Origin of the sequence: Streptomyces sp. NBC_00239, assembly GCF_036194065.1 — a bacterium.
In the GTDB taxonomy this organism is placed as follows: Bacteria; Actinomycetota; Actinomycetes; order Streptomycetales; family Streptomycetaceae; genus Streptomyces.
The window spans coordinates 2690496-2748166 of record NZ_CP108095.1 but is presented as its reverse complement, the minus strand read 5'-3'; the positions used below and the strand labels follow the sequence as shown (position 1 = coordinate 2748166).

The window sequence follows — 57671 nt, the reverse complement described above, 5'->3', positions numbered from 1 at the left end:
GAAGCGCCGGCGACCGGATGACCAAGGCCGGATACCGCTGGATGCGGTGGGGCGAGAACATCTACAAGAGCCCGCGCACCCCCTCCAAGGCGATGGCGGGCTGGATGGACAGCCCCGGCCACCGCGCCAACATCCTCGACTGCCGCTTCAAGGACATCGGCGTCGGCGTGAACCTCAAGAGCAACGGTCCCTGGTGGGTCCAGAACTTCGGCGCCCGCCGCTAGGGCGGCACCTCCCCGCCGCCCGCCGGGTGCTTCCCCGCGCCGGCAGGCGCCCCGCGCGGGCGGTTCGGCGGGGGCCGTGCCCCCGGCTCCCGCCGAACCGTTTCGTGGTGTGAGGGCCGAGCCCCATAGGATTGGGCCCGATACCTACACACTCACCACCCTCAGAGGATCGCTGCATGCCTGGCATCACGCGCGAGGAGGTCGCCCACCTCGCTCGGCTGGCGCGTCTGGAGCTCAAGCCCGCGGAGCTGGACCACTTCGCCGGACAGCTGGACGACATCATCGGCGCGGTCGCCCGCGTCTCCGAAGTCGCCGACCAAGACGTTCCGCCGACTTCCCACCCGCTGCCGCTGACCAACGTCATGCGCGCGGACGAAGTCCGTCCCTCGCTCACCCCCGAGCAGGCGCTCTCCGGAGCCCCCGCGCAGGAGCAGCAGCGTTTCAAGGTGCCGCAGATCCTGGGGGAGGACTAATCACCATGTCCGAGATCATCAAGCTCACCGCGGCCGAGATCGCCGCGAAGATCGCTTCCGGCGAGCTCACGGCCGTCGAGGTCACCGAGGCCCACCTGGCGCGCATCGACGCCGTCGACGAGAAGGTCCACGCCTTCCTGCACGTCGACCGCGAGGGCGCGCTCGCGCAGGCCCGCGCCGTCGACGCCAAGCGCGCCGCGGGCGAGAAGCTCGGCCCGCTGGCCGGCGTCCCGCTCGCGCTCAAGGACATCTTCACCACCAAGGGTGTGCCGACCACCGTCGGTTCGAAGATGCTCGAAGGCTGGATCCCGCCGTACGACGCCACCCTGACGCGCAAGCTGAAGGAAGCCGACGTCGTCATCCTCGGCAAGACCAACATGGACGAGTTCGCCATGGGGTCCTCCACCGAGAACAGCGCGTACGGCCCGACCGGCAACCCGTGGGACCTCACCCGGATCCCCGGCGGCTCCGGCGGCGGCTCCTCCGCGGCCCTCGCGTCGTACGAGGCCCCCCTCGCCATCGGCACCGACACCGGCGGCTCCATCCGCCAGCCCGCGGCCGTCACCGCCACCGTCGGCGTCAAGCCGACCTACGGCGGCGTCTCCCGCTACGGCATGGTCGCCTTCTCCTCCTCCCTCGACCAGGGCGGCCCCTGCGCCCGCACGGTCCTGGACGCGGCCCTGCTGCACGAGGTCATCGCCGGCCACGACCCGATGGACTCCACGTCCATCGACGCGCCGGTCCCGCCGGTCGTCGAGGCCGCGCGCAACGGCTCCGTCGCCGGCATGCGCATCGGTGTCGTCAAGCAGTTCGCGGGCGAGGGCTACCAGGCCGGCGTCGTCCAGCGCTTCAACGAGTCGGTGGAGCTCCTCAAGGAGCTGGGCGCCGAGATCGTCGAGCTGGACTGCCCGTCCTTCGACCTGGCACTCGCCGCGTACTACCTGATCGCGCCGTCCGAGTGCTCCTCCAACCTGGCCCGCTTCGACGCCATGCGCTACGGCCTGCGCGTCGGCGACGACGGCACCAAGTCCGCCGAGGACGTCACCGCCCTGACCCGCGAAGCCGGCTTCGGCGACGAGGTCAAGCGCCGCATCATCCTCGGTACGTACGCGCTCAGCTCCGGCTACTACGACGCGTACTACGGTTCGGCCCAGAAGGTCCGCACGCTCATCACGCAGGACTTCGAGAAGTCCTTCGAGCAGGTCGACGTGATCGTCTCCCCGACGACCCCGACCACCGCCTTCCCGATCGGCGAGCGCGCCGACGACCCGATGGCGATGTACCTCGCGGACCTGTGCACCATCCCGACCAACCTGGCCGGCAACTCGGCCATGTCGCTGCCCTGCGGCCTGGCGCCCGAGGACGGTCTCCCGGTCGGTCTGCAGATCATCGCCCCGGCGATGAAGGACGACCGGCTCTACAAGGTCGGTGCCGCCGTCGAGGCCGCCTTCGTCGCACGCTGGGGTCACCCGCTGCTCGAGGAGGCTCCGTCGCTGTGAGTGCCATGGCAAAGAAGGCCAAGAACTTCAAGAAGTCGAAAACCGGCGTCTACGTCTCGCTGGCCACCACCGCGTTCGGCGCCTTGAGCGTTGCCAAGCAGGCCAAGCTTGCCCGCAGCGACGGCGACGTGCTGCGGCTGGTCGACGCCGCCGTGTCCGCCGCCGCCATCGTCACCGGCCTCGCGATCCTGTACCGCGAGCTGAAGCGCCTCGGCGACGACGACGTCCTGCTGGGCTGAGAGGGAAAGTTTCACCGTGACCGTCACTGAACTCCTGTCGTACGACGCGGCTCTCGCGACGTACGACCCCGTCATGGGCCTCGAAGTCCATGTCGAGCTCGGCACCCGCACCAAGATGTTCTGCGGCTGCTCCACCGAGCTGGGCGCCGAGCCCAACTCGCAGACCTGCCCGGTCTGCCTCGGCCTGCCCGGCGCGCTGCCGGTCGTCAACGCGATCGGCATCGAGTCGGCCGTCAAGATCGGTCTCGCGCTCAACTGCGAGATCGCCGAGTGGTGCCGCTTCGCCCGGAAGAACTACTTCTATCCGGACATGCCGAAGAACTTCCAGACCTCCCAGTACGACGAGCCGATCGCCTACAACGGCTACCTGGACGTCCAGCTGGAGGACGGCGAGATCTTCCGCGTGGAGATCGAGCGCGCCCACATGGAGGAGGACACCGGCAAGTCGCTGCACGTCGGCGGCGCCACCGGCCGTATCCACGGCGCGTCCCACTCCCTGCTGGACTACAACCGCGCCGGCATCCCGCTCATCGAGATCGTCACCAAGCCGATCGAGGGCGCGGGCGAGCGGGCCCCCGAGGTCGCCAAGGCGTACGTGGCCGAGCTGCGCGAGGTCATCAAGGCCCTCGGCGTGTCCGAGGCCCGGATGGACAAGGGCCAGATGCGCTGCGACGTGAACCTGTCGCTGCGCCCGCACGGCACCGAGAAGTTCGGCACCCGCAGCGAGACCAAGAACGTCAACTCGCTCCGGTCGGTCGAGCGCGCGGCCCGCTTCGAGATCCAGCGCCACGCGGCCGTCCTGCAGTCCGGCGGCTCGATCGTGCAGGAGACCCGTCACTTCCACGAGGAGGACGGCTCCACCACGGCGGGGCGCATCAAGGACAACGCCGAGGACTACCGGTACTTCCCGGAGCCCGACCTGGTCCCCGTCGCGCCCGCCCGCCCGTGGGTCGAGGAGCTGCGCGCCGGTCTCCCGGAGATGCCGCGCGTGCGCCGCAACCGCCTCCGCGAGGAGTGGGGCGTCAGCGAGCACGACATGCAGTCGATCCTCAACGCGGGCGCGGTGGACTCCATCGTCGCCACCATCGAGGCCGGCGCCGACTCGGCCGCCGCCCGCAAGTGGTGGATGGGCGAGCTGGCCCGCAACGCCAACGAGCAGGGCGTCGTCGTCGACGAGCTGCCGATCACCCCGGCCCAGGTCGCGCGCGTCGCGGCGCTGGTCGCGGGCGGCGAGCTGAACGACAAGCTGGCCCGCCAGGTGCTCGAAGGCGTGCTCGCCGGCGAGGGCGGCCCGGACGAGGTCGTCGAGAAGCGCGGCCTGAAGGTCGTCTCGGACGAGGGCGCGCTCGGCGCGGCCGTGGACGAGGCCATCGCCGGCAACGCGGCCATCGCGGACAAGATCCGCGGCGGCAAGGTCGCGGCGGTCGGCGCGCTGGTCGGAGCGGTCATGAAGACCACCCGCGGCCAGGCGGACGCGGCCCGCGTCAAGGAGCTCATCCTGGAGAAGCTGGGCGTCTCCGAGGGCTGACCGGCCCCCGCATACCGCCCGCAGGGCCGACGCACACCGCGAGGGGCGGTGCACCGGATCACTCCGGTGCACCGCCCCTCGTGTGTTCCCGGACGCGGGATCCGTCAGACGGCGCCGCCCGACGGGACGGCGAAGAAGGCCAGGCGGGCCCGCTTGGCCGGGAGGAAGACCTCGGGGAGGTCGATCTCCGGCAGTTCGATCTCCGGGCCGATCTCGAAGCCGATGCGCTCCAGCCGGGCGATCGCCTTCGCGTTCTGCGCGTCCGGCTCGGCCACGAGCCGCGTGGCGCCGGAGGCCATGAGGTACCTCAGGAAGACGTCGGTCAGGGTCTTGCTGAAGCCGCGCTCGACGGTGCCGGCGGAGGGCGCGATGAGCAGGTGCACGCCGGTGTCCCCGGGCTGCACCTCGTAGCACTCGCTGACCCGGTCCTCGGCCGCCTCGTACGACTGGAACAGCGCGACCGGCACCCCGTCGCGGCGGGCCAGGAAGGCGTGGTGGGTGGTGCGCCGGTCGACGTCCTCGTAGATCTCCCGGACCAGGTCGAGGCTCGCCCCGCCCATGCCCCAGAAGCGGGCCCGGTCCTGTGAGACCCACCCGTGGATCAGCGGGGCGTCGGCGGCCGGATCCACCGGGGTGAGGGTGACGGTGCCGAAGCCCTCCACGTCACCGACGTACACGGGCTCCCGGGTGACGGGAGCGGGCACGGGCTCGGGGGCCGCGGAACCGGCGGGGACGGGGACGGCGGGCACGGAGGCGCTCATGCGGATTCCTTGGTGAGACGGGACCAGTCGGTGACGACGGGGACGAGTTCGCCGCGGGCCCAGAGGCCGAGCTGGTCGCGGTGGTGGGCGGCGCCGGTGACCCCGTCGGCGCCCAGCGGGACCACCCACAGGCTGTCCTCGCGGGAGGCGAGGTCCCAGACGTAGCGGGCGGACGGGCCGCGGGCGGTCAGGTCGGTGAAGCCGGGCACGCTGGAGGTGGCGAGCACGCAGTCGTGGTCGCCGCCCAGGCCCGGCCACTCGGCGTCCGGGTCGGGGACGGCCTGCCAGGGGGTGAGGCGGTGCGCCTCGGACCACGGCACGGGCGCGTCGGGGTGCGCCGCGACGTCCTCCAGGGCGGCCCGGACCAGCGCGGGCCGGTCGAGTCCGGGGAGCAGAGAGGTGGTCAGGATCCCCTCGAGGGCGTAGCCGACCTTGGGCAGCAGGTACAGCCACGGATGGAAGACCTCGGGGGCGTCCGGAGTGCCGGCGAGCGCGGCCAGCGCCGGGTCGGCGGCGATCGCGCGGACCACGGCGTGCCGCAGCGCCGCGAAGAGGGTGGCGTCGGTGCTGTCGGCGTCCATGTGGCGGTCCCAGGCGAGCAGCCGGGCGCGCAGCGCGTCGGCGGCGGGGGAGAGGCCGGTGAGCGGGCCGAGCAGGTCGAGGAGCGGGCCGGCGGAGGCGAGCAGGGTGTCCGTGTGGATCGTCGCCATGCCCTTCGCGGTCCAGTCGGCGGAGCCGCTGAGCAGCTCGCGGATCCGGTTGGCGCGGTGCGGGGGCGCGAACTCGATGCCGAACGGGGAGGCGATCCCGCGGGCGTTGGCCATCACGGCGAAGCCCTGCACCGGCTCGGCGGTGGTCGGCGCCCAGCCCTGCCAGTCGTGGCCGGGCTCCCAGGCGGGCACCAGGCGCAGCTTGTTGGCCTGTGAGCGCAGCGGGACGGCGCCGGCCACCCGGTGCAGCAGGCCGCCCTCGGTGTCGGCGGCGTGGACCACGTTGACGGGCTCGGCCCAGCCGTCGAAGGCGCGGTCGATGTCGGCGACCGTGCGGGCGCGCAGGAGGGCGGGGAGCGCGGCGAAGCCGAGGTCCCGGCGGACCCGCGGCGGGTAGCGCAGGCTGACGCTCTCCTCGGCGCGGGCGCCGTCGGGGCCGGTGCCGGGGTCGGGGTCGGTGGCGTCGGCGGGGGTGCCGCCGCCGGGGGTGGCTTCGGTGCGGACGCCCGCGAGGTGGCCGGCGATGACCGGACCGCGCGGGGTCTCCAGGATCTCGACGGCGACCGGTTCGGCGCCCGCGACCTCGATGGTCTCGGTGTGCCGGGTCACCGGCTCCCAGCTGCCGTCGGGGCCCAGCGCCTCCGTGGCGCCGTCGGGGGCCGTACGCAGCCGCTCGCGGTAGAGGTCGTGGTAGTCGGCCATGGCGTTGGTGATGGCCCAGGCGGCGGTGCCGGTGTGGCCGAAGTGCGCGAGGCCGGGGATGCCGGGGACGGCCAGGCCCAGGACGTCGAACTCCGGGCAGGCCAGGCGGATCTGCTGGTAGATGCCCGGGTCCTCGATGAACCGGTGCGGGTCCCCGGCGATCAGGGCGGCGCCGCTGGTGGTGCGGTCGCCCGGGACCATCCAGCCGTTGCTGCCGGAGGTGCCGGGGCCGTCGGTGGCGAACAGGGTGATCGCCTCGTCGCCCAGGGCGCGGGCCACCTGCTCGCGCCAGATCTTGGTGGGGAAGCCGGCGAACAGGATGTGGGTCGATATCCAGATGCCCAGCGGCACCCAGGGCTCCCAGGGCGCGGTGTCGAGGCCGGTGTCGGCGAACCGCCGGTCGCGCGCGGCGCCCGCGGCCATCCCCGCGTTGACGCCGTCCACGTACGCCCGTATCCAGTCGGCGGTGTCGGGGTCGAGCGCCTCGAAGCAGCGCCGGGCCGTGTCGTCGAGCCGCGCCTGCCGGGCGAACCGGTCCCAGACGACGCACTCCGGGCCCAGGAAGGCAGCGGTGGAACCCTGGGTGCGGCGCCGCTCGACCTCCAGCTGCCAGGCGCGGTCGGCAGCGGTCACCCGGCCCTGGGCGAAGGCGAGTTCACGGGCGTCGGACGCGCGAAGGTGCGGGACGCCCCAGGCATCCCGGTACACATCGATACTCACACTGCTCCCCGAGTGCATTAGGTTAGGCTGGCCTAAGTGTATGCACAGGTGGCAGTCGACGAGCGGCCCGGGTGCCGGGCCGGCCCCGCAGGGATCAGGCGCCCACCGTCCCGTCGATCGCCTCCCGCAGGAAGTCCGCGTGGCCGTTGTGGCGGGCGTACTCGTGTATCAGGTGGAGCATCACCAGACGCAGCGAGACGTCCTCGCCCCAGCGCACCTGGTGGCCCGTGACGTCGAGGGACTCCGCGGCCGCCTCGATCCGGCGGGCGTGGGCCACCTCCGCCTCCCACGCGGTGAAGGCCTCGGCGCGGGACGCCGCGCCCGCCTCGTACGCGGCCTGGTAGTCGCCGTCCGGCGACCAGACCAGCGGTACGTCCTCGCCGTCGATGGTCCGCCGGAACCAGGCGCGCTCGACCTCGGCCATGTGCCGGACCAGGCCCAGCAGCGACAGCGTGGACGGCGGGCTCGCCCGCCGCCTCAGCTGCTCGTCCGTGAGCCCCTCGCACTTCATGGCCAGCGTCGCCCGCTGGTAGTCCAGGAACGCCCGCAGGGTCTCGCGCTCGCCGCCGGTCAGCGGCGGCCCGGTCCGGGTGTCCGCAGGCTCCGCCGCCCTCATCGGCCCTGCCGCACGTACGGCACCGTGACGCCGAGCGGGGCGAAGCCCAGCCGCTCCAGGATCGGCCGGCTCTGGTCGGAGGCGTCGACCTGGAGGTAGGGGATGCCGTGCGCGGCGGCGATCCGGGCGCGGTGCGCGACCAGGGCCCGGTAGATCCCCCTGCCCCGCCACTCCTCGACCGTGCCGCCGCCCCACAGCCCCGCGAAGCGCGCGCCCGGCGGCATCTCCAGCCGGGCCGCGCTCACCGGCTCGTCCCCGGCCATCGCGACCACCGCGGCGACCGTCCCGGGCGCCCCCGTGACCTGGTCCAGCAGCTGCCGGTGGAGGTCGGGACGGGGCGGACCGCCGAAGGCCCGGTCGTGGACGGCCATCATCAGGCCGACGCCCGACGCGTCGGTCACCGGCACCAGCCGGACGCCCTCCGGCGGGGCCGCGTCCACCGCGAGGGCCGCGACCTCGGCGACCATCAGGGTCTCCGGGTCCTCGGGCTCGAAGCCGGCCGCCCGCAGCCGTGCGCCGAGGTCGGCGGGCAGGTCGTGGTCGTAGAGCTTCCACTCCCAGGTGCGGCCGCCCTCCAGTCCGTCGTAGTGCGCGATCTGCTCCGCGATGGCCCGGTCGGCCGTGGCCTCGTCCAGGTCCGACCAGACGACGCCGTTCCAGCCCAGGGGCGGGCCCGTGTGGCGTACGACGTTCCCGACCCGTTCGATCCGGCCGTCGGGCCCGTCCGGGCGGGCGTCCCGGCGCATCTCGAGGTCGTACAGGTCCCGTACGGAGGCATGATCCATGGCCCCACCCCAGCAGCCGGGCCCGACCGGGGCAACAGGATTAACCTCCCGTGCCATGGAGAGTGACGAGGGGCGCGACGACGCGCGCGACGAGAAGCACGGGACGGACGACGACGCGCCGCGCGACGGGAGCGTGTACGTCGGCAACGCCGGGGCGGACGCCCCGCTCGACCACGGTTGGCTGCTCGGCCACTTCAAGGAGGCGGGTGATCCCCGCCACAGCGCGGACGTCGAGATCAAGTGGGGGGTGCACCCGCGCGGGGACCGGCGGGCCCGGTGGGTGCGCGGCGAGGCGCGGACCACTCTCCAGGTGCTCGTCAGCGGCCGCTTCCGGGTCGAACTGCCCGGCCGCAGCGTCGTACTTGCCCGGCAGGGCGACTACGTGGTCTGGGGGCGCGGCGTCGACCACTCCTGGTGTGCCGAGGAGGACTCCGTCGTGCTCACCGTGCGCTGGCCCTCCGTGCCCGGCTACCGGGTGCCGGCGGGTCGACCCGTGGACGGTGGTTGACGCGTCACATAAATATTAGGTAAGCCTTGCCTGTATTCATTCCCAGCGGATTCAGGAGGCGGCCGTGGCGGTCGGGGCGACGGACACGGGCAAGGGCAGACCTGTGCCGCTCCGGGTCTACGACTCGTGGTGGACGGTCTCCGCCACGGCCCTCGGGGCGGTGCTCCTCATCACCGGCGGACTGTGGATGTCCACCCACCTCCGGACCGACCCGGCGCTGCACGACGCCGCCCTCTTCGTGCACCTCGCCTCCCTCGTCCTCGGCTTCGGCGCGGTCCTCTCCGCCGACTGGTACGGGGCCCTGTGGCTCACCGGGCGCTGCTCCCTCGGCGAGGTCACCGCCGCCACCGCCCGCCTGCACACCCCGATCTGGGCCGGCCTGGCCGGCCTTGTCGGCAGCGGTGTGATGCTCCACCCCGACCTCGGCTCGCCGCTCACCCAGACCAAGCTGCTCCTGGTCCTGATCCTCACGGTCAACGGTCTCCAGGCCGGCGCCCTCGGGGAACGCCTGAACGCCCACGGCGCGGCCGCCGCCGGCCGGGACGGCGCCCCGGCCGCCGTCCCCACCGCGCTGCTGGTGCGCTGCGCCGTCACCGCCGGCCTCTCACAGATCTGCTGGTGGGGCGCCGTCGTGATCGGCTTCCTCAACACCCGTAACTGACGCCCGGGCGCCCGGTCCCGGGCCGAAGGTCCCCTGCTCTCACGCACCCCTGTGACGATGCCCACGAAACGGGCCAACGATCACGAAACGCTGCAATGGTGGCGGTATGCCCGATTAAGGGCCCGCGTGAAGGTTTGACGCAGAGCGTTTCTTTGCATCGGGTGTTCCCGGTAAAAGATGCCCGAGCCACCAGGGAGCACGTCCGTTGGCAGCAATCGCACGGTGGTGCATCCGCCACCGCCTCGTCGTCGTCCTGCTCTGGCTCCTCGCACTCGGCGGCACCGCCGCCGGCGCCACCGCGGCCGGCACCGCGTACTCCAACAACTACGAGGTACCCGGCACGGAGTCCGGCCGGGCGACCGAACTGCTGCGCGCCGGCTTCCACGGCCAGGGCGGCGACACCGACACCGTCGTGTGGCGCGCCCCCGCCGGGCAGAGCGCCCGCACCCCCGCGGTCGAACAGCGCATGAGCCGCGCCCTCGACGCCATCGCGGACCTCCCCGGCGTCGGCTCGGTGAGCGGCCCGTACAGCCCCGACGGCGTGGCGCAGATCAGCGCCGACGGACGCACGGCCTACGCCGTGGTCACCTTCGACCAGCAGGCCGACGCCGTACCCAAGAGCCAGGCGCAGGCCGTCGTCGACACCGCGAAGGCGGCCGAACGCGACGGGCTCCAGGTCGAACTCGGCGGCCGCGCCGTCGCCCTCACCGAAGCCCCCACCGCCCACCTCGCCGAGATCATCGGCGTGGTCGTCGCCGCCGTGGTGCTCTTCCTCGCCTTCGGCTCGCTCGCCGCGAGCCTGCTCCCGATCGCCACCGCGCTGGTCAGCGTGGGCACCGCCTACGCGGGCATCGTGCTGCTCGGCCACGCCATGCCGGTCGCCGACTTCGCGCCCATGCTCGGCATGCTCATCGGCCTCGGCGTCGGCATCGACTACGCGCTCTTCATCGTCACCCGGCACCGCAAGGGCCTCAAACGCGGCATGAACGTCGAGGACGCCGCCCGCAACGCCGTCGCGACCACCGGCCGGGCGGTCGTCTTCGCCGGCGCCACCGTCTGCATAGCCCTGCTCGGCATGCTGATCCTGCGGCTGAACTTCCTCAACGGAGTGGCCTTCGCGGCCTCTCTCACCGTCATCCTCACCGTCGCCGCCTCGGTGACCCTGCTGCCCGCCCTGCTCTCCCTCATCGGCATGCGGGCGCTGTCCCGGCGCGAGCGGCGCAAGCTCGCCGAGCAGGGCCCGCAGACCGAGGAGCTCACCGGGTTCGCCGCCCGCTGGTCGGCCTTCGTCGAACGTCACCCCAAGCTGCTCGGCGCGGTCGCCGCCGTGGTCATGGTCGTCCTCGCCCTGCCCACCCTCTCGCTCCACCTCGGCACCTCCGACCAGGGCAACAACCCGGCCACCAGCACCACCCGCCAGGCCTACGACCTGCTGGCCGACGGGTTCGGCCCCGGCGTCAACGGCCCGCTCACCGTGGTCGCCCGCCTCGACGGCGCGGGCGACCGGATCGCCCTCGACCGGCTCGCCGAATCCATCCGCGCCACCGAGGGCGTCGCGGCCGCCGGCCCCGCCGTGGCCAACCGCAGCGGCGACACCGCCGTGCTCACCGTCGTACCCGACTCCGCCCCGCAGTCCCGCGCCACCAGCGCCCTCGTCGACCGGCTCCGCGACGGCGTGATCCCCGACGCCGAGCAGGGCAGCTCGATGAAGGTCCACGTCGGCGGCGTCACCGCGGGCTACGACGACTTCGCCGAGATCATCATCGGCAAGCTGCCGCTCTTCGTCGGCGTCGTCGTCGCCCTCGGCTGCGCCCTGCTGCTGCTCGCCTTCCGGTCGATCGGGATCCCGCTCAAGGCCGCCGCCATGAACGTGGCCGCCGTCGCCTCCTCCTTCGGGATCGTCGTGGCGGTCTTCCAGTGGGGCTGGGGCAGCGAACTGCTCGGCCTCGGCAGCGCCGGCCCCATCGAGCCCTTCCTCCCCGTGATCATGGTCTCCGTGCTCTTCGGGCTGTCCATGGACTACCAGGTCTTCCTGGTCAGCCGGATGTACGAGGAGTGGCTGGAGACCGGTGACAACACCCGGGCGGTGCGCGTCGGCCTCGCCGAGACCAGCCGGGTGATCAACTCCGCCGCCGTCATCATGATCTCGGTGTTCCTGGCCTTCGTGCTCAGCGGCGACCGGATCATCGCGATGTTCGGCATCGCCCTCGCCGCGGCCGTCGCCCTGGACGCCTTCGTCCTGCGCACCCTGCTGGTCCCCGCCCTCATGCACATGCTGGGCGGCGCCAACTGGTGGCTGCCCCGCTGGCTCGACCGGCGGCTGCCGAAGATCAGTATCGAACCCCCCGACCAGGTCCGCCATGCGACACTTCCGGCGCAGCGGGCGAGCGACGACAGCGCGGAACCCGCGGCGCTCCGCCCTTGACCGGACACCACCGCTAAGGACCCCGCGCATGTTCTCGATAGCCCTCGCCGACGATGCCCGGCTGTTCCCCCTGGAGCCCCACCACGCCGAGGAGTTCCTCGCGCACATGGACCGGGGCCGCGACTTCATCGGCGTGCACATCGGCCTCCCCGACCGGGCGACCGACCTGGACTCCGCCCGGAAGCTGCTCACCGACTTCGCGCACCGGGCCGCGGACGACACCGGCCGGCTCTACGGCATCCGCGTCGACGGCCGCATGGTCGGCGGGGTCCTCTTCCGGACCTTCGACGCCAACACGGGCACCTGCGAGGTCGGCTGCTGGCTGGAGCCCTCCGCCGCCGGCCGCGGCCTCGTCACCAAGGCCTGCCGGATCCTCATCGACTGGGCGATCCACGAGCGCGGCATGCACCGGGTGGAGTGGCTCGTCTCCACCGCCAACGAGAAGAGCATCGCCGCCGCCGAGCGGCTCGGCATGACGCGGGACGGCGTCCTGCGGGAGACCCAGATGCACCGCGGGATCCGCCAGAGCGTCGAAATCTGGTCGGTCCTCGCCCACGAGTGGCCCGCACAGGCCTGACCGGCACCCCTCCCTCCGCGGACACCGGGTCGGGAGCCCTCCGCCGCCACCCGCAGCCGGCCCACGGACCGGCCGCCGGCCCGCTCCGCCCAGCGGGCGGGGCCCGTCGGCCGGCCGTGCGGACGGCACCGGGGCGGCTCCCAGACGGCTCTCAGACGGCTCTCAGAAACCCCGCCTACGGTGCCCCGCATGGACACCACCAAGACCGACGACGTGACCGCGGACGAAACGGCCCCCGCCGAGGACCTCCTCGTCACCCTCGACGCGGACGACGACGACACCGACGAGCACACGCCGGACGAGCTCGACAGCCGCCCGCCGTCCGGCGTGGCCGCCGCGGCCGCCTCCGTCACCGCGGCCGGCCTGGGCGTGATCGCCCTCAGCGGCAGCTGGGTGTCCCGCGTCTTCGCCGAGCGCCAGACCCTGATCGGACAGATCGAGTCGGCCACCGCGAACTCGTCCGCCGAGAAGATCTCGGCGCTGTACGGCGACGCCTGGCACGCCACCGCCCTCGTCAACGGCGGCTTCGCGGTCCTCGCCCTCCTCACAGGCCTGTTCGTGCTGGCCCGCCCCGCCTTCGGGACCCCCGGCCGCACCCTGCCCCTGTGGGTCCGCGCCGCCTCCTGGGCCGCCGTCGTCCTCGGCGCCTTCGGCGTCCTCCTCTCCGTCCTCATGTACACGGACATCCTGGCGCCCCTCCCGACCGCCCCGTAGGCACCGCCCAGGCAGGGCCTAGGCACCGCCCGGCACCCGCCTTAGGCCTGCCGGGCGGCCCGGGGCCCCGCCTAAGGACCCCTGGCCCGCACAGATGCGGCACACGCCCGATGCCCCGCCACCCCCTGGCGGGCGATTCTTGGATCACACCGAACGAGGTGCCCGGAACACCAGCCAGGGGAGAGCAAGATGTTCGAGTACGAGATCGCCACGATGCGCCGCGCCGACCTGATCCGCGAGGCCGAGGCCTTCCGCCAGGTCGCGCGGTTCCGCCGGGCCACGGCCGGCTCGGTAGCCGGCGAGGACGAACGCGGAGGGAAGGTGAAGGCGAACCGCCACCGGTTCACCAAGGCCGCGTAGCGCGCCCGCCCGTAGGCGAGCGCCAACCCGTCATGACACCCGCAGCCATATCGAGTGCCGTCGCACCGGATCTCTGTGCGATGCTCGGCGGCGTGGAAACCAGGTCCGCCAGCCCGGTGTTCGTCGGCCGCGCCGACGAACTCGCCGTGCTCACCGACGCCCTCGCCCGAGCCGCCCGCCAGGAGCCGCAGGCCCTGCTCATCGGCGGCGAGGCCGGAGTGGGCAAAACCCGCCTCACCGAAGAGTTCCTCTGTGAGGCCACCCGGCGCGAAGCCGTCGTGGCCGTCGGAGGCTGTGTGGAGATCGGGGCGGAAGGACTGCCCTTCGCCCCCTTCTCCACGGCCCTGCGCGCCCTGCGCCGGGTGCTCCCGGACGAGCTCGCCGCCGCCGCCGCGGGCCAGGAGGACGAACTCGCCCGGATCCTGCCCGAACTCGGCGAGACACCCCGCGGCCCCCACGACGAGGAAAGCACCGCACGGCTCTTCGAACTGACCGCCCGGCTGCTGGAGAAGCTCGCCGCCGAGCGCACCGTCGTCATCGTGCTGGAGGACCTGCACTGGGCGGACACCTCCACCCGCCACCTGCTGTCCTACCTGTTCCGCACCCTGGCCAGCGGCCGCCTGGTCCTCGTCGCCACCTACCGCGCCGACGACGTCCACCGCCGCCACCCGCTGCGCCCCCTGCTCGCCGAACTCGACCGGCTGCGCACCGTCCAGCGCGTCGAACTCTCCCGCTTCACCCGCGCCGAAGTCCGCCGCCAGCTCACCGGCATCCTCTCCTCGCCCCCCGACGAGTCCCTCGTCGACACCGTCTTCAACCGCTCCGACGGCAACGCCTTCTTCGTCGAGGAACTCATCGCCTCCATCGAGAGCGGCTGCCGCACCGGGCTCACCGAATCGCTGCGCGACCTGCTCCTGGTCCGGGTCGAGGTACTCCCCGAAGCCACCCAGCGGGTGGTCCGCCTGGTCGCCGAGGGCGGCTCCACCGTCGAATATCCGCTGCTGCTCGCCGTCTCCCGGCTCGGCGAGGACGACCTGATCGAGGCCCTGCGCGCCGCCGTCGGCGCCAACATCCTCCTCGCCACCCCCGAGGGCGACGGCTACCGCTTCCGGCACTCCCTCGTCCGCGAGGCGGTCAGCGACGACCTGCTGCCCGGCGAGCGCTCCCGCGTCAACCGCCGCTTCGCCGAGGCCCTCGAAGCCGACGACTCGCTGGTGCGCGCCGAAGAGCGGATCATCCGCCTCGCCAGCTACTGGTACTACGCCCACGAGCCCGCCAAGGCCCTGCCCGCCGCACTCCAGGCATCCGTCGCCGCCCGCCGCCGGCACGCCTACTCGGAACAGCTGCGCCTGCTGGAACGCGCGCTCGACCTGTGGGACGACGCCCCGGACGAGGTCCGCGAGGCGCTGCGCCCCGCCGACGACGCGGCGGTGTACCCGCCCTGCGGCTGCGACCCGGAGACCACCCCGCTGCGCCGCCTCGACCTGCTCGCCGAGGCCACCGTCGCGGCCCGCTTCGGAGGCGAGCGCGAACGCGCGCTGAAGCTGACGAAGACGGCCCTGCGCATGCTGGAGGACGAGAAGGACCCGCTCCGCGCGGCCTGGTTCTGGACCGAGCGCTCCCGCCTGGTGTCGGGCCTGTCCCGCGGCGACGGTTGGCAGGAACTCGCCACCGCCCAGGACCTGGTGCGCGGCCAGCCCCCGTCCCAGGTGCACGCCGAGGTGCTCGTCCTGGTGGCCGGCTGGGGCATGCTCAACCGGCCCGGCCCCGACAACCTCGCCACCGCGGAACGCGCGGTGGAGTACGCCCGGATGATCGGCGCCGAGGACATCGAGCTCAACGCCCGCCTGACCGTCGGCAGCCTGCTCGCCGACACCGACGTCGACCGCGGCCTCGCCGAGATGCAGGCGGTCAAGGAACGCGCCGGCGAACTCGGTCTCGCCCTGCTCGTGGGTCGTGCCCATATCAACATCACCTCCGTTCTGGAGAACGCCGGCCGGTCCCACGAAGCCGTGGAACTGGCCGCCCAGGGCGTGGAACGGGTCCGCGCCTACCGCCTGTACGACTCCGAGGCCTGGGTCTGCGGCAACATGGCCGAGTCCCTCTACAGCCTTGGCCGTTGGGAGGAAGCCGCCGACAGCGCCCGGCGCGCCCTGCGCGCCGCCCAGAGCGCCAAGCCCCGCGGCTCCGGCGCCGCCCGCCTCGCCTACCTCGCCCTCGCCCGCGGCGAACTGACCGAGGCCGCGGCCCAGCTGGAGGCCGCCACCGCCCACTTCGGCCCCCAGGAGTCCTCCCCGCAGCACCGCATCCCGCTGTTCCGCCTGGCCGTCGGCATCGCCGCGGGCGAGGGCCGGATCCTCGACGCCCGCGCCGAACTGCTGCGCGCCGTCGAGTTCGGCTTCCCGCTCGGCCAGCACCGCTACGCCTGGCCGCTGCTGCTCGCCGCCGCCACCGCGGAGGCGGACGCCCGCGGCCTGCCGGCCGCGGATCCCGGCCGCGAGGCGGTCCTCGACGTGATCCGCACCGCCGCCCGCGGGCTCCCCACGCCCGTACCGGTGTGGGAGGCGCACGCCCTCTACGTACGGGCCGAGCTGCGGCGCGCCGAGGCAGAGGACACCCTCGCCGACTGGCAGGCGGCCGAGGCGGCCGTGCGCCCCCTGCACCGCCCCTACCTGCTGGCCCGGGTGCGCCACCGGCTCGCCGAGGCCCTGCTGGCCGCCGGCGCCGACCGCGACCGGGCCGGCTGCCTGCTGCGGGACGCCCTGGAGACGGCCGAACGCCTGGGCTGCCGCCGGCTGCGCGAGGACCTGGCGCTGCTGGCCCAGCGCGCCCGGCTGCCGCTGTCCGCCCCCGCCGGGAGCGGGCCGGCCGGCCCCGACCCCGTCGAGGACCCGGTCGAGGCCCTGGGCCTGACCAGCCGCGAGCGCGACGTCCTCAGCCTCGTCGCCGTCGGCCGCAGCAACCGCCAGATAGCCGAGGAACTGTTCATCTCGCCGAAGACGGCCAGCGTCCACGTCTCGAACATCCTCGCCAAACTGGGGGTCGCGGGCCGCGGCGAGGCCGCCGCGCTCGCCCACCGGCTCAGGCTCTTCAGCCCCGCGGAGGAGTCCCCGCACCCGGTATGAGCCCCCCGGCCCGGGCCGGCAGTCCGCGCCCGGGGGCGCCGGCCGCCGTCCGGAGTGCCGGCCGGACCGGCCGCCCGCCGGTCACCGGACCGTCAGCGACAGGATCCGGTCGTCGTCCGCGCCCGGCGACCCCCTGCCGTCCGTCTCGCTGGTGACCAGCAGCAGCCGGTCCCCGCCCACGGCCAGCACCGTCCGCAGCCGGCCGTACTTCTCCGTGAGGAACGCCTCCGGCGCGGCCGCCGCCCGGGTGCCGTCCAGCGGTATCCGCCACAGCCGCTCGCCGCGCAGCCCGGCCATCCACACCGAGCCCTGCGCGATCGCGATCCCGCTCGGCGAGGCCTGGTCGGTCCGCCACTGGGCCACCGGGTCCTTGAAGCCGGGCTTGCCCGCCTTCCCCTCGGCCGCCGGCCAGCCGTAGTTCGCCCCCGGCTCGATCCGGTTCAGCTCGTCCCACGTGTTCTGCCCGAACTCCGCCGCCCACAGCCGCTTGTCCGCGTCCCAGGCCAGGCCCTGCACATTGCGGTGCCCGAGCGAGTACACGACCGAGTCCGCGTCCGGATTGCCGTGCACCGGCTGCCCGTCCGGGGTCATCCGCAGGATCTTCCCGCCGAGCGACTTCTTGTCCTGGGCGAGCGCCGAGTCGCCCGTCTCGCCCGTGCCGGCGTACAGCATCCGGTCCGGGCCGAAGGCGATCCGGCCGCCGTTGTGGATCAGGCCCTTCGGGATGCCCCGGAGCACGGTGTCCGGCGCTCCCAGCTGCTGGCCCGCGGGTCTGCGCTCGTCGTACCGCATCCGCGCGATGCGGTTGTCGGACTCGGTCGTGAAGTAGGCGTACACCAGCTTGTCCGAGGCGAAGGCGGGGGACAGGGCCAGACCCAGCAGACCGCCCTCGCCGCCCGGGGACACCCCCGGCACCTCGCCGATCTCCGTCACCGCTCCGCTGCCCGCGTCGACCCGGCTGATCGTCCCCTCGTCGCGCGAGGCGACCAGCAGGTCCCCGCCCGGCAGCTGCGCCACGCCCCACGGGGTCTTCAGCCCCTTGGCGACCACCCCCGTGACCGTGGCCGAGCCCTTCGCCGACGGCTTCGACCCGCTGGGAGACGCGGCGGGAGACCCCGCCGACGACGTGCCCGGCGACGCCTTGCCCGGGGAGGACTCCGGAGCCCCCGGCAGCGTCCCGTCGCCCGACGAGCACCCCGCCACCAGCAGCGCTCCGCACCCGGCCAGCACCCCGGCCGTCACCACACCCCGCACCCGCACGCCGGCCACCCCCACGCCCTCGGCCACCGTGCCCCCGGTCGCCACGCCCTTCGCCCGCACACCCCTCGTCCGTACGCGCATCGCCCCGCTCCTTCCTGCCGCCCCGCCCGCACCTCCGTCGGCCTACACATGTCACAACCCCGCCGCAGCCCCCCGGAGTTCCGGCCCTCGTACACTCGATCGAGTGGTTGGCCGCCCTAGTCCCAGGATCCGACCGCCGCCGGCAGCGCCGCGATCTCCGACAGATCGGCGGACGTCAGCAGCACCCCGGCCGCCCGCGCGTTCTCCACCGCCCACCGCTCCTGCTTCGCCCCCGGCACCGGCACCACGTGCGGCCCCTGCGCGAGCACCCACGCCAGCGCCACCTGCGCCGCCGTGACCTGCGGCCCGTGCCGCAGCGCGACCCGCCGCAGCCCCGCCACCAGCGGCTGGTTCGCCGCCATCGCGTACGCCGTGAACCGCGGATGCCGGGCCCGTACGTCCTCCGGCTCGAAGCCCTGCCCGGGCGTCAGCGTCCCCGAGAGGAAACCGCTGCCCAGCGGCATCGCCGCGAGGAACCCCACCCCGCGCGCCACGCACCACGGCAGCAAGGACCCCAACGCCGCGTGCGACCACACCGACAGCTCGGCCTGCACGGTGCTCACCGGGAACACCTGCTGCACCGTCTCCAGCTGCCCGATCGTCGCCTCGTACTGCCCCGCGTCGTACAGGCCCGTGTCGTTGCGGCCGGCGCCCCGCCCCGCCCGCGCCCCCACCGCGCAGAACCCCAGGGCCCGCACCTTGCCCGCCGCCACCAGCTCGGCCATCGCGCCCCAGGTCTCCTCGACCGGAACGTCCGGGTCCGGCCGGTGCAGCTGGTACAGGTCGATGACGTCGGTCTGCAGCCGCCGCAGCGACGCGTCGCAGGCCCGCCGCACGTAGCCGGGCCGCCCGTTGGTCACCACGTGCTGGTCGCCCACCTGGAGGCCCACCTTCGTCGACACGAAGGCGTCGGCCCGCCGCTCCTTCAGGACCCGCCCGATCAGCAGCTCGTTCGTGAACGGCCCGTACACGTCCGCCGTGTCCAGCAGACTCGCCCCCAGGTCCAGCGCCGCGTGCACCGCGCGGACCGACCCCTCCCCGTTCCGCCGCGAAGCGGTGTACGCCCAGCTCATCGGCATGCAGCCGAGCCCGACGGCGCCCACGGCCAGGGCCGCCGCGCCGATAGTCCTGCGCTCCACCTGCTCGTTCCCCTCCCTCTCCCGCTCCCCAAACTAGCCAACGTCTTGATCGTCAGCGGCTTCGCATAGCCTCCAGGCATGACGAAAGACGTGTGGCTGCCGATTCCGGCCGACGAGATCGACGGGCTCCCCGAGGGCCTGCACTACCGCTTCTGGGACGGCGGCCCCGAGTTCCCCGCCGACCCGGCGGACTGCTCCTTCTACGTGGTCCCGTACATGAAGGGGCCGGTCGTCGCCACGCGCCCGCTCCCGCGGATGACCTCGGTGCAGGTCGTGCAGACCCTCTCCGCCGGCATAGACCACGTCCTGCCCGGAATCGGCGACCTCGGCCCGGACGTGCGGCTGTGCAACGCCCGCGGCGTGCACGAGGCCAGCACCGCCGAGCTGACCCTCGCGCTCGTCCTCGCCTCCCTGCGCGGCCTGCCCGGCTTCGTGCGCGGCCAGGACCGCGAGGAGTGGCGGGACGGCTTCTACCCGGCGCTCGCCGACAAGTCCGTGCTGATCGTCGGCTACGGATCCATCGGCGCGGCCATCGAGGACCGCCTCGCGCCCTTCGAGTGCGCGTCGGTCACCCGGGTCGCCCGTACGGCCCGCACCGCCGCCCGCGGCCCCGTCCACGAACTCGCCGACCTGCCCGGTCTGCTGCCCGCGGCCGACGTGGTGATCCTGTCCACCCCCCTCACCGAGCAGACCCGCGGCCTCGTCGACGCCGGCTTCCTCGGCCGGATGAAGGACGGGGCGCTGCTCGTGAACGTCGCCCGCGGCCCGGTCGTGGACACCGGGGCGCTGCTCGTCGAACTGGAGTCGGGCAGGCTGCGCGCCGCGCTGGACGTCACCGACCCGGAACCGCTGCCCGCCGGCCATCCTCTCTGGCATGCTCCGAATGTCCTGATCACGCCTCACGTCGGCGGCAGCACCTCGGCGTTCATGCCCCGCGCCAAGCGTCTGCTGGCCGGCCAGCTGACCCGATTCGCCGCCGGAGATGAAGTGAAGAACACCGTTCTGATCACGGAATGAGTCCGGTTGTGCGCGCTCCGGAGCGAAAAATGTGCGCCCCGTACCCATAACTCCCCGGTTGGTAACGCAGCGTATGGGCTCTATGTCGCTGAGTGACGAACCTGGTGTATCGTCCGGAACAGGGGGCTGCGCCGCGAAAGGTACGGCGCTGGGGAGTGTCGGACACTTTGGGGGGCGACGGGCGATGCACGGCCAATGGACCAAGAATCCGAGGCGGCGAAGCCGCCGGAGGCGGTGCGCGGGTGCGCCGATTTCAGCCACGGAGCCCCGGTGAGTGCCCCCGGAGCACTCCTGGCCCCGCCGCCGGTCTCCGAGGGCGGCAAGGGCCTCGGCGCCCAGCTCCTGCTCGCCGTGGTGTGCGGCGGGTACGCCGTCGGCGCGGCCCTCGGCTGGGGATCGGAGGAACTCGCCCTCTTCATGGGCGACTTCGGGCTGAGCGCCGCGGGCCTCCTCGCCGCCGTCTCCTGCTACTCGTACGCACGCTCGCACGCGAGCCGTGAACGCCCCGCCTGGCTGCTGTTCGCCTTCTCGTCCCTCATGGGCGCCGGCGGCAACGTCGTGTGGGGCTGGTACGAGGTGGTGCTCGGCGAGGAGGTGCCCAGCCCGTCCCTCGCCGACTTCTGCTTCCTCTGCTTCGCGCCGCCCGCCATCGTGGGCCTGCTCGTCCTCGCCAAACGCCCCGTGAACCGGGCCGGCTGGGTGTGCCTGGCGCTCGACTCCTGGCTCATCGGCGGCTCGCTGCTCACCCTGTCCTGGAGCCTCGCCCTCGCGCACACCGCGGAGTCCGTCGCCTCCGGCGGCTCGGGCAGCGTGCCCCGCGCCGCGCTCTCCCTCGCGTACCCGCTGCTGGACATCGCGCTCGTCTCGATCGTCCTGGTGCTGCACTTCCGGCGCACCGCGGGCAACCGCTCCGCGGTGAACACCGCCGTCGCCGCCCTCGCCCTGACCGTCCTGAGCGACGCGCTCTTCACCTCGCCGCTGCTGCGCGCCAGTTACCAGTCCGGGCAGCTGCTCGACGCCGGCTGGTTCGCCGGCTCGCTCCTCCTCGCGTACGCGCCGTGGGGCGCCCGCAGGCTGTCCGGGCCCGAGGGCCCCGCCCGGCCGCGCGCCCCCCGCCCGCACAGCCGCCCGATCACCGGCTCGCTGCCCGCGCTCACCCCGTACCTGGCGGCCGCCGTCTGCACCCTCGGGATCCTCTACAACGTGGTCGACGGACGCCGGGTGGACCGGGTGGTCGTCTTCACCGGCTGCACCGTCGTCCTGGCCCTCGTGGTCCGCCAGGGCATCATGCTCGTCGACAACATCGCCCTCACCCAGGAGCTGGCCCAGAAGGAGAACCACTTCCGCTCCCTGGTCCAGGGCTCCAGCGACGTCATCATGATCGCCGCGCCGAACGGCGTGCTGCGCTATGTCAGCCCCGCCGCCGCCGGGGTGTACGGCCGCGAGGCCGAGGAACTGGTCGGCACCGAGCTCGCCACCCTGATCCACCCGGACGACCTCGGCCGGGTGGTCCACGAGGTCCGCCGCTTCCTCGCCGCGCCGCCCGCCGAGGAGCCCACCACCCGGATCGAGTGCCGCTTCGAATCCGGCGACGGCGAATGGCTCAACGTGGAGTCCACCGTCAACCGCCACCAGGGCGGCCTGATCCTCAACAGCCGCGACGTCACCGAGCGGGTCCGGCTCCAGGCGCAGCTCCAGCACAGCGCCGAGCACGACCCGCTCACCGACCTGCCCAACCGGGCCCTGTTCACCCGGCGGGTCCGCCAGGCGCTCACCGGCCGGCGCGCCGGGGACCACAGCACCGCCGTGCTCTTCATCGATCTCGACGGCTTCAAGGCCGTCAACGACACCATCGGCCACCAGGCCGGCGACGAGCTCCTCGTCGAGGCCGCCCGCCGCCTCCATGACGCGGTACGGGCCGGGGACACCGCGGCCCGGCTCGGCGGCGACGAGTTCGCCGCGCTGATCCTCGGCGACGGCAGCCGGGATCGGACCGCCCGCGAGTACCAGGTCCACGAGATCGCCGACCGGCTGCGCACCACCCTGTCCCAGCCGTACCGCATCGCGGGCAGCGACGTCCGCGTCGCGGCCAGCATCGGGGTGGCCTTCGCGGACCCCGGCATCACCCCTTCGGACCTGATGCGCAACGCGGACCTCGCGATGTACCGGGCCAAGGCGGCCGGCAAGGACCGGGTGGAGATGTACGCGCCCCAGATGCAGGCCGAGGTGGTCCGCCGGGCGGAGGCCGCCGGACGGCTGCGCACCGCGCTCCACGACGGCGAGTTCGCCCTGCTCCACCAGCCCGTCGTCTCGCTGGCCACCGGCACCGTCGCGGCCGTCGCCGCGCAGGCCCGCTGGCGCTCCGGCCAGGGGATCCTCTTCACCCCCGCCGAGTTCCTGCGGGCCGCCGAGGGGCCCGACGGCCGAGGCCAGGCCGATGCCGAGCGCGTACGGGCCGCCGAGCTGGGCCGCTGGCTGCTGGAGGAGGCCGTGGAGCAGGCCGCCGCCCGCCACCGGGCCGGGCACGGCCTGCCGGTCTCCGTCCGGCTGCCCGCGCACCGACTGCTGGACCGCTCGGTCCCGCCGGTCTCCGTCGAGGCCCTCCTCACCCGGCACGGGCTGCCGCCGGCGGCCCTGCTGATCGAGCTCGCCGACAGCGACCCCAGAGTGCCCTTCGACGAGCTGGAGCGCCGCCTGACGGCATTGCGCCGCCTCGGGGTACGGATCGCCCTGGACGGCTTCGGCAGCGGCTACGCGGCCATCAGCGCCCTGCGGCGGCTGCCCGTGGACGTACTGAAGCTCGATCGCGGCCTGGTCGAGGGAGTCGTGGAATCCGCCCGGCTCCACAAGATCACGGCCGGCCTGTTGCGGATCGCAAATGACCTGGGCATGCAGTCCGTGGCCGACGGCGTGGACCTGCCGGAACAGGTGATGGCCCTGCGCGCCATGGGCTGCACCCACGGCCAGGGTGCGGCCTTTTCCGGCCCCCTGGACGAGTACCGGCTGCGCCGCGCGCTGGTGCGCGGTACGTTCCCAGTACCTGGAGGAAACGCCATGGCGGTTCTGGCAGGCGGCTCACTGGGGGGCCGGAGGAGCTCAAATAATGAGACGTCCATCCCACCTACTTGACACCGACCTCCCGCCGGAGGGAGGGTCAATGCCATGCGCACCCGAATTCTCGTACTTGGAAAGCGCGTCGGCTGAAGCGGGGTCAATTTGGTCCCCGCTGATCGCACCCGACGCGCTCCCCTCGCTTGCCTCCCGGCACGAGGGGTTTTTTGTTGCACTGGCAAAACCGAAACCTCGCAAAAACCCTCAGCTTCGAGAAGAGAATGCCGATGACCGAGCAGGCCACCGGGGCCCACCATCCGCAGCCGCGGGCCCGTACCGGAGGACAGCAGACCGCTGCAGTTGAGCACGTCACGGGTGCGCAGTCCCTCATCCGTTCTCTCGAAGAGGTGGGTTGCGACACCGTCTTCGGCATCCCGGGCGGCGCGATCCTGCCGGCCTACGACCCGATGATGGACTCGACGCGGGTCCGCCACATCCTGGTCCGCCACGAGCAGGGGGCCGGCCACGCCGCCACCGGCTACGCGCAGGCCACCGGCAAGGTCGGCGTCTGTATGGCGACCTCCGGCCCGGGCGCCACCAACCTCGTCACCCCGATCGCCGACGCGCACATGGACTCCGTCCCGCTCGTCGCGATCACCGGCCAGGTCTCCTCGAAGGCCATCGGCACGGACGCGTTCCAGGAAGCGGACATCGTCGGCATCACCATGCCGATCACCAAGCACAACTTCCTGGTCACCAAGGCCGAGGACATCCCGCGGACGATCGCCGAGGCCTTCCACATCGCCTCCACCGGCCGCCCCGGCCCGGTCCTGGTCGACATCGCCAAGGACGCGCTCCAGGCGCGCACCACCTTCACCTGGCCGCCCACCCAGGACCTGCCGGGCTACCGGCCGGTCACCAAGCCGCACGCCAAGCAGATCCGCGAGGCCGCGAAGCTGATCGTCCAGGCCAAGCGCCCCGTCCTGTACGTCGGCGGCGGCATCATGAAGTCCGGCGCGACCGCCGAGCTGAAGGTCCTCGCCGAGCTGACCGGCGCCCCGGTCTCCACGACGCTGATGGCGCTCGGCTCCTTCCCTGACAGCCACCCCCTGCACGTCGGCATGCCCGGCATGCACGGCGCGGTCACCGCCGTCACCGCCCTGCAGAAGGCCGACCTGCTGATCGCCCTGGGCACCCGCTTCGACGACCGCGTCACCGGCAAGCTGGACAGCTTTGCGCCGTTCGCCAAGGTCATCCACGCGGACATCGACCCGGCCGAGATCGGCAAGAACCGCGCCGTGGACGTCCCGATCGTCGGCGACGCCCGCGAGGTCATCGCCGACCTGGTCCAGGCCGTCCAGGCCGAGCACACCGAGGGCAACACCGGCGACTACACCGCCTGGTGGGCCGACCTCAACCGCTGGCGCGACACCTACCCGCTGGGCTACGACCTGCCCGACGACGGCATGCTCTCGCCGCAGCAGGTCATCGAGCGCATCGGACAGCTCGCGCCCGAGCACACCATCTACGCGGCCGGCGTCGGCCAGCACCAGATGTGGGCCTCGCACTTCGTCAACTACGAAGAGCCCCGCACCTGGCTGAACTCCGGCGGCGCCGGAACCATGGGCTACGCGGTCCCCGCCGCGATGGGCGCCAAGGTCGGCCGGCCGGAGCGCACCGTCTGGGCCATCGACGGCGACGGCTGTTTCCAGATGACCAATCAGGAACTGGTCACCTGCGCCCTGAACAACATCCCGATCAAGGTCGCGATCATCAACAACGGTGCGCTGGGCATGGTCCGCCAGTGGCAGACCCTGTTCTACAACCAGCGCTACTCCAACACCGTTCTGCACGCGGACGAGACCGGTCACGGCACCGTCGGATCCCAGCTCGGGGAGTCCACCGCCCCCCGCAAGGGCACCCGCGTCCCGGACTTCGTCAAGCTGTCCGAGGCCATGGGCTGCGTCGCCCTGCGCTGTGAGGACCCGGCCGACCTGGACAAGGTCATCGCCGAGGCCAACGCCATCAACGACCGTCCGGTCGTCGTCGACTTCATCGTCCACGAGGACGCCATGGTCTGGCCGATGGTCGCCGCCGGCACCTCCAACGACGAGGTCATGGCAGCCCGGGGCGTCCGCCCCGACTTCGGCGACAACGAAGACGACTGAGCGCAGAGCGCAGAGAGAGACCGACTCACATGTCCAAGCACACGCTCTCCGTCCTGGTCCAGAACACGCCCGGCATCCTCGCCCGGATCGCCGCGCTGTTCTCCCGCCGCGGGTTCAACATCGACTCCCTCGCGGTCGGCGTCACCGAGCACCCCGACATCTCCCGCATCACCATCGTGGTCAACGTCGAGGAACTCCCCCTGGAGCAGGTGACCAAGCAGCTCAACAAGCTGGTCAACGTGCTCAAGATCGTCGAGCTGGAGGCGGACTCCGCGATCCAGCGCGAACTCGTCCTGGTGAAGGTCCGCGCCGACAACGAGACCCGTTCGCAGATCGTCGAGATCGTCAAGCTGTTCCGCGCCAAGACGGTCGACGTCTCCCCGGAGGCCGTCACCATCGAGGCCACCGGCGGCGCCGACAAGCTGGAGGCGATGCTCAAGATGCTGGAGCCGTTCGGCATCAAGGAGCTCGTCCAGTCCGGCACGATCGCCATAGGGCGTGGCGGACGGTCCATCACCGACCGCAGCCTGCGGGCGCTCGACCGCAGCGCCTGACCCCGGGCCGGCCGCCGGTCCGGCGTGCGACACCACGCCGGGCCTGAGGGCCGCTCGCATCGCGAGACCGCAAGACTTGTATTCCGTCCCCCGCCGTACGGTGGGAGCAACATCAGCGCACCAAGGAGATATCCCAGTGGCCGAGCTGTTCTACGAGAACGACGCCGACCTGTCCATCATCCGGGGCCGCAAGGTCGCCGTCATCGGTTACGGCAGCCAGGGCCACGCCCACGCGCTGTCGCTCCGTGACTCCGGCGTCGACGTCGTCGTCGGCCTGAAGGAGGGCTCGAAGTCCAAGGTCAAGGCCGAGGAGCAGGGCCTGAAGGTCGTCTCCGTGTCGGAGGCCGCCGAGTGGGCCGACGTCATCATGATCCTGACCCCGGACCCGATCCAGGCCGAGGTCTACGAGGAGTCCATCAAGGACCACCTCAAGGACGGCGACGCCCTCTTCTTCGGCCACGGCTTCAACGTCCGCTACGGCTTCATCAAGCCCCCGGCCAACGTGGACGTCGCCCTGGTCGCCCCGAAGGGCCCGGGCCACCTGGTCCGCCGCCAGTACGAAGAAGGCCGCGGCGTCCCGTGCATCGCCGCCGTCGAGCAGGACGCCAGCGGCAACGCCTTCGCGCTCGCGCTCTCGTACGCGGCCGGCATCGGCGGCACCCGCGCCGGCGTCATCAAGACCACCTTCACCGAGGAGACCGAGACCGACCTGTTCGGTGAGCAGGCCGTCCTGTGCGGTGGCGCCTCGGCCCTGGTCAAGGCGGGCTTCGAGGTCCTGACCGAGGCCGGCTACCAGCCGGAGATCGCGTACTTCGAGTGCCTCCACGAGCTGAAGCTCATCGTCGACCTCATGTACGAGGGCGGCCTGGAGAAGATGCGCTGGTCGGTCTCCGAGACCGCCGAGTGGGGCGACTACATCACCGGCCCGCGCGTCATCACCGACGCCACCAAGGCCGAGATGAAGAAGGTCCTCGCGGAGATCCAGAACGGCGAGTTCGCCAACACCTGGATGGCCGAGTACAAGGCCGGTCTGCCGAAGTACAACGAGTACAAGAAGGCCGACGAGGAGCACCTGCTGGAGACCACCGGCAAGAAGCTGCGCAAGCTGATGAGCTGGGTCGACAGCGAGGAGAACTAGTCCTCCGGCGCGGGGCCGGGACCGCCGGTCCCGGCCCCGCGCACGTCCGGGCCCCACCCCGCTTGTCCACCCCGGCCAACCACGGACGGGTGATCCTTCCGGACAGGCGGAATTCCGCCCCCGCTGCGCCACTAGACTGCACAACACATACGCGTCAGGCCCACAGTGTCGTGCGTCTTCCACGCGGCTACCCCCTCCACCGCCTGCGGCCGTCGGGACGGCCGTCCGCACTGGACTTGTGAGGACCCACGTGAGCTCGAAACCTGTCGTACTCATCGCCGAAGAGCTGTCGCCCGCCACGGTGGACGCACTCGGTCCGGACTTCGAGATCCGGCACGTCAACGGCGCGGACCGCGCCGAGCTGCTGCCCGCGATCGTGGACGTGGACGCCATCCTCGTCCGCTCCGCCACCAAGGTGGACGCCGAGGCCATCGCCGCCGCCAAGAAGCTGAAGGTCGTCGCGCGGGCCGGCGTCGGCCTCGACAACGTCGACGTGTCCGCCGCCACCAAGGCCGGCGTGATGGTCGTCAACGCGCCGACCTCCAACATCGTCACCGCCGCGGAGCTGGCGTGCGGCCTGCTGGTCGCCACCGCCCGCAACATCCCGCAGGCCAACACCGCCCTGAAGAACGGCGAGTGGAAGCGGAACAAGTACACGGGTGTCGAGCTCAGCGAGAAGACCCTCGGCGTCGTCGGCCTCGGCCGCATCGGCGTCCTGGTCGCCCAGCGCATGTCGGCCTTCGGCATGAAGGTCGTCGCGTACGACCCCTACGTACAGCCCGCGCGCGCCGCCCAGATGGGCGTCAAGATGCTGACGCTGGACGAGCTCCTCGAAGTCGCCGACTTCATCACCGTGCACCTGCCCAAGACCCCCGAGACCCTCGGTCTCATCGGGGACGAGGCCCTGCACAAGGTCAAGCCGACCGTCCGCATCGTCAACGCCGCCCGCGGCGGGATCGTCGACGAGGCGGCGCTGTACTCGGCGCTCAAGGAGGGCCGCGTCGCCGGCGCCGGCCTCGACGTGTACGCGAAGGAGCCCTGCACGGACTCCCCGCTCTTCGAGCTCGACCAGGTCGTCTGCACCCCGCACCTCGGCGCGTCCACGGACGAGGCCCAGGAGAAGGCCGGCATCGCCGTCGCCAAGTCGGTGCGCCTCGCGCTCGCCGGCGAGCTGGTGCCGGACGCGGTCAACGTCCAGGGCGGCGTGATCGCCGAGGACGTGCGCCCGGGTCTGCCGCTCGCCGAGAAGCTCGGCCGGATCTTCACCGCGCTGGCGGGCGAGGTCGCGGTCCGCCTCGACGTCGAGGTCTGCGGCGAGATCACCCAGCACGACGTGAAGGTGCTCGAACTCTCCGCGCTCAAGGGCGTGTTCGAGGACGTCGTCGACGAGACGGTCTCCTACGTCAACGCCCCGCTGTTCGCACAGGAGCGCGGCGTCGAGGTGCGGCTGACCACCAGCTCGGAGTCCCCGGACCACCGCAACGTGGTGACCGTGCGCGGCACCCTGTCGGACGGCGAGGAGGTGTCGGTCTCCGGCACGCTCGCCGGCCCGAAGCACCTTCAGAAGATCGTCGGCGTCGGCGAGTACGAGGTGGAGCTGTCGCTCGCCGACCACATGGTCGTCCTGCGCTACGCGGACCGCCCGGGCGTGGTCGGCACCGTCGGCCGGATCCTCGGCGAGGGCGGCCTGAACATCGCGGGCATGCAGGTGGCCCGTGCGGAGGCGCACGGCGAGGCGCTCGCCGTCCTCACCGTGGACGACACCGTCCCGCCGGCCGTGCTCGCGGAGATCGCCGAGGAGATCGGCGCCACCTCGGCCCGCACGGTGAACCTGGCGAGCTGACCGGCCGCGGCACGACGCAGCACAGCGGAAGGGCCCGGGGGTTTCCCCCGGGCCCTTTCCCGTTCCCTCGCGCTGTCGCCGCGCTGTCGCCGCGCTGCTCCCGTTGCGTCGTTACGTCGTTCAGTGCGCGGCGCCGGCCGGTTCGGGCAGTTCGGCCGGGGCCGGAGCCGCGCTCCGGCGGAGCAGCACCGCGGCGAGCGCGGCCGTCACCAGGAGCAGTGCGGTGGCGCCGAGCGCCGCGTACTGCATGCCGTGCACGAACGCTTCCCGGGCCACGGCCAGCACCCGCTCGCCCGCCGGGCCGCCGAGCTGTTCGGCGACCGCCGAGGCGCCGCCCAGGGTTTCCCGTACCGCCGGCTCGGAGCCGTCGAGGTCGGCGCGGTAGACGGCCGTGCCCAGGCTGCCCAGCAGGGCCATCCCGAGGGCGCCGCCGAACTCCTGGCCGGTCTCCAGCAGGGAGGCGGCCGAGCCGGCCTTCTCGGCGGGGGCCGAGGCCAGCGCCATGTCGGAGACCAGGGACATCACGGCGACGATGCCGGAGGCGAGCACCGCGCAGCCGGCCAGCAGCAGCCCCAGGGAGTCGGTGCCGACCAGGCCGATCAGGAGGAATCCGGCGGCGCCGACCGCGAATCCGCCGGCGACGACGGGGCCGCGGCCGAACTTCTGGCCCAGGCCCGCGGCGGCCGGGGCGGCGGCGCCGACCGCGAGGGAGGGGGCCAGGCTCCACAGCGCGGCCTCCATGGTGCCCATGCCGAGCACGGACTGCAGGTACTGGGTGGTGAAGTAGGCCGAGCCCATCATCGCGAAGGCGGCGACCGTGTTGAGGGCGATGCCCGCGCCGAACCGGCGGTCCCGGAACAGCGCCCGGCTGATCATCGCCTCGTCGCGGGTGCGCTGGCGGTGGACGAAGGCGCAGCCGACCGCGAGGCCCAGGGCGAGGCAGGCGAGGTAGCGCGTTTCGAAGCCCTCGGCGGCGATCTCCTTGAGCCCGTACACCACCGGCAGCACCGTGGCCATGGACAGCGGCACGCTCAGCAGGTCGAAGCGGCCGGGGGCGGGGTCCTTGAACTCCGGGACGAGCACCGGGACCAGGGCCAGCAGCAGCACCATCGCGGGCACGTTGATCAGGAAGACCGAGCCCCACCAGAAGTGGTTCAGCAGCACGCCGCTGAGCACCGAGCCGAGGGCGATGCCGCCGGCCATGGCGCCGGACCACAGGCCGATGGCCCGGCTGCGCTCCTTGTCGTCCTGGAAGAGGTTCCGGACGAGCGCCAGCGTGGAGGGCATCAGGGTGGCGCCGCCGACGCCGAGCAGGACCCGGGCGGCGATGAGCATCTCGGCGCTCTGGGCGTACGCGGCGGCGGCCGAGGCGAGTCCGAAGGCGGTGGCGCCGATCAGCAGGAGTCTGCGGCGGCCGATCCGGTCGCCGAGCGAGCCCATCGTGATCAGCAGGCCGGCGAGGGCGAAGGCGTAACTGTCGAAGATCCACAGCTGCTGCGTGGCGCTGGGGTCGAGCTCCCGGGTGATGGCCGGGATGGCGAAGTACAGGACGGAGACGTCCATCGAGACCAGGAGGAGGGGCAGTAGGAGGACGGTGAAGGCGGTCCATTCCCGGCGGCCGGCGCGACGCGCTGCGGAGTTCGTCATGCGGAGCAATGTACAAGTGTCATAAACGCCTGTCTAGTACGGCTGTATAGAAAGGCTGTGTGGAACGGCTGTCATAGACGCTTGTCTTGGTACTGTCGGAGCATGGGACACAAGGAAGATCTGCTCGAAGGCGCGAAGAAGTGCCTGGTCGAGAAGGGTTTCGTGCGGACCACCGCGCGGGACATCGTCAACGCCTCCGGTGCCAACCTGGCGTCCATCGGCTACCACTACGGCTCGAAGGACGCCCTCCTCACCCAGGCCTTCATCGCGCTGATGGAGGAGTGGGGCGAGGGCTTCACCCGGTCGGTCGCGGGCGAGCCGGGCTCGCTGGACCGCTTCCGGTCCGTGTGGGAGGGCGTGCTGGCGCAGCACGCCGACTCGGCCCCGGTCTGGAGGGCCAGCCTTGAGGTCGCGCTGAGCGGGGACCGGCTGCCGGAGCTGCGTGCGATGCTCACGGGCTCGCAGGCCGAGGGCCGGCGGGGGCTGGTCTCGATGCTGACGGGGACCCCGGAGGAGGAGGTCGACGACCGGACCGTGCGCACCCTCGGCGCCTTCTACCAGGCCCTGTTGAACGGCCTGATGATCCAGTGGATGTTCGACCCGGAGTCGGCCGCCACCGCGGAGGAGCTGACCGAGGGCATGCGGCGGGCTGCCGCGGCCGCGGCGGCGGCCGGCGGGAAGTAGCCGCGGCGGGCCGCCGCGCATGCATGCATCGGGGCATGTGCCCGGCGGGTGTTGCCGGTCCCGGATCGGGGGTAGGCAACCCGCCGGGGGTGATGGGCGATGCGTGCGAGAGGCGTGGCCGCAGTGCTGGTGGCGGTGGCGCTGGCGGCGGCCGGATGCAGTGGGGGAGGGGACGGCCCGGGGGCGGGTGAGGCCGGGCGGTCCGCGGGCGGTGCGGGCGCGGCCGCCCCGCCGGGTTCCGTCCGGGGCTGCCCGCCGTCCGGCGGGCAGGACCCGGGCCCGGACGGGACGGCCCGGGACGCCGGCCCCGCCGCCGACCCGCCGTCCGCGGCCGTCCTCGCGCAGGTGTCCGTCCGGCTGGCCCGGCAGTCGCTGGAGCTGCGGCAGAAGGACCCGCGGCTGGCCACCGCCCTGGCGCAGGAGGCCGCCCGGCGCGGGCACGGCCCGGAGGTGGTGGCCGCGCTGGACGCCCTGAAGGGCCCGCACCTGCTGATGAACCCGCAGGTGCCGCCGGGCGCGGGCGCCTACCGCCACCTCCAGGCCGCCGCCGGAGCCGTACTGGCGGGTGCCTCCGACACGGGGGCCGTCACCGTGTGGGACCTCGGCACCGGCCGCCCCCTGCTGTGCGCCCGGCTCCCCGGCCCGGCCACCGGTCTGGCCCTCGCCGGCGGCGGCGGTCTGGTCGCCGCCGCGACGGGGGCGGGGGAGATCCGGGTCTGGAGCGTCCGGGACCGGCGGGAGGCGGCCCGGTTCACCCGTCCGGCCCGTGGCAACGGCGGGATGGTCTTCACGGACACGGCCTCCGGGGTGCGCTTCGTGTTCGGCAGCGGAGCGGTCCTCGACGTGCGCTCCATCCTGGACTGGAAGTCCGTACGGCAGCTGCCCACCGCCGGCGCCGGGACCGTACGCGACCTGGCGGTGCTGCGGGACGCCGGGTACGTGGAACCGGTGCTCGTCGGCGTCAACAACGGCTCGGGGCTGGCGCGGTGGCTGCCCGGAGAGGGGAAGGCGCTCGACGGGCTGAGGCTGACCCCGTTCTTCAAGGAGGCGGTGCCGCACCGGTTCGGGGCGGTGTCCGAGGGCGCGAACGCCGTCTGGGCGGGGCTGTCCGGCGGCCGCTCCCGGCTGGTGGGCATCGAGAGCGGGCCCGGGGGCGGGAAGCTGCGGGAGATCTTCCTCAGCGGGCTCGGCGACCCGCAGTCGCCCCCGATGGCCGGGGACGGCGCCGGCGCCGAGGAGTACGGGTTCGACGTCGACCCCGGGCTGGGCAGCACCGGCGACCGGGCCGACATGCTCTCCGTGACCGGGCTCGGCAACTGGATCGCGGCCACCGCCGACCACAGCCGGGCGGTCCTGCAGAGCACTCGGGACGACGCGAGCGGGACGGTCGAGACCCAGCTGGTCGGACCGGCCGGGAGCCGGATCGGGGCACTCGCGGCCTGGGGTGGCCGCAGTGCTCCCTCCGCAGCCTTCGCCCTGGACGACGGCAGCGTGGCCGTGTGGGTGTTCGACCGCAGGCCCTGGCAGGAGGCCCACCCGTTGAAGGCCGAGCGGGACTCGGTCACCCGCGAGCTGCTACGGCTCTGCCAGGTCGGCCCGGTCCTGCTCGACCGGGAGGAATGGCAGCGCCACCTGCCCGAAGTGCCCTACCGGCCCGGCTGCCCGGACGCCCTGACCGAGGAGAAGAACAAGTACGGGACGCAGGCGCCCGACTGAGGTCCCGCCCCGATGCGGGCGCGCTCTCGGCGCGCACATCCGGCGGGGCGCGGCGGGCGGGGCACGACAGGAGCGGGGCTCGACAGGAGGGGGACACAGTGAGCACACCACCACAGCAGACCGGGGGCAACCCGCCGGGCCGGCCCGGACCGCCCGCCGCGCCCGCAGCCGCCGGAGCGCCCGCGCCGGCTCCCGGTGCCGCGCCCGCTCCGGGCGCCGCGGGCGGCGGGGCGGCGGCCGCTCCCGCCGGTGCGCCCGCTTCCGCCGGGTCCGCCACCGCCACCGCCGGGCCCGGGCGGCTGCGCAGGGCCGCGCGGTGGTACCCCGGCAACCGGACCATGGGCTGGATCGGCGTCGTGGCGCTGATCGTCTCGGGCACCGCACTGGGCTACGACATCGTCGAGCACGAGCCGAAGTCGAAGATGACCGTGGTGGCCCTGCGTGCGGAGACCACCGGGGAGGTGGAGGCCGGGCCGGGGCACGGCGCTCCGGCGGAGGGGGCCTCCGCCGCGCCGGGCGGGGTGGGGGCCGGAGCGGCCCCCGCCGGGCGGGTCGTGGCGCCCGTCCTGGACATCGTGCTGGAGAACAACAGCGGCGAGGTGCGGACCTTCACCGCCATCGGGGTGCGGACCAAGAGGGAGGTGGGCATCTCCGACTGCGAGCCGAGCAGCGGCGGCTCCACCCTCTTCACGGCCCGCTTCGAGGTGCAGGCCCCCGAGCTGGGGAAGAAGGCGGAACAGCCCATCCCGCTCGGCTGCAGCGTGGAATCGGGGAAGACCGAGGGGCACCGGCTGACCATCGGGGCCCGGCCGCACGACGTCGCCACCGGCGGGATCGTCCTCGGCCTGGAGGTCTACCTGGTCGAGGACGACGGCGCGGTCTTCGAGGTCGGCAGGATCGCCGTACCGGGCGATGACGCGGCCACCACCGCCTACCACGACGATCCGTCCCGACTCTCGCCCGGGAAGGCGACCGACCCGGCGTGCGAGCGCGAGATCACCGAGGGCCTCGACGACCTGGCCGAGGACGGGTACGCCCTGTCCAGCGGAGTACGGGAGATCCGCGAGGCCCTGCGGGCGCGGGCCCCGTCCGACGAGGGGTGAGCGGCTGGGGGCGAGGGCGGCGGCGGCCCGGCCGCCCCGTCGGGCCCGAGGGGGCGGCCGGCCCGGCGGCCCGGTGCGGTCGGCCACCGCCGCCCCTACCGGCTCAGGGGCCGAGCCGGACCGCCTTCAGGGCCATGTGGAGCAGCAGCCGGTCCTCGCCCTCGGCCAGGTCCAGGCCGGTGAGCTGCTCCACCCGCGAGAGCCGGTAGTACAGGGTCTGGCGGTGGATGCCCAGCGCGGCCGCCGCCCGCCCGGCCTGACCGGCGCAGTCCAGGAACACCTCGGCGGTCCGGGCGAGTTCGGGGTGGGCGGGGGAGAGCAGGGTCGCGGTCGCCGGGTCCTGCGCGGCGCCCGGCGGCAGCTCCGCCAGCATCCGGTACGGGCCGATGGCCGACCACTCGGCGACCGGGCCCAGCCGCGGCTGGGCCAGCGACGCGCGCGCCGCCGCCACCGCCTCCCGCCACGCCCCGTCCAGCCCGTCCAGCCCGCGGCGCGGGGCCGCGACGCCGGCGCCGGCGCCGCCCGCGAGCAGCCGCTCGGCGGCGGTGACCGCCGGCGCCAGGGCATCCGCGGTCCGCAGTCGCACCAGTACGGCCAGGGCCTGCGGGCCGTCGGGCCGTCCGGGCGCCAGGCAGGCGGCCGCCGCTCCGGGCACGGACTGCGGGAGTTCGGCCTGCCAGGGCGCCACGCACACCACGGCGTGCAGTCCCTCCGCGGCGGGCCCGAGCGCCGAGCGCAGCGCGGCCACCGCGGTGTCCTGCTGCCAGCCGCGGCCGGAGGTGAGTGCGGTGTGGAAGGCGCGGGACAGGTCGGCGCCCGCCTTCGCCTCGTCGGCGAGCAGCCCGCCGATCCGGGCGGCGACCTCCATGGCGGCGTCCAGCTGGTCCGGCGCCGGACCCGGCTCGGTGTCCAGCAGCCACACGTACCCGTGGACGATGCCGCGGTGGCGCACCGGCAGGCAGATCCGGCCGCGGAACACCCCGGCGTCGGGTGCGGCGGGGATCCGGACGGGGCCGGTGGCGCGGGTGATCCCGAAGCCCTCGAACCAGCTGCGCACCGCCGCCGTCGACTGGCGGGTCAGGATCGAGCGGGTGCGCACCGGGTCCATCGCCAGGTCGTCGTCGCTGTCGTGCGCACCGAAGGCGATCAGCCGGAAATCGCGGTTCTCCAGGGTCGCGGGCGCGCCCAGCAGCGCCGAGATCTCGTCCACCAGATCCTGGTAATCGCGCTTCACGCGGACATTCTCCCACCGCCGCGGCGGTCCTTCAGACATCTGTCTGAGGTGCCGGCCACGGATGCGTGACAGCTGTCGATGGCCGAGGATCGGATCGATCCTTAGGTTTCACGGTGGTTCTCCGTGTCGCGGCGGGATAAAGATGTTCCGTTCATCTCCATGACGTTTGCGGCATTTCTTCTGGATTTTCTGCCACCCGTTGGAGGTGCCCCGTGCTGGGTCCCGTGATCCTCGCCGCGTCGCGCAGCGACAAGATGCGCAAGATCGTTTCCGCTGCCCCGGTGACCAAGCCCGTGGTGAACCGGTTCATCCCCGGTGAGACGGTCGACCAGGTCATCCCGATCGTCACGGAGCTCACCGACAAGGGCCTCGAAGTCACCCTCGACGTCGTCGGCGAGGACATCACGACCGTCGAGCAGTCGTACGCCGCGCGCGACGCGTACCTGGAGCTGATCGGCCGCCTCAAGGAGCTGGGCCTCGGCACCCGCGCGGAGATGTCCGTCAAGCTCAGCATGTTCGGACAGGCGCTGGAGGGCGGCCACGAGCTCGCCCTCGCCAACGTCCGCCCGGTCGTCGAGGCCGCCGCCGCCATCGGCACCACGGTCACCCTGGACGCCGAGGACCACACCACCCTCGACTCGATGTTCGCCATCCACGAGGAGCTGCGGAAGGACTTCCCGCAGACCGGCTGCGTCATCCAGGCCTACCTCTTCCGCACCGAGGACGACGCCCGCCGGCTGGCCGCCGCCGGCAGCCGCGTCCGCATCGTGAAGGGCGCCTACAAGGAGCCCGCCGAGGTCGCGTTCCTGGACAAGGCCGAGATCGACAAGGCCTACGTCCGCATCCTGAAGATCCTCATGGAGGGCTCGGGCTACCCGATGATCGGGTCCCACGACCCGCGCCTGATCGCGATCACGCAGGAGCTCGCCCGCAAGGCCGGCCGCAAGCTCGACGAGTACGAGTTCCAGATGCTCTACGGCATCCGCAGCGAGGAGCACATCCGGCTCGCCGCCGAGGGCCACCGGATGCGCGTCTACACGGCGTACGGCACCGACTGGTACGGGTACTTCATGCGTCGCCTCGCGGAGAAGCCCGCGAATCTGCTCTTCTTCGTCCGATCTTTGATCACCAAGAACTAGCGTCGGGCCGAACACCCCCCGGTCGGCAGAACACCCCTCATCAAGGAGTTGCACCCCTCATGGACGCTGTGACCCAGGTCCCCGCGCCGGTCAACGAGCCGGTCCACTCGTACGCCCCGGGCAGCCCGGAGCGCGCGCGTCTCGAAGCGCAGCTCAAGCAGCTGGCCGAGAACCCGATCGACCTGCCGATGACGATCGACGGCGTCAAGCGCATGGGCGGTGGCGAGCGCTTCGACGTGGTCCAGCCGCACGCGCACAAGTCGGTGCTCGGCACCTACGCGAACGCCACCAAGCAGGACGCGCAGGACGCGGTCGACGCCGCCCTCGCCGCCGCCCCGGCCTGGCGCGCGATGTCCTTCGACGACCGCGCCGCGATCATCCTGCGCGCCGCCGAGCTGCTGTCCGGCCCGTGGCGCGAGAAGCTGGCCGCCTCCACCATGCTCGGCCAGTCGAAGACCGCCCAGCAGGCCGAGATCGACACCCCGTGCGAGCTCGTCGACTTCTGGCGCTTCAACGTCCACTTCGCCCGCCAGATCCTGGCCGAGCAGCCCATGGCGAACTCCGCCGGCGTGTGGAACCGCAGCGACCACCGCCCGCTGGAAGGTTTCGTCTACGCGATCACGCCGTTCAACTTCACGGCCATCGCGGGCAACCTGCCGACCGCCCCGGCGCTCATGGGCAACGTCGTCGTGTGGAAGCCGTCCCCGACGCAGACCCACGCCGCCGTGCTCCTGATGGAGCTCCTCGAGGAGGCCGGGCTGCCCAAGGGCGTCATCAACCTGGTCACCGGCGACGGCATCGCCGTCTCCGAGGTCGCCCTGGAGCACCCCGAGCTGGCCGGCATCCACTTCACCGGCTCGACCAAGACCTTCCAGTACCTGTGGAAGACGGTCGGCAACAACATCGAGAAGTACAAGTCCTACCCGCGCCTGGTCGGCGAGACCGGCGGCAAGGACTTCGTCGTGGCGCACCCGTCCGCGGACCGCGCCATCCTGAAGACCGCCCTGACCCGCGGCTCCTTCGAGTTCCAGGGCCAGAAGTGCTCGGCCTCCTCCCGCGCCTACGTCCCGGCCTCCATCTGGAACGACGGCTTCAAGGAGCAGTTCGCCGCCGAGGTCGACGGCATCACCATGGGCCCGGTCACCGACCTGTCGTTCTTCATGGGCGCCGTCATCGACGAGCGCTCCTTCGCGAAGAACAAGGCCGCGATCGACCGCGCGAAGGCCGACCCGACCTGCACCATCGTCGCCGGCGGCACGTACGACGACTCGGAGGGCTACTTCGTCCGCCCGACCGTCATCGCGTGCACCGACCCGGAGAACGAGGTCTTCACGACCGAGTACTTCGGCCCGATCCTCGCCGTGTACGTCTACGAGGACGACAAGTACGACGAGATGCTCGCGCAGATGGAGAACGTGTCGGCGTACGCCCTGACCGGCTCCGTCATCGCCCAGGACCGCTACGCCGCGGCCCACACGATGGACAAGCTCCGCTTCGCCGCGGGCAACTTCTACATCAACGACAAGTCGACCGGCGCCGTCGTCGGCCAGCAGCCCTTCGGCGGCGGCCGCGCCTCGGGTACCAACGACAAGGCGGGCGCGGCGTCCAACCTGCTGCGCTGGACCTCGACCCGCTCCATCAAGGAGACCCTGGTCCCGCCGACCGAGTACGGCTACCCCCACATGGGCTGATCCCGGCCCCGGGCCCGCCACGGCCCACCTGTGACCCCGCCCCCGTTCCGGTACCCCCAAGTCCGGAGCGGGGGCGGTTCCATGCCCGGCGCCATCCGCGGGATCCGGCCTACACCTCGATCATGACCTGGTCGAGGGACTTGCGGACCAGCTCGGGGACCTCGCAGTCGTCGGCCGGGTAGCCGATCGGGATGACCGCGAAGGCCTTCTCGTTCTCGGGGCGGTTCAGGACGTGGCTCAGGAAGCGCATCGGGCTGGGCGTGTGGATCAGCGCCGCCAGACCGGACAGGTGCAGCGCGGACAGCAGCATGCCGACCGCGATGCCGACCGACTCGTCCACGTAGTAGTGCTTGCGCTTGGTCCCGTCCGGCCCGAGCCAGTAGCGCTGCTGGAAGACCACGAGCAGCGCGGGGGCGTCCGTAAGGTGGGTCTTGACCGAGTCCGTGCCCAGGGGCCGCAGCGCGGCGAGCCACTCGTCGCCGAGCCGCCCGTCGTAGGAGAGCTGCTCCTCCTGCTCGGCGGCCGCCCGTATCTGCTGGCGGATCCCGGGATCCTTGACCAGGACGAACGTCCACGGCTGCTGGTGCGCCCCGGACGGCGCGGTCGCGGCGCAGGCGATCGCGTCCCGGACCACCTGCTCGGGCACGGGGTCGGCCGAAAAGTGCCGCACGGTGCGGCGCTCGTCCATCCGGGCCCGCAACTCGGCCGCGCGCGCGAGGGATTCGGCGGCCGGCATCCGGTCGGGCCGGTAGGCGGCGGGCCGGTAGGGGTCGCCGTGCGTGGGTGTCCACTGCTTGGTTTCAGGAGCCATGCGCCCGAGTGTGCGACGACGGAATCCGGGTCGGCCAGCAGTGCCGCCCGCCCGCTGTCCGATGTGTCCGGACAGGAGGGCTATGGGCGGTGCACACGCCCAGCCGATTCCACGGCCGGCCGGGCCGTTCCCGCGCGGGTGGTCGGGCCCGTCCGGGCCGGCGGGCGCCGCGCGCGGCGGTACGCCCGGAGGGGCCCGCCACCCGCACCCCGCGCGGTGCCCGGCAGCCGTCGGGATGAGGCGCCCGAACCGGCTCCGACCTGCGACGACGTGACGGTGACCAGGGTGGCGGGGCAGCCGGTTCGGCGGCGGACGGGCGGGTGCGGGCGCCGCCCGGTGGGCGGGGCGCCGGGGCGCCACACCGGCCCCCCGCGGCACTCCGATATCCGCAACCCCCGCTCGTTTCCGGCCTTTCCGCCGATGGCCGGCCCGCCGCCCCGGGCCGCGGGCGCGCCGCCGGGCCAGACTGGCCACGTGACCGGAACACCGACGCAGACGCGCATCGCGCACACCGCACAGCTGGCCCGCCCGGAGCGCGAGGAGCTGCGGCTGCTGCTCGACGCGGCGTTCGAGGGGGACTTCGGCGACGAGGACTTCGAGCACGCGCTGGGCGGGATGCACGTACTGCTGCGCGAGGCCGGCGAGCTCGTCGCGCACGGCAGCGTGGTGCAGCGCCGGGTGCTGCACGGCGGGCGGGCGCTGCGCACCGGGTACGTCGAGGCCGTCTGCGTACGCGCGGACCGGCGCAGGCGCGGGCTCGCCGGGCGGGTGATGGCCGAGCTGGAGCGGATCGTGGACCGGGCGTACGTGCTCGGCGCGCTGTCCGCGTCCGAGGCCGGGGCCGCGCTGTACGCCGGGCGGGGCTGGCAGCGGTGGCCGGGCCGGATCGGCGCGCTGGGCCCGGCCGGGCCGGTGGCGCTGCCCGAGGAGGAGGGCTCGCTGTTCCTGTGGCTGCCGCCGGACCCGTCCCCGCTGGATGCCGGCGGGCGGCTGGACTTCGACTGGCGCGACGGCGACGTCCTCTAGGCAGTGCCTTCGGACGGGCCTGCCGGTTTCCCCGGCCGGCCGTCTCCGGGCCGCCGTCGCGCTGGTCCTCGCGGGATCAGCCGCTGACGCTCGGCGCCCCCGTCTCGATGTGGCCGGTGTAGCGGCGCGACCAGGTGCCGTCCGAGTCGGCCAGGATCGTGAAGTCGTACCAGCCGTTGGAGTAGGCCACCGCGTTGAAGAAGTCCTCGCGCGAGGAGTTCGCCGGGACCGTGTAGGTCCACGGGCCGTCCGAGCGGTAGGCGTTGGAGCGGATGGTGAAGGTGACCGCGGCGGCGGAGGCGTTGGTCATCTTGAACCAGACCGCCACCTTGCCGGTGCCCTGCTCCACCGCGTAGCGGGCGGCGACCTCCAGCGCCTTGCCGGCCTTGTTCGCGTCGCCGATGAACCGGCGCAGGAAGCGGTTCGGGCCGTACATCGACAGGTCGTACTTCCCGGCGCCCGAGCCGAGTCCGATGCTGAAGAAGTCCGAGGCGGTGGTGCCCGGGTCGACGGTGTACTGCCAGGCCTCGGTGTTGCGGTGCTGGTGCGGGTGGATCGAGAAGTGCGCCGCCCGCTTGGCCTCGGTGCCCAGGTTGCTCATGTCGAACCACGCCGTGATCTTGCCCGCGGCGCCGAACTCCAGCCGGGTCATGTTGCCGTTCGGCTGGTACGGCAGGGCGCGGGCCGGCCGGGTGCCGGGCTCCTGGGCGGGCAGCGCGTTGTTCTGCGGCGCCGGGTTCGGGAGCGGCCGGCAGGTCTCCATGCCGATCACCTTCGCCGTCGAGGGCAGGCCGGCCGGGACCCCGAAGACCGGGTTGGCGAAGTCGAAGACACCGGTGAGGTCGCCCGTCACCTTGCGACGCCACGCGCTGATGTGGGGGCAGGCGGCGGGGGTGCCCAGGGCGGCCGTCCACTTCTCCAGGAAGCGCAGCACGCTGGTGTGGTCGAAGACCTCCGAGCTGACCCAGCCGCCGCGGGTCCACGGCGACATCACCAGCATCGGCACCCGGAAGCCGAGGCCGATCGGGAGGCCGTCGAGGTACTCGCCGGGGGTGCCGGGGGGCGCCACCGGCGGCGCCACGTGGTCGAAGAAGCCGTCGTTCTCGTCGTAGTTGAGGAAGAGGACGGTCGAGTCGAACACCTCGGGGTTCGCGGCGAGCGCCCGGTGGACCAGGTCCACGAAATGGGCGCCGTCGCCGGGCGGCGCGAACGGATGCTCCGAGAACGCTTCGTTGGCGACGACCCAGGAAACCTGCGGGAGGGTGCCGGCGACGGCATCGGCGCGGATGGCGGCGGCGATGTCGTCGGGGGTGGAGCCGGTGACCCTCGGGACGGAGGCCATGCCCCGGTCCCACAGCGGGTCGCCGGGCCGGGCGTCGGTGAACTTCTTGAAGTACGCGAGCCCGTTGTCCCCGTAGTTGTCCTGGGCGTTCTGGTAGACCTTCCAGGTCACGCCGGCCCGCTGGAGCGCTTCCGCGTACGTCTCCCAGGTCAGCCCGGACTCGTCGCCGCCGTCCTTGCTGGTGGCGTCGATCTTCCCGCTCCACAGGAAGGTGCGGTTGGGGCCGGTGGCGCTGAGCGCGGAGCAGAAGTACGCGTCGCAGATCGTGTAGTGGTCGGCGAGCGCGTAGTGGAAGGGGATGTCGGAGCGCTCCAGGTGGCCGAGGGTGCGGACGTTGCCGACGCCGGTGACCCAGTTGTCGAGGCGGCCCTTGTTCCACGCGGCGTGCTGCGAGGTCCAGCTGTGCGGCAGATCTCCGGTGCACTGGGCGAGGGTCGCGCTGTCGGCGCCGCCGGCGGGAGGGGTGGCGGAGAGCTTCCACGGGTACTGGCGGCCGCCGAAGTTCGGCTGGTTGAACGTGCCCCAGCCGCCCGGGATGTTGCCCGCCGCCCGGTCGCCGAAGCCGCGGACTCCCTTGAGGCGGCCGAAGTAGTGGTCGAAGCTGCGGTTCTCCTGCATGAGGATCACCACGTGCCTCACGTCGGCGAGGGTGCCGGTGGCGGCCGCTGCCGCCGCCGATGCCGTGGCCGTCGGCAGGGCCGCGCCCGCCGCCAGCCCCGCGCCGATGCCTACGAATCCCCTGCGGCTGATGGGAGTCATGCCCCGCCTCTCGCGTCCCGGACGTGCCGTGGCGGCACGCGAGGAAAGGGTGGGGGAGCGGAGCCTAAAGGTCTAGATCCGTGCAGTAAGACCTTGGTTAACTTCAGATGACCGGTCGGATGTCGGGATCGGATTGGTTCGGTTTCGGACCAATGTCGGACCAATGTCCCGGCGGGGCGGGTTCCGGATGGGTCCTGTCCCGTCGACGGGACGCTCCGCGCAGGCCCTCTCGGGTGAGTGCCGTCTCAGATAGTAGGAAGTCCGAGTAATTGCGGAGACATACAGCGCGAACTGCCCTAGCTTTGTAGGAGCCGAACGTCTCGCTGATCCAGCGAATGGCGGCCGTGAGCATGCGCCCCCGTGCAGGCAATCCCTGCGGGCCCTCGCTCCCCGCCTCTTCCGGCGCCTTGGAGAACCCCCTCATCAGCGGTCCGCCCCCTCCCGTGTGCGGCCGCCCGTGATCTCAAGGAGTCGATCACCATGTCCCAGACCGCCGCCGCCCGCCGGGTCCGCCGCACCGCCCACTCCGCCACCGCCGACCGCAAGAACGCAGCCGCCGCCCTGCAGCGCGCCCTGGACCGCCGCGACAACGGCGGATCCACCGGACACTGACGTTCCGCCGACATTCGGCTGACACGTCTCGTCCGGATAGTGGACGGGACGTGTCAACGGATGGGACACGGAGTACGGTGCCGTCATGTCGACCAGCATCAATCTCGCAGTGATCCCCGGTGACGGCATCGGTCGGGAAGTCGTGGCGCAGGGCCTCAAGGTCCTCACCGCGGTCCTGCCCCAGGATGTGAAGCTGGAGACCAAGGAATACGACCTCGGAGCCACCCGCTGGCACCGCACCGGTGAGACCCTCCCGGACGCGGACCTGGAGGCGCTCAAGCACCACGACGCGATCCTGCTGGGCGCCATCGGCGACCCGTCGGTGCCGTCCGGCGTTCTGGAGCGCGGCCTGCTGCTCAAGCTCCGCTTCGCCTTCGACCACTTCATCAACCTGCGGCCGTCGAAGCTGTTCCCGAACACCGCCACGCCGCTCGCCGGCCGCCCGGACATCGACTTCGTCGTCGTCCGTGAGGGCACCGAGGGCCCCTACACCGGAAACGGCGGCTCGCTCCGCACCGGCACGCCCGCCGAGGTGGCCACCGAGGTCAGCGTCAACACGGCCTACGGCGTCGAGCGCGTCGTGCGTGACGCGTACGAGCGCGCCAACGCGCGGCCCCGCAAGAAGCTGACCCTCGTCCACAAGAACAACGTCCTCGTGTACGCCGGCCACCTGTGGAAGGACATCTTCGACCGGGTCGGCCAGGAGTACCCCGAGGTCACCACCGACTACCTGCACGTCGACGCGGCGACGATCTTCTTCGTCACCCAGCCGGAGCGCTTCGACGTCATCGTCACGGACAACCTCTTCGGTGACATCCTCACCGACCTCGCCGCGGCCGTGACCGGCGGCATCGGCCTGGCCGCCTCGGGCAACATCAACCCGACCGGCGCCTTCCCGTCCATGTTCGAGCCGGTCCACGGCTCCGCCCCGGACATCGCGGGCACCGGCAAGGCGGACCCGACCGCGACGATCCTCTCGGTCGCCCTCCTGCTGCGCCACCTCGGCCACGAGGACCGGGCCGCCCGGATCGAGGAGGCGGTCTCCGCCGACCTCGCCGAGCGCGACGGCACCTTCCGCAGCACCGACGAGATCGGCGACGCGCTCGCCGCTCGCGTAGCCGGCTGACCCGGCAGCTCCTTCCCAGGAAAGCCGCCGGGTCGCCCCCTTCGGGCACCCGGCGGCTTCTCCTGTGCGGCCTCCGGGTGCCACCATCTCCCGTGGGCCGCATCACCCCCGTTTCTCCGCAGACCCCTCGCGCGCGATAATCGAACGCGGGGCCGCGGATTGCGGGGAAGCTCGGACGTCCTGGTACGCCGTTGAGCGCGGTCCACTCCACACAACCGGTGAAGGACACGCACTCATGACGACGCCCACGATCGAGCTCAAGCCCTCCGCGAACCGTCTGTCCGACGCGGAGCGCGAGGCGATCCTGACCAGCCCGGGATTCGGCCGCCACTTCACCGACCACATGGTGACGATCAAGTGGACCGAGGGGCGCGGCTGGCACGACGCCGAGCTGGTCCCCTACGCGCCGCTGTCGATCGACCCGGCGAACATGACGCTGCACTACGCGCAGACGATCTTCGAGGGCCTGAAGGCCTACCGCCAGCCCGACGGCACCGTCGCCACCTTCCGCCCGCAGGCCAACGCCGAGCGGTTCCAGGCCTCCGCCCGCCGCATGGCCATGCCGGAGCTGCCCACCGAGCTGTTCATCGAGGCCTGCGACGTCCTCATCGAGCAGGACCGCGACTGGGTGCCGTCCTCCGGCGAGGCCTCCCTCTACCTGCGGCCCTTCATGTTCGCCAGCGAGGTCGGCCTCGGCGTCCGCCCGGCCAACGAGTTCCTCTTCATGGTCATCGCCTCCCCGGCCGGCGCCTACTTCCCCGGCGGGGTCCAGCCCGTCTCCGTCTGGCTCTCCGAGGAGTACGTCCGCGCGGTCAAGGGCGGCACCGGCGCGGCCAAGACCGGCGGCAACTACGCGGCCTCCCTCGTCGCGCAGGCCCAGGCGGCCGAGCACGGCTGCGACCAGGTGGTCTGGCTGGACGCCGTCGAGCACCGCTGGATCGAGGAGATGGGCGGCATGAACCTGTACTTCGTGTACGGCGACCGCATCGTCACCCCCACGCTCACCGGCTCGCTGCTCCCCGGCATCACCCGCGACTCGCTGCTGACGATCGCCCGCGACCTCGGCTACACCGCCGAGGAGGGACGTATCTCCACCGAGGACTGGAAGCGCGACAACGAGAACGGCACGCTGACCGAGGTCTTCGCCTGCGGCACCGCCGCCGTCATCACCCCCGTCGGTTCGGTCAAGTCCGAGCGCGCCGACTGGACCCAGGGCAACGGCGAGCCCGGCGAGGTCACCATGAAGCTGCGCAAGGCGCTGCTCGACCTCCAGACCGGCCGCAGCGCGGACACCCACGGATGGATGCACCCGCTCGGCTAGGACGTACCGCATGCGGGAGGGCCCCGGCGCGCACCGCGTGCCGGGGCCCTCCCGTGTCTCCGTACGTCCTGCCCGAGCGGGACGGCGCGCGGGTCAGAGCCTCTTGCGGGGCTTGCGCAGGCGGCGGCGCTCGGCCACCTTGGTCGCGCCGTCCGGCCCCAGGCCGATCAGTACGTCACCGAAGAGGTACGCCAGACCGGCGACCCCCCGGACGGCCTTCCCCAGTACGAACGCTGCCTCTTCCACGTGCTTCCTCCCCGATGGCTGCCGTCAGTCGACGACAACCGCGATGTTACCGGCCGGTTCTGACGTTTCCGCAGGTCCAGCCGCTGCCGCCGGTCCGCCCGCCGTACCGCGCCGGACCGTCAGCGCCGCGTAGAGCAGGCCGCCCGACAGCCCCGACAGGATGAAGCTGCAGTCCACCCCGCCGGTCAGGGCCAGCAGCGGCCCCTCGTACAGCGGTGTCGACACGGCGGCCAGGCCCACCGCGGCGCCCAGCGCCCAGGACGCGGTCGCGCGGAGGTTCCACCCGGCGCTGTACCAATAGACGCCGCCGCGGGCCCTTCGGTTGAACACCTGGAGGGCGTCCGCGTCGTATTCGCCCCGGCAGCGCACGTAGCCGATCAGCGTGATCACGGCCCACGGGGTGCCGATCGCGGTGAGCAGCAGCACGAACGAGGTCATCGCGGACTGGGCGTCCCAGGCGAAGGAACCCAGGAACACGAACGCGGTCGCGACGGCCGCGGCGATCACGGTGGCCCTGGTCCGGGTGGTCCGGGGGACGATCGCGTCGAGGTCCAGGCCCATGGAGTAGAGCATCAGCCCGGCGTTGCCGACGGAGCCGGCCGCGGCGGCGGCGAGCAGCGGCACCAGGTACCAGCCGGGGGAGGCGGCCACCAGCGGGCCGGCGTACTCCAGGCCGGCGCGGGCGGCGAGCGCCGTGTACGTGCCGAACAGCTGCGGGACCAGCAGGCCCACGAGGAGGCCCAGACAGGTGGCCCGGTAGACCGTACGGGAGCCGTGTCGGCGCGGGGAGACGTAGCGGGTGTAGTCGCCGAGCAGGGTGATGAAGGCGACCGGGCCGCTGAGCCCGGCGGCGACCGTGGCCAGCAGCCAGGTCGGCCAGAACGAGCCGAGCAGGTAGCCGCCGGTGTCGGGCGGGGCGGCCGTCGTGAAGTCGCCGGAGTACGCGAAGACGCCGACGGCGAGCAGTACCACCATGCCCACGGCGAGCACCTTGCTCACGCGCAGCAGCAGCCGGTAGCCGAAGACCGCCCCGACCACGGTGCACGCGGCCAGGACCCCGTACATCACGCCCCGGGTGGCGCCGGTGTCCGGCAGCCCGGTCAGCCGGGACAGGACGCCGACCATGACGTCGCCGCCGATCCACAGGGTGAGGGCGGTGTAGCCGAGCGAGAGCAGCAGGCCGACCACCGAGCCGACGAGCCGGCCCCGCACCCCGAACTGGGCTCCGCTGGACGTGGACAGGTTGGTGCCCGTCCGCAGGGACACCAGGGCCAGCGGCGCGGTGAACGCGATTCCGACCACGGTTCCGGTGACGATCGCGGTGACCGAGGGCCACAGACCCAGCCCGAATGACGGAGGCAGCCAGCCGAAGACGATCACACCGAGGCAGAGATTGGAGCCGAGGAGGATCGAAATCAAGTCACGAGGGCCGCTGGTGCGCTCGTCTTCCGGGATGGTGTCGACGCCGCGCTGTTCGATGGGCATGCAGAACTCCCTGGCAGGGCGATGAAGGTTTGAGTGCCATTCAATGTGACCTAGTTCCGGCTCTGCGGTCAATGATTCCCTGCAAGGAAATGAAGAGTTAGAGTGATGCTCTAACCCGACGACTGGAAGAGTGGTGGATCGTCGTGCGGCTGACTCCTACGGAGCGCGACCGGCTCCTGCTGTTCAGCGCGGCCGAGCTGGCCCGGGCACGCCGGGCGCGTGGCCTGAAACTCAATGTTCCGGAGGCGACCGCGCTGATCGCGGACACCGTCTGCGAGGCGGCCCGCGACGGCAGACGGCTCGCCGATGCCATCGAGGCGGCCCGCAGCGTGCTCGGCCCCGACGACGTCCTGCCGGGCGTCGCCGACGTCGTCACCGAGGTCCACGTCGAGGCCGTGTTCGACGACGGATCGCGGCTCGCCGTGGTCTCCGCGCCCATCCGGGGCGCCACCGGCCTCGGCGACGACGCCCCCGGCGCCGTCGTACCCGGACCCGAGAGCCCCGCGCCCGAACCGGCCCTGCGCCTGACCGTGCAGAACACCGCGTCCGTGCCGGTCAGCGTGACCTCGCACTTCCACTTCTTCGAGGCGAACCCGCGGCTCCACTTCGACCGGGCCGCCGCGTACGGCATGCGGCTGTGCGTGCCGGCCGGATCGTCGGTGCGCTTCGACCCCGGCGGCTCGGCGCAGGTCGGTCTGGTGCCGATCGGCGGTGACCGGATCGCGATCGGCTTCGCGGGCCTGGTCGACGGGCCGCTGGACGCGCCCGGCGCGAAGGAAGAGGCCCTCCGCAAGGCCGCGGCCTGCGGCTACCTGGGAGCAGAAGGAGCAACGTCATGAGCAGGCCCGGCAAGCACAGCGACCACTGCGACCCCGGCGGCAGCCGGCACATCGATCCGCACGAGTACGCGGCGGTGTTCGGTCCGCGTGCCGGTGACCGGGTGCGGCTCGGGGACTCGGGGCTGACCGTGCGGGTGGAGTCGGACGCGCAGAAGGCGGGTGACGAGTTCCTGGCGGGTTTCGGGAAGACGGCCCGTGACGGTCTGCACCTGAAGGCGGCGGCCGTCCGTGACACGTGTGACGTGGTGATCAGCAACGTTCTGGTGATCGATGCGGTCCTCGGCATCCGGAAGGTGTCGATCGGCATCCGTGAGGGCCGCATCCACGCGATCGGCCGGGCCGGCAACCCCGACACCCTCGACGGCGTCGACGTCGTCGTGGGCACCGGCACCTCGATCGTCTCCGGCGAGGGCCTCATCGCCACCGCCGGAGCCGTCGACACCCACGTGCACCTGCTCTCCCCGCGCATCATGGAAGCCTCGCTGGCCGCAGGCGTCACCACGATCATCGGCCAGGAATTCGGGCCGGTCTGGGGCGTCGGGGTCAACTCACCGTGGGCCCTCAAGCACGCCTTCAACGCCTTCGACGCCTGGCCGGTCAACATCGGCTTCCTGGCGCGCGGTTCCTCGTCGGACGCCGCCCCGCTGGTCGAGGCCCTCGCCGAGGGCGGCGCGTCCGGCTTCAAGGTGCACGAGGACATGGGCGCCCACACCCGCGCCCTCGACACCGCGCTGCGGGTGGCCGAGGAGCACGACGTGCAGGTGGCGCTGCACTCGGACGGCCTCAACGAGTGCCTCTCCGTCGAGGACACCCTGCGGGTCCTGGAAGGCCGCACGATCCACGCGTTCCACATCGAGGGCTGTGGTGGCGGGCACGTGCCGAACGTGCTGAAGATGGCGGGCGTGCCGAACGTCATCGGCTCCTCCACCAACCCCACCCTGCCCTTCGGCCGCGACGCGGTCGCCGAGCACTACGGCATGATCGTCTCCGTCCACGACCTCAAGCCGGACCTCCCCGGTGACGCGGCGATGGCCCGCGACCGGATCCGCGCCGGGACCATGGGCGCCGAAGACGTCCTGCACGACCTCGGGGCCATCGGCATCACCTCCTCCGACGCCCAGGGCATGGGCCGCGCCGGCGAGACCATCCGCCGCACCTTCGCCATGGCCGCCAAGATGAAGGCCGAACTCGGCCCGCTCGAAGGCGACGGGGACGGCGACGACAACGCCCGCGTGCTGCGCTACATGGCCAAGCTGACCATCAACCCGGCCATCGCCCACGGCCTCGCCCACGAGATCGGCTCCATCGAGGTCGGCAAACTCGCCGACATCGTCCTGTGGCGCCCCCCGTTCTTCGGCGCCAAACCACAGCTCGTCCTCAAGTCCGGCTTCCCCGCCTACGGCGTCACCGGCGACCCCAACGCCGCCACCGACACCTGCGAGCCCCTGGTACTCGGCCCCCAGTTCGGCGCGTACGGCGCCACCGCCGCCGACATCTCCGTCGCCTTCGTCTCCGCCGCCGCCGCGGCCCTGGGCGGCGACCAGATGCCCACCCGCCGGCGCCGGGTCGCCGTCCGCGGCACCCGCGGCATCGGCCCGGCCGACCTCCTCCTCAACTCCCGGACGGGCGCGGTCGACGTCGACGGCGCCAGCGGACTCGTCACCCTCGACGGCGACCCGCTGCGCTCCGAAGCCGCCGACTCCGTCTCCCTCAACCGCCTGTACTTCCTGTAAGGACCACGACCGTGACCACGACTCCTGCCGGCGCCACCCCCGCCGCCCTCGGCTTCCGCATGCCCGCCGAATGGGCCCCGCACGAGCGCACCTGGATGGCCTGGCCCTCGCCCAACCCGACCTTCACCACCCCGCAGGAGCTCGCCGACGCCCGCGAGGCCTGGGGCGCCGTCGCCCGCGCCGTGCGCCGCTTCGAGCCGGTGACCCTCGTCGTCGCCCCCGGCGACGCCGACAGCGCCCGCGCGATCGTCGGAGACGACATCGAACTCGTCGAGCGCGAACTCGACGACGCCTGGATGCGCGACATCGGCCCCACCTTCGTCACCGACGGCCAGGGCGGGATCGCCGCCGTCGACTGGACCTTCAACGGCTGGGGAGCCCAGGAATGGGCCCGCTGGGAGCACGACTCCAAGGTCGCCCGCCACGTCTCCGACCTCGCCGGCACCCGTACGTTCAGCACCCGGCTCGTCAACGAGGGCGGCGCCATCCACGTGGACGGCGAGGGCACCGTCCTGCTCACCGACACCGTGCAGCTCGGCGAGGGCCGCAACCCCGGCTGGACCCGCGAGCAGGTCGAGGCCGAGATCCACGCCCACCTCGGCACCACCAAGGCCATCTGGCTCCCGTACGGCCTCGCCGGCGACTACGGCACCTACGGCACCCAGGGCCACGTCGACATCGTCGCCGCCTTCGCCCGCCCCGGCGTCGTCATGGTCCACACCCAGCCCGACCCCGCCCACCCGGACCACGAGCGCTGCAAGCTCATCGCCGCCCTGCTGCGCGCCGCCACCGACGCCCGCGGCCGTCAGCTGGAGGTCGTGGAGATCCCCGCGCCGACCGTGCTGGAGGAGGACGGCGAGTGGGTCGACTACTCGTACATCAACCACTTCCTGTGCAACGACGGCGTCGTCCTGTGCTCCTTCGACGACCCCCGCGACGAGGAGGCGGCCGAGATCTTCCGCGGCCTCTTCCCCGAGCGGACCGTCACCCTCGTGGACGCACGTACGATCTTTGCCGGGGGTGGCGGCATCCACTGCATCACCCAGCAGCAGCCCAAGGCCTGACGGCCGGGGAACCGCAGGACAGGCAGAAGCAGGCAAGGAGCAGGGCCATGACGGGTGCGGCGCGGGCGCGGAAGAACGCGCCGCCACGCGAGGACGTGCTCGCGGCCGCCATGGCCACCATCGCCGAACGCGGCCTGGACGGGCTCACCATGGCCGGTCTGGGCCGCGAGGTCGGCATGAGCAGCGGCCACCTCCTCTACTACTTCCGCAGCAAGGACGAGCTCCTGCTGCAGACACTGGAGTGGAGCGAGGCCGCGCTCGGCGCCGAGCGCGGCGCCCTGCTCTCCCGCCGGGCCCCGGTCCGCGACCGGCTCGCCGCCTACGTGGACCTCTACGTGCCCGACGGCGCCCGCGACCCGCACTGGACGCTGTGGCTGGAGGTCTGGAACCGCTCGCAGAACGCCGGCCCCGAGGAGCGCGACCGGCAGGCCGCCATCGAGGGTGCCTGGCACCGCGACCTGGTCGCCCTGCTCGCCGAAGGCATCTCGCGCGGCGAGGTCCGCCCCCTGGACCCCGACCGGACCGCCACCCGCATCCGGGCCCTCCTGGACGGCTTCAGCATCCAGCTGGCGGTCGGCCTGCCCGGGCTCGCCCGGGACGAAATCCTCGCGCACGCACGGGAGTTCCTCGTGGACACCCTCGCCCCGGACCCCGCACCGCCCGCATCCTGAGACCGGATGATGAGACGGCCCCTGCGCGCGACAGGCCTTATGGCAGACTGCGGACCGTGCATGCGTCCACGATGATTATGGGAAGCAGCGCGCCGGTCCGCAGTGACCGCTGAACCACGGGCAGACCCCCGCGGCAGCGGCCACCGTGCCTCAAGACCCGCGCGCAGACCTCTCGCACCCGCGAGGGGTTTTTTCGTTTCCCGGCCCCATTCCTGCCGGGGGCCGGATGCGCGGGGATGATGGGGGCAGGTGGATCCCGGGCATCCGGAGCCACTCATCCGACAGGAGTCAGATCAGCATGACGACAGAGGTCATCGACGACAGCTTCCATGTCTTCGACACCACGCTGCGCGACGGCGCGCAGCGCGAAGGCATCAACCTCACGGTCGCGGACAAGCTGACGATCGCCCGTCACCTGGACGACTTCGGGGTCGGGTTCATCGAGGGCGGCTGGCCCGGCGCCAACCCCCGCGACACCGAGTTCTTCGCCCGCGCCCGCGCGGAGATCGACTTCAAGCACGCCCAGCTCGTGGCCTTCGGCGCCACCCGCCGGGCCGGCGGCAAGGCGGCCGAGGACCCGCAGGTCAGGGCGCTGCTCGCATCCGGCGCCCCGGTGATCACCCTGGTCGCGAAGTCGCACGACCGGCACGTGGAGCTGGCGCTGCGCACCACGCTCGACGAGAACCTCGAAATGGTCCGGGACACCGTCTCCCACCTGCGGGAACAGGGCCGGCGGGTGTTCGTGGACTGCGAGCACTTCTTCGACGGCTACCGGGCGAACCCGGAGTACGCGAAGTCGGTCGTGCGCACCGCCCACGAGGCCGGCGCCGACGTCGTCATCCTGTGTGACACCAACGGCGGCATGCTGCCCGCCCAGGTGCAGGCCGTCGTCTCCACCGTGCTCGCCGACACCGGCGCCCGCCTCGGCATCCACGCCCAGGACGACACCGGCTGCGCGGTCGCCAACACCCTCGCCGCCGTCGACGCCGGCGCCACGCACGTGCAGTGCACGGCGAACGGCTACGGCGAGCGCGTCGGCAACGCCAACCTCTTCCCGGTCGTGGCGGCGCTGGAGATCAAGTACGGCCGCCGGGTGCTCCCGCAGGGCGCGCTCGCGGAGATGACCCGCATCTCGCACGCCATCGCCGAGGTCGTCAACCTCACCCCCTCCACCCACCAGCCGTACGTGGGCGTCTCCGCCTTCGCGCACAAGGCCGGCCTGCACGCCTCGGCGATCAAGGTCGACCCGGACCTCTACCAGCACATCGACCCCGCCCGCGTCGGCAACAGCATGCGGATGCTCGTCTCCGACATGGCCGGGCGCGCCTCCATCGAGCTGAAGGGCAAGGAGCTCGGCGTCGACCTCGGCGGCGACCGGGCCCTCGTCTCCCGGGTCGTGGAACGGGTCAAGGAGCGCGAGCTCAAGGGCTACACGTACGAGGCCGCCGACGCCTCCTTCGAGCTGCTGCTGCGCGCCGAGGCGGAAGGGCGGGCCCGCCGCTACTTCCGTACGGAGTCCTGGCGGGCGATCGCCGAGACCCGCCCCGACGGCACCCACGCCAACGAGGCCACCGTGAAGCTGTGGGCCAAGGGCGAGCGGATCGTCGCCACCGCAGAGGGCAACGGCCCGGTCAACGCGCTCGACCGGGCCCTGCGGGTCGCGCTGGAGCGGCTCTACCCGGCGCTCGCCAAGTTCGAGCTGGTGGACTACAAGGTCCGGATCCTGGAGGGCACGCACGGCACCGAGTCCACCACCCGGGTGCTGATCTCCACGACCGACGGGCACCGCGAGTGGTCCACGGTCGGCGTCGCCGGCAACGTCATCGCCGCCTCCTGGGAGGCCATCGTGGACGCCTTCACGTACGGACTGCTGCGCGCCGGCGTGGACGCCCTGGAGTAGTCCGGACGCGCCGGTCCCGAGTCAGCCTGGCGCCTTATGCCTGATTTACACGCTAATTCACCCGTTCGGGTAGCGTCATGGGTATGAGGACCAGGCTGATATCCGTACTGTCCGGTCTGCTGCTCGCCCTGTCGGCGACCGCCTTCGTGGCGGCGCCGCAGGCGCAGGCGGACACCGGCCCCGCCGCCGTGGCCGAGGCCCTCAGGCAGGGCCCCGTCTACGTCGATCCGCGCGCCGCGGGGCAGCTGTCCGCCGCGCAGGCTGACGCCCTCGCGCAGAAGATCAAGGACGCCGGGAAACCCGTGTTCGTCGCGGTACTGCCCGCCGGCGACGAGTTCCCGGCCGCCAGTGTGCTGCGGACCCTGCGCACCGAGACCGGCATCACCGGGCTCTACGCCGTCCGCCTCGGCGACGGCTTCAACGCCGGAGCCGACCGGGCCGTCATGCCCGGCAACGCCGTCCGCAACCTCACCGACGCCGTGAAGTCCGGCGGCCCGACCGACGCCGCGACCCAGCTGAACAGCTTCGTCGACCAGGCCCTGACCCAGGCCCGGGGCAGCGCCCCGGCCTCGTGGGGGACCACCGCCGCCGGCTCCGGCAGTGACGTCCCGGTCGGCGGCCTGGTGGCGCTCGGCGCGCTGGCCGCGGTCGGCGGCGGCGGCGCCTACGCGCTGGTGCGCCGCAACCGGAAGAAGAAGGAGGAGGCCGCCCGCGAGGCCGTGGAGCGGCTGCGGGTGGTCGTGGACGAGGACATCACGGCCTTCGGCGAGGAACTGGACCGCCTCGACTTCCACCCCGCCGAGCCGGGCGCCGACGACGCCATGCGCACGGACTTCGAGCACTCGCTGGACTCGTACGACAAGGCCAAGCAGATCATGGGGAACGCGACCCGTCCCGAGGAGGTCACGGGGGTGACCCAGGCGCTGGAGGACGGCCGCTTCTCGCTCGCGGTGCTGGCCGCCCGGCGGGAGGGCAGGCCGCTGCCCGAGCGCCGCGCGCCCTGCTTCTTCGACCCCCGCCACGGCCCCAGTACCCAGGACGCCGAGTGGGCCCCGGCCGGCGGGGCGGCCCGTACCGTCCCGGTGTGCGCGGCGGACGCCGTACGGCTGAGCGAGGGCGGGGACCCGATGGTGCGTACGGTCGCCACCGACAGCGGGCCGCGTCCGTACTACGACGCGGGCCCGGCCTACGGCCCCTGGGCGGGCGGCTACTTCGGCGGCGGCATCCTGCCCGGCCTGCTGATGGGCACCATGCTCGGCTCGATGATGAGCACCCCGGCCTACGCCTCGGACTTCGGGGCCGCCGGTACCGGCTTCGAGGGCGGGGACGTCTCCGGCGCCGACTTCGACTCGTCGGACTTCGGGGGCTTCGACGGCGGGGGAGGCTTCGACGGAGGCGGCGGGTTCGACGGCGGGGGCGGCTTCTAGCCGCCCCCGGGGTCCGGGCGCCGTGGTCAGGCCTGCTTGATCGCGGAGATGTCGAAGGTCAGCTTGACCTTGTCGCTGACCATCACGCCACCGGTTTCGAGGGCGGCGTTCCAGGTCAGGCCCCAGTCGGAGCGCAGGATCTCGGCACTGCCCTCGAAGCCCACGCGCTCGTTGCCGTAGACGTCCGTGGCCGAGCCGTTGAACTCCAGGTCGATGGAGAGCGGACGGGTCACGTCCTTGATCGTCAGCTCACCGGTGATGCGGTACGTGTCACCGCCGAGCTGCGCCGCCCGGGTGGAGCGGAAGCGCATCAGCGGGAACTGCTCGGCGTCGAAGAAGTCGGCGCTGCGCAGGTGGTTGTCACGGTCCGCGATGCCGGTGTCCACCGAGGCGATCTTGATGTCGATGGATGCGGTGGAACGGGCCGGGTCGGCGCCGTCGAGGTGGAGCAGGCCCTCGTGCTCGGCGAAGGAGCCGCGGACGTTGGTGACCATCGCGTGCCGGACGGTGAAGCCGATGCTGCTGTGGGCCGCGTCGACGGTGTAGTCGCCGGTCAGCGCCGCGAGCGCGGGGTCGACGTCGAGGACGGCGACACCGGCGGCGGGGCCGGTCGAGAGGGTGGCGGCCGGGGCGGTGCTGCGGCGGTTGAAGATACCCATGATGACTTCCTCCTTGGTTGAAAGTTGAACAAGAGCAACGCTAGAGCCATTCCGTTCAAATTTCAACTTCTTGGATCGTGTGTGCCGAGTTTTGTCCGGAACCCACAAAGGACCTACGTCCCATCTGGTGGGTCACATGGCCCGGTCCCGGGTTCTGTCCGGGCCGGACAGCGGACCGGGCCGGACACTGTCCGGAACCGACGGAGGTTTTTGCTTGGTCGTCTTCGTAAGGTCAGTACATGACCGTTGTGGATGAGACCCCCGGCGAGCCGACGGACGCTCGCGGCCGTGTGGCCGAGCTGCTGGCCCTGCGTGAGCTGGCGCGGCGTGGCCCGAGTGAGCGGGCGACCGAGGCGCAGCACTCGAAGGGCAAGCTCACCGCTCGTGAGCGGATCGAGTTGCTGCTCGACGCGGGTTCGTTCAAGGAGGTCGAGCAGCTGCGGCGGCACCGGGCGACCGGTTTCGGCCTGGAGGCCCGCAAGCCGTACACCGACGGTGTGATCACCGGCTGGGGCACCGTCGAGGGCCGCACGGTCTTCGTCTACGCCCACGACTTCCGGATCTTCGGCGGCGCGCTCGGTGAGGCGCATGCCACGAAGATCCACAAGATCATGGACATGGCCATCGCGGCCGGTGCCCCGCTGGTCTCCCTGAACGACGGCGCGGGCGCCCGCATCCAGGAGGGCGTCTCCGCGCTCGCCGGGTACGGCGGCATCTTCCAGCGCAACACCAAGGCCTCCGGGGTCATCCCGCAGATCTCCGTGATGCTCGGCCCCTGCGCCGGCGGCGCGGCCTACAGCCCCGCGCTGACCGACTTCGTGTTCATGGTGCGCGAGACCTCGCAGATGTTCATCACCGGCCCGGACGTGGTCCGCGCGGTGACCGGCGAGGAGATCTCCCAGAACGGTCTGGGCGGCGCCGACGTGCACGCCGAGACCTCCGGCGTCGCGCACTTCGCGTACGACGACGAGGAGACCTGTATCGCCGAGGTGCGGTACCTGATCTCGATGCTCCCGTCGAACAACCGGGAGAACCCGCCGGTCCACGAGTCCGACGACCCGGCCGACCGCCGCTCGGACGTGCTGCTGGACCTGGTGCCGGCCGACGGCAACCGCCCGTACGACATGCACAAGGTCATCGAGGAACTCGTCGACGACGGCGACGTCCTGGAAATCCACGAGCGGTGGGCCCGCAACATCATCTGCGCGCTGGCGCGGATGGACGGGCAGGTCGTGGGCATCGTCGCGAACCAGCCGCAGTCGCTGGCGGGTGTGCTGGACATCGAGGCCTCCGAGAAGGCCGCCCGGTTCGTCCAGATGTGCGACGCCTTCAACATTCCGATCATCACGCTGCTGGACGTTCCCGGCTTCCTGCCGGGTGTCGACCAGGAGCACGGCGGGATCATCCGGCACGGCGCGAAGCTGCTGTACGCGTACTGCAACGCGACGGTGCCGCGGATCTCGCTGATCCTGCGCAAGGCGTACGGCGGCGCCTACATCGTCATGGACTCGCAGTCCATCGGCGCCGACCTCACCTACGCCTGGCCGACGAACGAGATCGCCGTCATGGGCGCCGAGGGCGCCGCGAACGTCATCTTCCGCAAGCAGATCGCCGAGGCCGAAGACCCCGAGGCCATGCGCACCCGCATGGTCAAGGAGTACAAGGCCGAGCTGATGCACCCCTACTACGCGGCCGAGCGCGGCCTGGTCGACGACGTGATCGACCCCGCCGAGACCCGCGAAGTCCTCATCAGCTCCCTCGCGATGCTCCGCAACAAGCACGCCGACCTGCCGTCCCGCAAGCACGGCAACCCGCCGCAGTAAGGAGACCCGCCACCACATGAGCACTCCCACTGACACCCTCCTCCGCGTCGAAAAGGGCCACGCCGAACCCGAAGAGCTGGCCGCGATCACCGCGATCCTGCTGGCCCGGGCCGCCGCCGAACCCGCCGCCCAGGCCCTGAACACCCGCTCCACGGCCGGCTGGCGCCGCCTGGAGCGCACCCCGGGCTTCCGCGCCCCGCACAGCTGGCAGGGCTGAGTCCCTGACGAAGGGCCCCGCACCCCCCGAGGGTGCGGGGCCCTTCGCGTACCCGGAACCGGGCGGTGAAGGCCCCCGGACACGGTGAAGGCCCCCGGACTCGGGAAGCCCCCTCGGACACGGGAAAGGCCCCCGGGCTCCGAGGAGCGCGGGGGCCTTTCCGGACACTGCGAATCCGCTACCGCAGTCGTGCCATGAGGGCGTGTTCGACGAGGGTGATGAGTGCGGATTTGGCGTCGGCGCGGTGGCGGGCGTCGGTGGTGATGATGGGTGCGTCGGGGCCGATCTGGAGTGCTTCGCGTACTTCTTCGGGGGTGTAGGGCTGGTGTCCGTCGAAGCCGTTGAGGGCGATGACGAAGGGGAGGCCGCTGTTTTCGAAGTAGTCGACGGCGGGGAAGCAGTCGGCGAGGCGGCGGGTGTCGACGAGGACGACGGCGCCGATGGCGCCGCGGACGAGGTCGTCCCACATGAACCAGAAGCGGTCCTGTCCGGGGGTGCCGAACAGGTAGAGGATGAGG

Annotated in this window: 49 protein-coding genes (2 of these 49 cut by a window edge); 35 read left to right on the top strand and 14 right to left on the bottom strand. The window is 72.4% G+C overall.

The window, feature by feature from the left end:
* The 5 genes from OG764_RS11935 to gatB form a co-directional block, all read left to right on the top strand.
* Window positions 1–224: the 3' portion of a CAP domain-containing protein gene (locus OG764_RS11935; protein ID WP_328968400.1), read on the top strand. It extends 484 nt beyond the left edge of the window; 224 of the gene's 708 nt are visible here — the last part of the coding sequence; the start codon falls outside the window, past its left edge; its stop codon occupies window positions 222–224.
* 176 nt (window positions 225–400) lie between these two features.
* On the top strand, window positions 401–697 hold the full coding sequence (gene gatC / locus OG764_RS11930) for an Asp-tRNA(Asn)/Glu-tRNA(Gln) amidotransferase subunit GatC (protein WP_226734775.1): 297 nt from the start codon (window positions 401–403) through the stop codon (window positions 695–697).
* Window positions 698–702: 5 nt separating this feature from the next.
* On the top strand, window positions 703–2196 hold the full coding sequence (gatA, locus tag OG764_RS11925; protein WP_328968399.1) for an Asp-tRNA(Asn)/Glu-tRNA(Gln) amidotransferase subunit GatA: 1494 nt from the start codon (window positions 703–705) through the stop codon (window positions 2194–2196).
* Between the two features lie 5 nt (window positions 2197–2201).
* The gene (locus OG764_RS11920) at window positions 2202–2435 is read left to right on the top strand and encodes a hypothetical protein (RefSeq protein ID WP_328972960.1); all 234 of its coding nucleotides are present in this window, start codon (window positions 2202–2204) and stop codon (window positions 2433–2435) included.
* 73 nt (window positions 2436–2508) lie between these two features.
* Window positions 2509–3963, top strand: a complete 1455-nt coding sequence (gene gatB / locus OG764_RS11915; protein WP_443056205.1) for an Asp-tRNA(Asn)/Glu-tRNA(Gln) amidotransferase subunit GatB — start codon at window positions 2509–2511, stop codon at window positions 3961–3963.
* A 104-nt stretch (window positions 3964–4067) separates the two neighbouring features.
* Here the strand turns inward: gatB and OG764_RS11910 are convergent, their stop codons facing one another.
* The 4 genes from OG764_RS11910 to OG764_RS11895 form a co-directional block, all read right to left on the bottom strand.
* Window positions 4068–4724 (bottom strand): GNAT family N-acetyltransferase, encoded by a 657-nt coding sequence (locus tag OG764_RS11910; protein ID WP_328968397.1) that lies wholly within the window; start codon window positions 4722–4724, stop codon window positions 4068–4070.
* The gene (locus tag OG764_RS11905; protein WP_328968396.1) at window positions 4721–6856 is read right to left on the bottom strand and encodes a penicillin acylase family protein; all 2136 of its coding nucleotides are present in this window, start codon (window positions 6854–6856) and stop codon (window positions 4721–4723) included. Before OG764_RS11905 ends, OG764_RS11910 begins: the two co-directional genes overlap by 4 nt.
* Window positions 6857–6950: 94 nt before the next feature.
* Complete coding sequence (locus OG764_RS11900) at window positions 6951–7472, bottom strand: DinB family protein (protein WP_328968395.1); 522 nt, start codon at window positions 7470–7472, stop codon at window positions 6951–6953.
* The gene (locus OG764_RS11895) at window positions 7469–8257 is read right to left on the bottom strand and encodes a GNAT family N-acetyltransferase (RefSeq protein WP_328968394.1); all 789 of its coding nucleotides are present in this window, start codon (window positions 8255–8257) and stop codon (window positions 7469–7471) included. Before OG764_RS11895 ends, OG764_RS11900 begins: the two co-directional genes overlap by 4 nt.
* A 133-nt stretch (window positions 8258–8390) precedes the next feature.
* Here OG764_RS11895 and OG764_RS11890 point away from each other — a divergent pair, with 133 nt between their 5' ends.
* From OG764_RS11890 to OG764_RS11860, 7 genes are all read left to right on the top strand, one after another.
* Window positions 8391–8765, top strand: coding sequence for a signal peptidase I (locus OG764_RS11890; protein ID WP_443056204.1), 375 nt, complete (start codon window positions 8391–8393; stop codon window positions 8763–8765).
* A 64-nt stretch (window positions 8766–8829) separates the two neighbouring features.
* A complete protein-coding gene (locus OG764_RS11885) occupies window positions 8830–9426 on the top strand; it encodes a hypothetical protein (protein WP_328968392.1) in 597 nt (198 codons plus the stop codon).
* Window positions 9427–9631: 205 nt separating this feature from the next.
* A complete protein-coding gene (locus tag OG764_RS11880; RefSeq protein ID WP_328968391.1) occupies window positions 9632–11851 on the top strand; it encodes an MMPL family transporter in 2220 nt (739 codons plus the stop codon).
* Between the two features lie 28 nt (window positions 11852–11879).
* Window positions 11880–12428: a GNAT family N-acetyltransferase gene (locus OG764_RS11875; RefSeq protein ID WP_328968390.1), complete on the top strand. Its 549-nt coding sequence runs from the start codon at window positions 11880–11882 to the stop codon at window positions 12426–12428.
* 189 nt (window positions 12429–12617) lie between these two features.
* The gene (locus OG764_RS11870; protein WP_328968389.1) at window positions 12618–13142 is read left to right on the top strand and encodes a hypothetical protein; all 525 of its coding nucleotides are present in this window, start codon (window positions 12618–12620) and stop codon (window positions 13140–13142) included.
* Window positions 13143–13331: 189 nt separating this feature from the next.
* Window positions 13332–13502: a hypothetical protein gene (locus tag OG764_RS11865; protein WP_328968388.1), complete on the top strand. Its 171-nt coding sequence runs from the start codon at window positions 13332–13334 to the stop codon at window positions 13500–13502.
* Window positions 13503–13582: 80 nt separating this feature from the next.
* Window positions 13583–16627: a helix-turn-helix transcriptional regulator gene (locus tag OG764_RS11860; RefSeq protein WP_328972959.1), complete on the top strand. Its 3045-nt coding sequence runs from the start codon at window positions 13583–13585 to the stop codon at window positions 16625–16627.
* Window positions 16628–16708: 81 nt separating this feature from the next.
* Here OG764_RS11860 and OG764_RS11855 read toward each other — a convergent pair whose 3' ends face one another.
* Together OG764_RS11855 and OG764_RS11850 are read right to left on the bottom strand one after the other, a co-directional pair.
* Entirely contained in the window at window positions 16709–17968 is a 1260-nt protein-coding gene (locus tag OG764_RS11855; protein ID WP_328968387.1) for a PQQ-dependent sugar dehydrogenase, read from the bottom strand.
* A gap of 116 nt (window positions 17969–18084) precedes the next feature.
* On the bottom strand, window positions 18085–19107 hold the full coding sequence (locus OG764_RS11850) for an aldo/keto reductase (RefSeq protein ID WP_328968386.1): 1023 nt from the start codon (window positions 19105–19107) through the stop codon (window positions 18085–18087).
* A 78-nt stretch (window positions 19108–19185) separates the two neighbouring features.
* On the opposite strand from OG764_RS11850, the gene OG764_RS11845 reads away from it, so the two are divergent.
* The 6 genes from OG764_RS11845 to serA all read left to right on the top strand — a co-directional run bounded on the left by OG764_RS11845 (window position 19186) and on the right by serA (window position 28878).
* Complete coding sequence (locus OG764_RS11845) at window positions 19186–20124, top strand: 2-hydroxyacid dehydrogenase (protein WP_328968385.1); 939 nt, start codon at window positions 19186–19188, stop codon at window positions 20122–20124.
* Window positions 20125–20394: 270 nt separating this feature from the next.
* Window positions 20395–23253 (top strand): EAL domain-containing protein, encoded by a 2859-nt coding sequence (locus OG764_RS11840; RefSeq protein WP_328968384.1) that lies wholly within the window; start codon window positions 20395–20397, stop codon window positions 23251–23253.
* A gap of 203 nt (window positions 23254–23456) precedes the next feature.
* Window positions 23457–25343: an acetolactate synthase large subunit gene (locus OG764_RS11835; RefSeq protein WP_328968383.1), complete on the top strand. Its 1887-nt coding sequence runs from the start codon at window positions 23457–23459 to the stop codon at window positions 25341–25343.
* Between the two features lie 29 nt (window positions 25344–25372).
* Window positions 25373–25897 carry an acetolactate synthase small subunit gene (gene ilvN / locus OG764_RS11830; protein WP_328968382.1) on the top strand — a complete coding sequence of 175 codons (525 nt, stop codon included), beginning with the start codon at window positions 25373–25375 and terminating at the stop codon, window positions 25895–25897.
* Between the two features lie 136 nt (window positions 25898–26033).
* Window positions 26034–27035: a ketol-acid reductoisomerase gene (ilvC, locus tag OG764_RS11825; protein ID WP_328968381.1), complete on the top strand. Its 1002-nt coding sequence runs from the start codon at window positions 26034–26036 to the stop codon at window positions 27033–27035.
* A gap of 250 nt (window positions 27036–27285) precedes the next feature.
* Window positions 27286–28878, top strand: a complete 1593-nt coding sequence (gene serA / locus OG764_RS11820; RefSeq protein ID WP_328968380.1) for a phosphoglycerate dehydrogenase — start codon at window positions 27286–27288, stop codon at window positions 28876–28878.
* Between the two features lie 120 nt (window positions 28879–28998).
* Here the strand turns inward: serA and OG764_RS11815 are convergent, their stop codons facing one another.
* A complete protein-coding gene (locus OG764_RS11815) occupies window positions 28999–30525 on the bottom strand; it encodes an MFS transporter (protein ID WP_328968379.1) in 1527 nt (508 codons plus the stop codon).
* Window positions 30526–30627: 102 nt separating this feature from the next.
* Between OG764_RS11815 and OG764_RS11810 the strand changes: the two genes are divergently transcribed.
* From OG764_RS11810 to OG764_RS11800, 3 genes are all read left to right on the top strand, one after another.
* Entirely contained in the window at window positions 30628–31209 is a 582-nt protein-coding gene (locus OG764_RS11810) for a TetR/AcrR family transcriptional regulator (protein ID WP_328968378.1), read from the top strand.
* A 99-nt stretch (window positions 31210–31308) separates the two neighbouring features.
* A complete protein-coding gene (locus tag OG764_RS11805; protein ID WP_328968377.1) occupies window positions 31309–32925 on the top strand; it encodes a hypothetical protein in 1617 nt (538 codons plus the stop codon).
* Between the two features lie 98 nt (window positions 32926–33023).
* A complete protein-coding gene (locus tag OG764_RS11800; protein WP_328968376.1) occupies window positions 33024–34028 on the top strand; it encodes a hypothetical protein in 1005 nt (334 codons plus the stop codon).
* A 103-nt stretch (window positions 34029–34131) separates the two neighbouring features.
* On the opposite strand, the gene OG764_RS11795 is transcribed toward OG764_RS11800, so the two are convergent.
* Window positions 34132–35262, bottom strand: coding sequence for a PucR family transcriptional regulator (locus tag OG764_RS11795; protein ID WP_328968375.1), 1131 nt, complete (start codon window positions 35260–35262; stop codon window positions 34132–34134).
* 212 nt (window positions 35263–35474) lie between these two features.
* On the opposite strand from OG764_RS11795, the gene OG764_RS11790 reads away from it, so the two are divergent.
* On the top strand, window positions 35475–36401 hold the full coding sequence (locus OG764_RS11790) for a proline dehydrogenase family protein (protein ID WP_328968374.1): 927 nt from the start codon (window positions 35475–35477) through the stop codon (window positions 36399–36401).
* A 59-nt stretch (window positions 36402–36460) separates the two neighbouring features.
* Window positions 36461–38092 carry an L-glutamate gamma-semialdehyde dehydrogenase gene (gene pruA / locus OG764_RS11785; protein WP_328968373.1) on the top strand — a complete coding sequence of 544 codons (1632 nt, stop codon included), beginning with the start codon at window positions 36461–36463 and terminating at the stop codon, window positions 38090–38092.
* 109 nt (window positions 38093–38201) lie between these two features.
* Here the strand turns inward: pruA and OG764_RS11780 are convergent, their stop codons facing one another.
* A complete protein-coding gene (locus tag OG764_RS11780) occupies window positions 38202–38903 on the bottom strand; it encodes a nitroreductase family protein (RefSeq protein ID WP_328968372.1) in 702 nt (233 codons plus the stop codon).
* A 474-nt stretch (window positions 38904–39377) separates the two neighbouring features.
* Between OG764_RS11780 and OG764_RS11775 the strand changes: the two genes are divergently transcribed.
* Window positions 39378–39929, top strand: coding sequence for a GNAT family N-acetyltransferase (locus OG764_RS11775; RefSeq protein WP_328968371.1), 552 nt, complete (start codon window positions 39378–39380; stop codon window positions 39927–39929).
* Between the two features lie 76 nt (window positions 39930–40005).
* On the opposite strand, the gene OG764_RS11770 is transcribed toward OG764_RS11775, so the two are convergent.
* Entirely contained in the window at window positions 40006–42030 is a 2025-nt protein-coding gene (locus OG764_RS11770; RefSeq protein WP_328968370.1) for a phosphocholine-specific phospholipase C, read from the bottom strand.
* 480 nt (window positions 42031–42510) lie between these two features.
* Between OG764_RS11770 and OG764_RS11765 the strand changes: the two genes are divergently transcribed.
* The 3 genes from OG764_RS11765 (at window position 42511) to OG764_RS11755 (ending at window position 45089) form a co-directional block, all read left to right on the top strand.
* On the top strand, window positions 42511–42642 hold the full coding sequence (locus tag OG764_RS11765; RefSeq protein ID WP_328968369.1) for a hypothetical protein: 132 nt from the start codon (window positions 42511–42513) through the stop codon (window positions 42640–42642).
* 85 nt (window positions 42643–42727) lie between these two features.
* Window positions 42728–43768, top strand: a complete 1041-nt coding sequence (locus OG764_RS11760; protein WP_328968368.1) for a 3-isopropylmalate dehydrogenase — start codon at window positions 42728–42730, stop codon at window positions 43766–43768.
* Between the two features lie 235 nt (window positions 43769–44003).
* Window positions 44004–45089, top strand: coding sequence for a branched-chain amino acid aminotransferase (locus tag OG764_RS11755; RefSeq protein WP_328968367.1), 1086 nt, complete (start codon window positions 44004–44006; stop codon window positions 45087–45089).
* A gap of 93 nt (window positions 45090–45182) precedes the next feature.
* On the opposite strand, the gene OG764_RS11750 is transcribed toward OG764_RS11755, so the two are convergent.
* Both OG764_RS11750 and OG764_RS11745 read right to left on the bottom strand, forming a co-directional pair.
* Window positions 45183–45335 (bottom strand): hypothetical protein, encoded by a 153-nt coding sequence (locus OG764_RS11750; RefSeq protein WP_328968366.1) that lies wholly within the window; start codon window positions 45333–45335, stop codon window positions 45183–45185.
* 24 nt (window positions 45336–45359) lie between these two features.
* Entirely contained in the window at window positions 45360–46820 is a 1461-nt protein-coding gene (locus OG764_RS11745; RefSeq protein WP_328968365.1) for a cytosine permease, read from the bottom strand.
* 143 nt (window positions 46821–46963) lie between these two features.
* Between OG764_RS11745 and ureA the strand changes: the two genes are divergently transcribed.
* The 6 genes from ureA (at window position 46964) to OG764_RS11715 (ending at window position 54454) form a co-directional block, all read left to right on the top strand.
* The gene (gene ureA / locus OG764_RS11740) at window positions 46964–47659 is read left to right on the top strand and encodes an urease subunit gamma (protein WP_328968364.1); all 696 of its coding nucleotides are present in this window, start codon (window positions 46964–46966) and stop codon (window positions 47657–47659) included.
* Window positions 47656–49392, top strand: coding sequence for an urease subunit alpha (locus OG764_RS11735; protein WP_328968363.1), 1737 nt, complete (start codon window positions 47656–47658; stop codon window positions 49390–49392). The genes ureA and OG764_RS11735 overlap by 4 nt, the downstream gene beginning before the upstream one ends.
* Window positions 49393–49451: 59 nt before the next feature.
* The gene (locus OG764_RS11730; protein ID WP_328972958.1) at window positions 49452–50456 is read left to right on the top strand and encodes an agmatine deiminase family protein; all 1005 of its coding nucleotides are present in this window, start codon (window positions 49452–49454) and stop codon (window positions 50454–50456) included.
* A 47-nt stretch (window positions 50457–50503) separates the two neighbouring features.
* The gene (locus OG764_RS11725) at window positions 50504–51127 is read left to right on the top strand and encodes a TetR/AcrR family transcriptional regulator (RefSeq protein ID WP_328968362.1); all 624 of its coding nucleotides are present in this window, start codon (window positions 50504–50506) and stop codon (window positions 51125–51127) included.
* 298 nt (window positions 51128–51425) lie between these two features.
* Window positions 51426–53027 carry a citramalate synthase gene (gene cimA, locus OG764_RS11720; protein WP_328968361.1) on the top strand — a complete coding sequence of 534 codons (1602 nt, stop codon included), beginning with the start codon at window positions 51426–51428 and terminating at the stop codon, window positions 53025–53027.
* Window positions 53028–53110: 83 nt separating this feature from the next.
* Window positions 53111–54454, top strand: coding sequence for a hypothetical protein (locus OG764_RS11715; RefSeq protein ID WP_328968360.1), 1344 nt, complete (start codon window positions 53111–53113; stop codon window positions 54452–54454).
* 26 nt (window positions 54455–54480) lie between these two features.
* Here the strand turns inward: OG764_RS11715 and OG764_RS11710 are convergent, their stop codons facing one another.
* Window positions 54481–55113, bottom strand: a complete 633-nt coding sequence (locus OG764_RS11710) for a YceI family protein (RefSeq protein ID WP_328968359.1) — start codon at window positions 55111–55113, stop codon at window positions 54481–54483.
* Between the two features lie 239 nt (window positions 55114–55352).
* Between OG764_RS11710 and OG764_RS11705 the strand changes: the two genes are divergently transcribed.
* Window positions 55353–56936, top strand: coding sequence for an acyl-CoA carboxylase subunit beta (locus OG764_RS11705; RefSeq protein ID WP_328968358.1), 1584 nt, complete (start codon window positions 55353–55355; stop codon window positions 56934–56936).
* 16 nt (window positions 56937–56952) lie between these two features.
* Window positions 56953–57153 (top strand): acyl-CoA carboxylase subunit epsilon, encoded by a 201-nt coding sequence (locus OG764_RS11700; protein WP_328968357.1) that lies wholly within the window; start codon window positions 56953–56955, stop codon window positions 57151–57153.
* Between the two features lie 178 nt (window positions 57154–57331).
* Here OG764_RS11700 and OG764_RS11695 read toward each other — a convergent pair whose 3' ends face one another.
* Window positions 57332–57671, bottom strand: the 3' portion of a protein-coding gene (locus OG764_RS11695) for a GTP-binding protein (RefSeq protein WP_328968356.1). 254 nt of this gene lie beyond the right edge of the window; only the last 340 of its 594 coding nucleotides appear in the window; its start codon lies off the right edge, out of view — the gene reads right to left on this strand; it ends in the stop codon at window positions 57332–57334.

Excerpts from the sequence above, each read along its gene's own strand:
- OG764_RS11860 (WP_328972959.1), top strand. The coding sequence starts at position 13,583 with ATGCTCGGCGGCGTGGAAACCAGGTCCGCCAGCCCGGTGTTCGTCGGC.
- OG764_RS11845 (WP_328968385.1), top strand. The coding sequence starts at position 19,186 with ATGACGAAAGACGTGTGGCTGCCGATTCCGGCCGACGAGATCGACGGG.
- OG764_RS11810 (WP_328968378.1), top strand. The coding sequence starts at position 30,628 with ATGGGACACAAGGAAGATCTGCTCGAAGGCGCGAAGAAGTGCCTGGTC.
- OG764_RS11870 (WP_328968389.1), top strand. The coding sequence starts at position 12,618 with ATGGACACCACCAAGACCGACGACGTGACCGCGGACGAAACGGCCCCC.
- OG764_RS11875 (WP_328968390.1), top strand. The coding sequence starts at position 11,880 with ATGTTCTCGATAGCCCTCGCCGACGATGCCCGGCTGTTCCCCCTGGAG.
- OG764_RS11730 (WP_328972958.1), top strand. The coding sequence starts at position 49,452 with ATGCCCGCCGAATGGGCCCCGCACGAGCGCACCTGGATGGCCTGGCCC.
- OG764_RS11725 (WP_328968362.1), top strand. The coding sequence starts at position 50,504 with ATGACGGGTGCGGCGCGGGCGCGGAAGAACGCGCCGCCACGCGAGGAC.
- OG764_RS11765 (WP_328968369.1), top strand. The coding sequence starts at position 42,511 with ATGTCCCAGACCGCCGCCGCCCGCCGGGTCCGCCGCACCGCCCACTCC.
- OG764_RS11770 (WP_328968370.1), bottom strand. The coding sequence starts at position 42,030 with ATGACTCCCATCAGCCGCAGGGGATTCGTAGGCATCGGCGCGGGGCTG.
- OG764_RS11760 (WP_328968368.1), top strand. The coding sequence starts at position 42,728 with ATGTCGACCAGCATCAATCTCGCAGTGATCCCCGGTGACGGCATCGGT.
- OG764_RS11745 (WP_328968365.1), bottom strand. The coding sequence starts at position 46,820 with ATGCCCATCGAACAGCGCGGCGTCGACACCATCCCGGAAGACGAGCGC.
- ilvN (WP_328968382.1), top strand. The coding sequence starts at position 25,373 with ATGTCCAAGCACACGCTCTCCGTCCTGGTCCAGAACACGCCCGGCATC.
- OG764_RS11900 (WP_328968395.1), bottom strand. The coding sequence starts at position 7,472 with ATGAGGGCGGCGGAGCCTGCGGACACCCGGACCGGGCCGCCGCTGACC.
- pruA (WP_328968373.1), top strand. The coding sequence starts at position 36,461 with ATGGACGCTGTGACCCAGGTCCCCGCGCCGGTCAACGAGCCGGTCCAC.
- gatC (WP_226734775.1), top strand. The coding sequence starts at position 401 with ATGCCTGGCATCACGCGCGAGGAGGTCGCCCACCTCGCTCGGCTGGCG.
- OG764_RS11735 (WP_328968363.1), top strand. The coding sequence starts at position 47,656 with ATGAGCAGGCCCGGCAAGCACAGCGACCACTGCGACCCCGGCGGCAGC.
- gatA (WP_328968399.1), top strand. The coding sequence starts at position 703 with ATGTCCGAGATCATCAAGCTCACCGCGGCCGAGATCGCCGCGAAGATC.
- OG764_RS11715 (WP_328968360.1), top strand. The coding sequence starts at position 53,111 with ATGAGGACCAGGCTGATATCCGTACTGTCCGGTCTGCTGCTCGCCCTG.
- OG764_RS11910 (WP_328968397.1), bottom strand. The coding sequence starts at position 4,724 with ATGAGCGCCTCCGTGCCCGCCGTCCCCGTCCCCGCCGGTTCCGCGGCC.
- cimA (WP_328968361.1), top strand. The coding sequence starts at position 51,426 with ATGACGACAGAGGTCATCGACGACAGCTTCCATGTCTTCGACACCACG.
- OG764_RS11700 (WP_328968357.1), top strand. The coding sequence starts at position 56,953 with ATGAGCACTCCCACTGACACCCTCCTCCGCGTCGAAAAGGGCCACGCC.
- gatB (WP_443056205.1), top strand. The coding sequence starts at position 2,509 with ATGGGCCTCGAAGTCCATGTCGAGCTCGGCACCCGCACCAAGATGTTC.
- OG764_RS11835 (WP_328968383.1), top strand. The coding sequence starts at position 23,457 with ATGCCGATGACCGAGCAGGCCACCGGGGCCCACCATCCGCAGCCGCGG.
- OG764_RS11895 (WP_328968394.1), bottom strand. The coding sequence starts at position 8,257 with ATGGATCATGCCTCCGTACGGGACCTGTACGACCTCGAGATGCGCCGG.
- OG764_RS11710 (WP_328968359.1), bottom strand. The coding sequence starts at position 55,113 with ATGGGTATCTTCAACCGCCGCAGCACCGCCCCGGCCGCCACCCTCTCG.
- OG764_RS11755 (WP_328968367.1), top strand. The coding sequence starts at position 44,004 with ATGACGACGCCCACGATCGAGCTCAAGCCCTCCGCGAACCGTCTGTCC.
- OG764_RS11855 (WP_328968387.1), bottom strand. The coding sequence starts at position 17,968 with ATGCGCGTACGGACGAGGGGTGTGCGGGCGAAGGGCGTGGCGACCGGG.
- OG764_RS11805 (WP_328968377.1), top strand. The coding sequence starts at position 31,309 with ATGCGTGCGAGAGGCGTGGCCGCAGTGCTGGTGGCGGTGGCGCTGGCG.
- OG764_RS11780 (WP_328968372.1), bottom strand. The coding sequence starts at position 38,903 with ATGGCTCCTGAAACCAAGCAGTGGACACCCACGCACGGCGACCCCTAC.
- OG764_RS11815 (WP_328968379.1), bottom strand. The coding sequence starts at position 30,525 with ATGACGAACTCCGCAGCGCGTCGCGCCGGCCGCCGGGAATGGACCGCC.
- OG764_RS11865 (WP_328968388.1), top strand. The coding sequence starts at position 13,332 with ATGTTCGAGTACGAGATCGCCACGATGCGCCGCGCCGACCTGATCCGC.
- OG764_RS11920 (WP_328972960.1), top strand. The coding sequence starts at position 2,202 with ATGGCAAAGAAGGCCAAGAACTTCAAGAAGTCGAAAACCGGCGTCTAC.
- OG764_RS11705 (WP_328968358.1), top strand. The coding sequence starts at position 55,353 with ATGACCGTTGTGGATGAGACCCCCGGCGAGCCGACGGACGCTCGCGGC.